Genomic DNA, 43,999 nt, shown 5'->3' on the forward strand with positions numbered 1-43,999 from the left:
TACGCGGCCTGATCTGGCGACAATGGAAACGCCCATCGACTCGGCGTCGGAAGCTGCGAGGGCTAGGCCTAGACGGGCACCGCGCCTGGAAATCGGCGGGGAACGGTCGAGGCCCCTGGTGGAATGCCGGGGCTTCGCACATGAATCAGGCCCTGCCGAGGAAATGGTTTTATGACCAGGGACTGATCTCGGTACTGGATACGGTAAGATGGCTTAAACGTTCTGCATGAACCGCCGTGGTACGGAACCGTATGCCCGGTGGTGTGAGAGGACAGGGGAGGCGACTCCCCTTCCTACTCGATTCTGGCATGTACGTTTTCGGCAGCATAAGGCGCGCAGCTTGGGTATCCTAGGAGTACAGTGACGTTTTTGCCGTGAAGGAGCCCCATGTCTACCCATTCCCGTCTTCGCAATGTGCTTACCATCGCCGGCTCCGATCCTTCGGGGGGCGCCGGGCTGCAGGGAGATCTAAAAACCTTTTCAGCCCTTGGCGTTTACGGCACCAACGTGATTACCGCGGTGATTGCCCAGAATACCTGCAGGGTGGCCTCGGTGTACCCCGTTTCGCCCCAGGCCATACGCGAGCAGTTGGAACACCTGCTGGATGATGTGGTGATAGACGCGGTTAAAATTGGCATGGTGGCGAGCCGTGAAGTCGCCGAGGTTATTGCTGATGTGCTGCGTCAGCGCCGCCCACGCTGGATTGTGCTCGACCCTGTGATGGTCGCCAAGAGCGGGGATGTTCTGGTCGACGACGCCGGTATTCATGCAGTGCGCGATATTCTCGTGCCGCTAGCCGATGTGATTACCCCCAATCTGCCGGAAGCCGCGGTATTGCTCGACACGCCGTCGCCCACCAGTTTAGACGCCATGGAAGCGATGCTGCCGGGGTTAACGCAATTGGGCGCGCCCTATGTGGTGCTGAAAGGCGGCCATCTGCGCGGGGCAACCTGCCCAGACTTGCTGGCAACCCCCAATGGTCATGAGTGGTTGCCCGCCTCGCGAATCGATACCGACAATTTGCACGGTACCGGCTGTGCGCTCTCCTCAGCGATCGCCGCCTGCTTGGCGAAGCTACCCGTGGATGCCGAAGGGGACGCCCCGGTAGCCGCTATCAGTGATGCCAAGCAGTGGCTGCATGCAGCCCTGGAGGCGAGCGTGCGCTTAAACGTGGGGAAAGGACGCGGCCCGGTGCACCATTTTCACGCTTGGTGGTGATGCTAGCTGTAGCCAGTGGCATTTGGGCAACAGTGCTTGCGAGAATGGACATTGCACACCATGCTAAGGAGTGTTTGCTTAACGGCTTGTAAGGCTGAGCTGCTCAGCCGAGGAGCGTTTCGCCATGCCTCGCACCATTCTGTTTGCCACCGATCTTTCCGCTGATAATCGCGCCGCTTTTGCTCGGGCGTTACGTTTGGCCTATGCCCAGGGTGTTCAGCTAGACGTGCTGCACGTGTTGGATCCTTACCTACCCAGACGTGTGCTGCTGGATGTCGAGAGCGCGGTAGTGGAAGACATCACTACCATGTTGACGGATCTACGCGAAGACTACGCCCTAGAGGCGCCGAAAACGCTGATCCAGACCGTGACCGGCTCGCCTCACGTTGAAATCGTCCGCGAAGCTCATGAGCGCAACGCCGAGCTGATTGTGCTGGGCATGCATCGCAAGCGCGGGCAAAAAGACCTGCTGGCGGGTACCACGGTAATGCGCGTGCTGCGCAGTGCACCATGCCCTGTGGTGGTCTCTTCTCACCAGCCGACCCAGCCCTGGCAGCATATTTTGGTGCCCATCGATTTTTCACTGACGGCGCGGCATACCTTGAAAGAGGCGCTGATTCGCTTCCCTGAAGCCACGCTGACACTGTTGCACGCCTGGACACTGCCCGGCGAGCGCGAGTTGGGTTCGCAAGCCTATTACGCCCATTGGCGTGAACATGAAGTGCAGCGTCTGCGTGAGCAGTTGAGTAACGAAGTCGATAGCCTGATACGCGAGTTAGAAGGAGTTCCCGATGTGGAGTTGGTGTTAGAACAAGGCGCGCCCTGTGATGTGCTGCAAGCATATATGAAGCGCCACACGCCCGATCTCGTGATGATCGGTAGTCGCGGTCAGCCCCATCACACCAGCCAGCTAACCGAGATGCTGCTGTGTGAACCGCACTGCGATCTAATGCTCTGCCGTGCTTGGTAACTCTGGGTGAAGCGTTTCGCGATGCCCTGCTAGGGAAAAATTAACGAACGGTCGTTATAATGGCCGTTTGCTAGTGGGGAGAGGCGTTTTGAAGGCACTCATTCAGCGCGTGAAGCGCGCCAGCGTGGAAGTGGAGGGCGAAATCGTCGGCAGTATCGACCATGGACTGCTGGCGCTGATAGGAGTGGAGAAGCACGATGACGGGACTAGCGTGGAAAAACTGCTGCACAAGCTCCTCCACTACAGGGTATTCAGCGACGCCGAAGGTAAAATGAATCACAACCTGCAGCAGGTGAACGGTGGTCTGCTGCTCGTCTCCCAGTTCACCCTGGCGGCGGATACCCGTAAGGGGCTGCGGCCGGGCTTCTCCAGCGCCGCTCCTTCCGCCCAGGGTGAAGAGCTATTCAACTTGCTGGTTACCCAGACCCGTACTGCCTGGCCGCACGTCGCCACCGGTGAATTTGGCGCCGATATGCAGGTGGCGCTAATTAACGACGGCCCGGTAACGTTTTTGCTGGAAAGCTAGTTGTTTACTTTGCAAATATCCTTCGCTGGAAAGGAGAGTCGTCATTACATCGAATACTCAGCCACCCACTTGCTGGATCGTTGCTGGGCCTAATGGAGCCGGTAAGACGACCTTCGCACTTCATTATCTCCCTCAGGTAGCGCATTGCTCCCGGTTTATCAATGCTGACTTGATTGCTGCAGGTCTCTCTCCGCTGGCGCCAGAGCGGGAGCTACTAACCGCTAGCAGAATTTTCTTGGGCGAAGTCCAACAGGCAATTGAGGAAAGAGATGACTTTGCCTTTGAAACAACACTATCTGGACGAAGCTATAATGCGGCTGGTGAAACAACTGCTATCAGAGGGTTGGCGCGTAGAGTTAGTTTATCTAGCCCTACCTTCCGTCGAAATGTCACGTCTACGCGTTGCAGAGCGTGTTTCACATGGCGGCCACGATATTCCTTCGAAAGACATTCAGCGCCGATTTCCGCGAAGTTTGCGCAACCTATTAACGCTATTTGCGCCATGTGTTACTCGCGCTCGTTGTTTTATGAATGATGGCGATATGCCAGAACTTGTCTTTGAGCAGCGTGGAAGCAAACGAGATATAATCAATGATCCGTATTTTCAATTAATCTGTAAGGAGTCAGCGTCATGAGCCAGCTTGCACCCGACACGCAGGAAATGCTCAACAGCCTTCGTGCCGCTGTGACAGAAACATTGGAGCGTAAGCGTCGACTTGGCCAGTACGCGGTTATTTGGAAAGACGGCAAACCTGAGTTGGCAGGTGGTGACGCTCCCGAGAACCAAATAGACATCTCACATCCCCAGGGTTCCTCTACGAGCTAATGATCAGGCATTCCAATTCCACGACGGCCCGGTAACGTTTTTGTTGGAAAGCTAGCCCTATTGTTGAGTATTCGCTTTCCGCTAGCTAGCCGTCTCTTCACTGGCGAGCAGTTCTGCTTCCATTGTCTCCAACGCCTCTTCGGCGCTGAGCCACTGCCGCTCTGATTCATCCAGGCGCGCTTTAATCTCTGCCTGCTGACTCAGCGTCTTGGTCAGTTCGGCTTTGCGGCTGCTGTCAGTGTAGAGCTCAGGGTCTGCCAGCACTTGTTCCACCTTATCAAGCTCGTGCTGGGCCTTCTCCATGGCTTTTTCTGCCTGGTCGCGCTGCTTTTTCAGTGGGCGCAGCTTCTCGCGCAGTTCGGCAGCCGCTTTGCGGGATGCTTTACGCGCTTCTCGGCTGTCGCCGCTAGGCTGCTGGTTCTGGCGCTCGGCTTTTTCACCGCGGGAATCCCGACGGCTCTCTTCCAGGCGCGCTTTAAGCCAAGCCCGGTAATCTTCCAAATCACCATCGAAGGGCTCGACACGGTGATCCGCCACCCGCCAGAACTCATCGACCGTGGCGCGCAGTAAGTGACGGTCGTGGGAGACCAGAATAACCGTGCCTTCGAAGCTTGCCAGCGCTTGGGTCAGCGCCTCGCGCATCTCTAAGTCCAGGTGGTTGGTGGGCTCATCGAGCAGCAGCAGGTTGGGTTTTTGCCAAGCGACGAGGGCCAGCGCCAGGCGGGCTTTCTCACCTCCAGAGTAGTTGGCGACTGTGCCGAAGGCGTCATCGCCCTTAAAGCCAAAGCCGCCCAGGAAGTTGCGGATATCCTGATCGCTGGCGGTGGGCGAGAGGCGCTGGACATGCACAAAGGGCGTCGATGAAACATCCAGGCTCTCAAGCTGATGCTGAGCAAAATACCCAATCGCCAAATGCTCGCCGGGTACGCGCTTGCCGTTAAGCAGCTCAAGCTCCCCGGTGAGCGACTTAATCAGCGTCGATTTACCCGCCCCGTTGGGGCCTAACAGGCCAATGCGGCTACCGGGCAGCAGGGTGACGTTGACCTTGTCTAGTTGAATGTTGTCGTCACTGCCGTCGCCCTTTTTACCGCGATAGCCTAGCTGCGCCTGGTCAAGCACCAGCAGAGGATGCGAGGTTTTATCGGCGGCGGGCAGCGTAAAGTGGAAGGGGGAGTCCACATGGGCGACGGCGATATCTTCCATGCGCTCGAGCATTTTTACCCGGCTTTGTGCCTGCTTGGCCTTGGTCGCCTTGGCTTTAAAGCGGGCGATAAAGCGTTCGATCTCTTCCCGGCGAGCCTGCTGCTTGGCGGCTTCAGCCTGTTGCAGAGCAAGCTTTTCGGCGCGAGTGCGCTCGAATTGGGAGTAATTGCCGCGGTATAGCTCCAGGGTTTGGTGGTGCATATGCACGATGTGATCGCATACGGCATCTAAAAAGTCACGGTCGTGGGAAATCAGCAGCAGGGTGCCAGGATAGCGGGTTAGCCACTGCTCCAACCACAGCAGGGCATCTAGATCCAGGTGGTTGGTAGGCTCATCCAGCAGCAGTAGATCGGAAGGCATAAACAGCGTACGAGCAAGATTGACCCGCATCCGCCAGCCGCCGGAAAACGCCGAGAGCGGGCGGGCGAGGTCAGCCTGGACGAAGCCCAGCCCCACCAGCAATTGCGCCGCACGCGACTCCGCACGGTAGCCATCCAGGGTCTCAATCAAACCGTGCAGTTCGGCTTCGCGGTGGGCTTGCCCGGCTTCCTGGGCGGCCAATAAGTCAGCTTCTGCTTGGCGTAGCGCCAAGTCGCCATCGAGTACATACTCGATAATTGGGCGGTCGAGGGCGTCAACTTCCTGGGCCATATGCGCAATGCGCTGGCCGCCACTCATCTCGACATCGCCCTGGTCGGGCGCAAGCTCGCCGAGCAGCAGTTTGAATAGGCTCGATTTACCGGCGCCGTTTGCCCCGATAATCCCGGCCTTTACCCCGTTATTAAGGGTAATGTCCGCGTTGTCGAGTAGCGTTTGCGTGCCGCGTTGCAAGGCGACTTGGCGCAGTGCGATCATGCCTTCTCCCGAAGAAAGTGGGTCATTTGATGCGAGATTCTATTACGCTTGATTCTACCCGATTGCAGCGCCTACAGCAGACACCGTTATGGGATTTTGCACTGACGCTCTACGCTAGACCCGGCGTTGAAGCGGCCTGCCTGAAGCTTCAAGAGGAGGCCGGGCTGGATGTGTGCGAGATGCTGTTTCATTGCTGGCTCTACTCTTGCGGTCTGGAAGCCGAACCTAGAGCGCTGGCTTACCAGCGTGAGCAGCGTCACCTTTGGCAGTGCCATGTAACGGAGGTATTGCGTGGGTTACGCCAAGACTTAAAAGCCTCAGCGGCAGCAAGCGAGTCCGTAAAAGCGCTGCGCGAGACCATCAAACAGGCCGAACTGATGGCTGAGCGTGAGAACCTTCAACGTTGGCAAGCGTGGGCTTCGGCCTCGCCCAGCGATGAGGAACGTGTGGTTAACGTTGTTGAAATGTCGCTAGATGTAGATAAGTGGCTGCTAAAACAACTGTTTTTAGGAAGGTGTGCCCGTCAAGGCGAGGGGAGTATAAAGGAGCAAAATGAGTGGCTTGATTCGCTACAAACGCTTACTTGCCAGCTTGACCCTCACCAAGGAGCGCGCTAGCCTGAAATTAAGCTGTATTTGAAATACCTAGCGCTATTCGCCCGCTAGAACGCAGTATAGAGCAGCACCATTGCCGGTTGGCGAACACCGGTTAGCGAACAACAGTGTCGTGTTGAGATACGCGAGGCTTATCCAGGTTCTTGCGCACTCGTAAAGCGCGCTTACCACTGCAAGGGGAACACCGCATGAAGGCAAGCAAATTCGTTTCTACACGTTCTGTAACTACAAAGTCTGTAACTACAAAGTTAATGACCACGGCAAGTGTGGGTGCACTGCTGTTTGGTCTAAGCGCCGCTGCTCAAGCAGACAACTGGCGCTATGCTCACGAGGAGTATGAAGGCGACGTTCAAGACGTCTTTGCCTATGCTTTTAAAGAGTACATTGAAGATAACTCAGACCACACCGTGCAGGTTTACCGCTTTGGTGAGCTGGGCGAGTCTGATGACATTATGGAGCAGACTCAGAACGGTATTCTGCAGTTTGTAAACCAGTCGCCTGGCTTTACCGGTGCGCTTATTCCGGAAGCGCAAATCTTCTTTATTCCTTACCTGCTACCGACCGACGAAGAGACTGTACTGACGTTCTTCGACGAAAGTAAGGCTATCAACGAGATGTTCCCTGAGCTTTACGCCGAGCAAGGCCTAGAGCTACTGAAGATGTATCCGGAAGGCGAAATGGTCGTGACGACCGACGAGCCGATTAGCTCACCGGAAGATATGGATAATAAGAAAATCCGTACCATGACCAACCCGCTGTTGTCGGAGACCTACGACGCCTTTGGTGCAACGCCGACGCCGTTGCCTTGGGGTGAAGTCTACGGTGGTCTGCAGACCGGCATCATTGATGGTCAAGAGAACCCGATTTTCTGGATTGAGTCTGGCGGTTTGTACGAAGTGTCTCCGCACCTGACGTTTACCGGTCACGGCTGGTTCACTACTGCGATGATGGCCAACCAGGACTTCTACGAAGGTTTGTCTGAAGAAGATCAAACGTTGGTGAATGAAGCCTCTGAAGCTGCCTATGACCACACTATCGAGCATATCAAAGGCTTGGCTGAAGAATCATTAGCGAAAATTCAGGAAGCATCTGATGAAGTGACGGTGACACGTCTCGACGAAGAGCAAATTCAAGCTTTCCGTGAGCGTGCCCCGCAGGTTGAAGAAGCCTTCCTGGAAATGACCGGTGAAGGTGGTCAAGAGCTGCTCGAGCAGTTTAAAGCTGACCTTGAAGCCGTAACAAACGAGTAATCATCCTTAAAGCCGCATTGGCGAACGGTTGATTGATCAAGGGGCAGCAAAGGCTGCCCCTTTATTGTTTTGCGGCGGTTAGGCGGGGGCTACTCGGGCTGGGGTTTGACATCGTTACCGTTGGGTTACGTACATCTAGCGTTGAATCATCGGCGGCCGCAAGCCGTTACGCTTTAGTTAACTCCTCGCCTTGCACGAGGTAAGACTTGTCTAGCAGCTCTGGTTTAGGCAAGTTGGGAAATAGGCGGGTTTTGACGAGATAGCTTGGATTGAGATAGCTCTGGAATAACGCTGTGTTTATTGTGCCTACGGCACGTAACTGTTGCCGTTAGAGCCGTTCAAAAGGAGTCCGGCCATGACCGATGACGAGATGGAAAAGAGTTACCGTTCCGGCTTGCCGGGGGTACTAGGCGTGATCGACACTGCAATTAGCAAAATAGAAGCCGTGATTCTCGCGATGGGTGTTTTGCTAATGGCGCTGAATACGGTCACCAACGTGGTTGCCCGCTTTGTATTTGGCAACAGCATCATGTTCTCCGGTGAGCTAAACCGCATTTTGATCATCATGATTACCTTTGCGGGTATTGGCTATGCAGCCCGTCATGGTCGTCATATTCGCATGTCGGCTATCTATGATGCGCTGCCGGTAGGTGGGCGCAGAGCGCTAATGATCTGCATCGCGCTGTTCACATCGCTAGTGATGTTTTTCCTGCTCTACTATTCGATCGTTTATATCCTGGATCTGCATAGCAAAGGCAGGGTGTTGCCCTCCTTGGGCTTGCCGGTGTGGATCATTTACCTATGGGTGCCGATGGGCTTTTTAATCACCGGTATTCAATACTTGCTGACCGCGGTTAAAAACTTCACGTCCCACGATGTCTATCTCTCGACGGGCGTGGTGGATGGATATAAAGACACCGAAACAGAAGTCTAACGCGGGGCATTGCACCCTAGGGGAACAGCTATGACGACAATAATGGTCACCACCATGATTGCCCTGCTGCTGCTGGGCTTTCCAATGATGATTCCGCTGATTACCGCTGCAGTAATCGGCTTCTATATGATGTTTAACGGCTTCGGCCAGATGGATACGCTGATCCAGCAGATGATGGCGGGTATACGCCCAGCCTCACTTATTGCGGTTCCCATGTTTATCCTTGCCGCTGATATCATGACCCGCGGGCAGTCCGCTAACCGATTGATTGATATGGTGATGGCGTTTATCGGCCATATTAAAGGTGGCTTGGCGGTGAGCACGGCAGCTTCGTGTACGCTGTTCGGTGCTGTATCCGGTTCTACCCAGGCAACCGTGGTCGCTGTTGGCTCGCCGCTGCGTCCAAAAATGCTTAAAGCGGGCTACTCAGACTCTTTCACGCTGGCGCTGATTATCAATTCCAGCGATATTGCGTTTTTGATTCCGCCTAGTATCGGCATGATCATTTACGGGGTGATCTCGGGCACCTCTATCGGCGAGCTATTTATTGCCGGGATTGGGCCAGGGTTAATGATCCTGGTTATGTTCTCGATTTACTGCATTATCTACGCCATCGTTAAAGATGTACCTACTGAAGCAAAATCGAGCTGGAAAGAGCGCGCAGTAGCGGTTCAGCAGGCTCTTTGGCCGCTTGGCTTTCCGGTCATTATTGTCGGTGGTATTTACGGCGGTATCTTCAGCCCGACTGAAGCTGCTGCAGCCTGTGTGCTGTATGCCATTTTGCTTGAGTTTGTGGTCTTCCGCTCACTTAAGATGAACGACATTTATGCCATCGCCAAATCTACCGGCTTGATTACCGCCGTTGTCTTTATCCTGGTCGCGGTGGGTAATGGCTTCTCGTGGATCATTTCGTTTGCTCAGATTCCGCAAATGATTCTGGAGGCGGTGGGTGTCAACGAAGCTGGCCCCACGGGCGTATTGATTGCCATCTGTATCTCCTTCTTTGTGGCCTGTATGTTTGTTGATCCGATCGTGGTCATTCTGGTGCTAACGCCCATTTTCGCACCCGCCATTGCGGCGACAGGCCTGGATCCTGTGTTGGTGGGTATTTTGATTACCTTGCAGGTGGCGATAGGTTCGGCAACTCCGCCCTTTGGGTGCGATATTTTCACCGCTATTGCGATTTTCAAGCGCCCCTATTGGGATGTGATCAAAGGCACCCCGCCGTTTATTTTCATGCTGATTTTAGCGGCTGCACTGCTGATCATGTTCCCGCAAATTGCGCTGTTCCTGCGCGATGTCGCCTTCCGCTAAACAGCCACAAGGAGTACGCGAATGTTTAATCGCATTTTAGTCCCGGTGGATGGTTCAAAAGGCGCCTTAAGGGCGCTGGAAAAAGCGGTGGGTCTGCATATGCTAACCGGCGCTGAGCTCTATTTGCTGTGCGTGTTTAAACACCACAGCTTGCTGGAGGCCTCGCTCTCTATGGTGCGGCCCAACCAGTTGGATATTCCCGACGATGCGCTAAAAGAGTACGCCACCGAGATCGCTGTGCACGCAAAATCTCATGCGATTGAGCTGGGTGCTGACAGTGCTCGCGTGCGTGCTTTTGTGAAGGGCGGGCGACCTTCGCGCATTATTGTGCGCTTTGCCCGTAAGCGGGAGTGCGATCTGATCGTGATTGGCGCCCAAGGCACCAATGGCGAGAAGAACCCGCTGCTAGGCAGCGTTTCTCAGCGTGTGGCGGGTGCAGCACACTGCCCCACGCTGGTGGTCTAAACCCGCTAAACCTCTCTCCCATTTTGTGGTCTTATTGGCGCCCACCTCCCCGAAGATGCAGCTCGGGGCGGTGGGTGTTAGTCTTTATATGACACTGATCGGCGTACGGCGCCGCTATAAAAAGGATCTTTCATGAAACAACTGCTCTCTACTACAGCTCTGACAGGTTTGCTTTTGGTTGCCCCTTTTGCCGCGGCAGCGCCCGAAACCGATGAACAGCGCTTGGCTTACAGCCTGGGTGTGACCCTGGGTGAAAGCATGCAGGCAGACATCGAAGACCTCGACTTGGATGCGTTCCACGACGGCATGAGCGATGTGTTTGAAGGTAATGACCTGGCGCTCAGTGAAGAAGAGATGACCGAAGCGTTGATGGCGTTCCAAGAGCAGTCAATGCAAGCGCGGCAAGCGGAAGCCGAAGAGATAGCGCAGAACAATCTCGAAGAGGGGGAAGCCTTCCTAGCCGAGAACGCTGAGCGCGAGGAAGTGACGGTAACTGACTCTGGCCTGCAGTATGAAGTGCTTGAATCTGGCGATGGCGCCACGCCTGGCCCTGAAGATACCGTCGAAGTGAATTACGAAGGCATGCTGCTGGATGGCACCGTTTTCGATAGCTCTTTTGAGCGCGGTGAGTCCGTCAGCTTCCAGACCAATCAGGTGATCGAAGGCTGGCAGGAAGCGCTGCAGATGATGAGCGTTGGCGATAGCTGGATGCTCTATATCCCTGCGGATATTGCTTACGGCAAAAATGGTCAAGGGCCGATCGGGCCTAACGAAGTACTGACCTTCCGCGTTGAACTGCTAGGCGTCGAATAAGGGATGACTTCAACCCCCTCTTCTAACCTGCATTCTCTCGCTCAGGCACTGGTTTGCTTAGGTCTATGCACGCCGCTGCTAGCGCAGGCAGAGACGGACAGTGAGCCTGAGGATTTGCCCGCCCTGAGTGCTGCGAGTGAGCAGGCCAGCGTAGTGGGAGTATCGTCGGGCGGTTATATGGCGACCCAGCTAGCGGTGGCTTGGCCCGAGCGGTTTAGTGGCCTAGGTGTACTGGCAGCAGGGCCCTGGAGTTGCGCGCAGGGCTCGCTGAGTTTGGCGCTTAATCAATGCATGATGACCCGCCGTGGCGCGCCTTCGCTGGATGAGTTGGAGGCGCGTCGTCAACGCTATATTGAGCTTGAACAGGTTGGCAGCACTGAGGCGCTTAGCCAGCTCAGGGCCTACTTATGGCACGGTGAAGAGGATGAAGTGGTTGAGCCACAGCTCGGCGACCTGCTTGCTGAGCAGTGGCAGCAGTGGCTTGCTTCGCCTGATCAGCTACGCGTTGCGCGCAGTGAAAATGCGGGACATGGCTGGCCGATACGCTTACCCAGTGAAGCGGCTCCCGGGCCCCAGGAGTGGGGCGATTGCCGACAGGGTGGCGGTAGTTTCCTGTTATCCTGCGATGACGATATTGCTGGAGAAATGCTGGATTGGCTCTACCCCGAACGAGCAGTCTCGGACGCTGGCGAGTCTAGTCGTGAGCCAGAGGATGAGCAAGGGGGCGAACTAGTCGCGTTTGATCAGTCAGAGTTTGCGGTCAAGGGCCTAGCGGACACCGGCTATGTGTTTATACCTGAAGGCTGTGATGCGGGGGAGTGCCCGGTAACGCTGGCGCTGCACGGCTGCCAAATGAACGCAGAGGCCATTGGCGATACGTTCATACGCTACACCGGGCTTAATGCCTGGGCGGCAGCGCATCAGCAAATCGTGCTCTATCCTCAGGCAGAAAGCAGTATGGCGAACCCCCAGGGCTGCTGGGATTGGTGGGGGTTTGCTGAAAGTACCTGGCAGTTAAGCCCCCAGCACGATACCCGTAGCGGTACCCAAATTGGCGCGCTGCTGGCGATGCTGGATCATTTACAGGCAGCACCTGAACAAGCCGATTAGCTTAACCGTCTAGTTCGCTCTCTAATGCGGAAACTAAACCATGCGGGGTCGGTGAGTAGAGCACTCGCTGAAGAATATCGCCCTCGCGATTAACCAAAAAGAGCGAGGCGCTGTGATCAATGGTGTAGTCCATTGCTGAATCCGGCGCTTCGACTTTCCGCCATATCACCCCATAGCGTGAGGCGACATCCTCAAGCTGTTCCTGACTGCCCACCGCGCCGATAAACTCCTCGCCGAAAAAGCCCATGTACTCCTGCATGCGCGCGATGGTGTCGCGTTCGGGGTCAACGGTGACCATCACCGGCACTACACGCTCGCGCTGCTCCTCAGAGAGCTGGGCCAGGGCTTGACGCTTAACCGATTGGGTCATGGGACAAATGTCGGGACAGTAGGTGTAGCCAAAGGAGAGTATCGCGACTTGATCTTCATCTAACTGGGTTAACGAGAAATCACCCTGGGTAGAGGGCAGTTCAACTGGGCCTCCTACCGGTTCGCCCTCTTTGGGGGCGAAGGCATACTGATAGAGGCCTATACCGCTGACCACCAGTAAAGCCGCGACTAAACCGGTGCCTAGCCATAAGGGTTTCCTTGCCATATGCGTTAACTCCGAATTACGTCAAAATCGAACCAACTGCCTACCTTGCCTTCTGCGGTTTCCAGTATGACACGTGCACGCCAAGGCATAACGCTTTGAGTGCAAATCCCTACTTGACCGTGACCTTGAAAATGGCCGGGTGCACCTGCGCTAAGGGCAAAACGGTGTAGCCCCAAATCCATATCTCGACCAATAAAATCTACCTCGACCTGGGTGGCCGTTACACCATCGACTTCCACTTCCAGTGGTAATATCTCTAGTGCATCGATTCGCCCATTTGCCTGAACCGCGAGCGTGATGCGGCCCTTATCGCCCAAGGTGGCGGAGCAGGGCGCGGCATGCAGGTTGCAGCTTGATGTGGGCGGAAACCATGTCACATCACTGTCGCGGTGTAGCCAATGTGAAAAGGCATACCACGCGCAGGCCGCTAGCGCCAAGCCAGTGACCAATATCAGTACCCTTAAGGCAGGAAAGCCCGCTGAGTGTGCAGGTTTTGATGTCATCTTCATGGCAGAATAATCGCTACGCAAGCCGTGGGGCGGGGAATCATTGCCATGGTAACAGTAATCGCACCGATATCGCTGTGCTGGGATGTCGCAGGCAAAAGGGACATAAATGGAGAGTATCACTGGCGCTTTAGGCCCACTATTTCTGTTGATCTTACTGGGTGCCGTGCTTGGCTATTGGCGCTGGCCCAGCGACACCTTTTGGCCGCAGATGGAGCGGCTGATCTACTTTGTGCTGTTTCCCGCCATGCTGGTAAGCACTTTGGCCACTGCGGATGTAAGCCAAGTGCCGGTCGGCCGCTTGGCGCTGGTGCTGCTGGGCGCGATGGCGCTGTTTGGCTTGCTGCTATGGCGTTTACGTGGCTGGCTACAGCTAACGCCTGCGGCGTTTACGTCGGTATTTCAAGGTGCGGTACGTTTTAATACCTATGTGGGCGTTGCTGGCGCCGCCGCGCTACACGGCAGCTTAGGAGCGACCACCGCAGCCGTCGCCGTGGCACTAATGGTGCCAGTAGTTAACGTGATGTGTGTGGCCAGCTTTGTCGCCGCTGGCACACTCGGCGGTGCTAGCGTAGGTAAAAGTGCCATGGCGCTGATTAAAAACCCGTTGATCCTTGCCTGCTTGACGGGCATTGGCCTGAACCTTACGAACGTTGGTTTGCCCGGCTGGAGTCAAGATACGGTAGAGCTACTGGGGCGTGCGGCGCTGCCGTTGGGGTTGGTGGCCGTGGGTGTGGCGCTGCGCCCAGCGGCACTGCTACGCATTGACCGCGGCGTGCTGGCCACCAATGGCGTTAAACTGCTGCTCATGCCCGCGCTGGTATTGGCATTCACCTGGATCTTGCAGTTGGATCCCGTAAGCCGTGACGTAGCGCTGCTGTTTGCAGCACTGCCCACCGCCACCTCGGCGTATATCCTAGCCCGCCAACTGGGTGGCGATGCCGAGTTGATGGCGGCGATCATTACGGGCCAAACCCTATTGGCCATGCTCACCCTGCCTTTTTGGCTACAGCTGGTTAGTTGACAGCGAGGCTGCAAAGTTAAATAAAAGATATTCGCATTTGTATTGACGGGGTAAATGAGAACCATTACAGTGTGGTTGTCAGCGTTTGATGAGACGCTGACAACCAGGACAGCTGTTGATTTCAGAATCAGCGCCAGTTTACTGTCATGGTTTCTCCCTCTCATTGCTAGTCACGGTCTTTTTGCCGCTCCAATGGAGCGGCTTTCTTTTTTATGGGTTCCAGTTTCTTATTCATCTCCTGCGGGTGCGATCTTTGCTATCAGTAAGTGTTAATAAAAAATATTCGTATTTGTATTGACGATGTAAATAAGAACTATTACAGTGTGATTGTCAGCGTTTGATGAGACGCTGGCAACCACGACAGAAACCGCCAGTTTACTGTCATGGTTTCTCCCTCTCATTGCTAGTCACGGTCTTTTTGCCGCTCCATTGGAGCGGCTTTCTTTTTTCTACCCCTCTATCATTCATCATCCCGTTTCTAGTGCCTCAGATTAAAAGGTACTGCCCGTTAACGCCTGAGACTCACCATTTGATTGATGCTGACGCCATCGCGCAAATCGTGATCACCGGTCATCAAACGTTCTTCACTGCCGAGGCGCTGACTAATATCGCCGAGACCACGCTGGCGAATATCGACGCTTTTGAAAGCGGAAGTGGCACCATGCATCGGGTAGTTGACGCTAAACTGGACTAGCCTTAAGTCGCTTAGCGATCTTTTTAAAATAAACATGAGGCCGTCATGCAGCTCTATTTAAATACCTCTTCTCCCTATGCACGTGTTGTGCGCGTGTGTCTCTATGAAAAGCAGCTGATCGAGCGCACTGAGCTTTGCTGGTGTGACCCTTGGGCGGCGGATAGCGAGCTTGTACAGATTACGCCGCTTAGCCGTATTCCAACGCTGGTAACCGATGAAGGAGACGTCATCACCGAGTCGTTGTTGATTGCTCACTATCTGGATGCAGTGGGTGAAGGGCCATCTCTGATGCCCAGTAAAGCACTAGCTGAAACCCTGGCGCTGGCAGGGTTGGGGCAGGGCTTGATGGACGCCGCTTTCAACGTGGTGATCGGCCGTAAGTATGCTGGTAATGAAGTGGATACGACGCTGTTGGGGCAGCGCCGTTTAAAAGCGATCGAACGCACCTTGATAACACTCAATGCCCACCCCAGCGTGCTAGCGGGCAGTGCCCAGCGCACCCTAGGGGCGATTACCGTTGCCGTTGCGCTGGCGTATATCAGCTTCCGCTTACCAGCCTTTGATTGGCAAAACCGCTACCCGACGCTACACGCCTGGCAGGCGAAGGTGGTGGAGGGTGAGAGCTTTGCGCTTACCACGTTTGAATAGCGCAGGTTAATCACGCCGCTCGTAGATCAAATCCCAAACCCCGTGACCAAGTTTTTCACCGCGGGCTTCAAACTTGGTCAACGGTCGGAAGGCCGGGCGCGGCACGTAGGGGGCGGTTTCTGCGCTGGCGGTGTTGGCATAACCGGGGGCCGCTTCCATTACCTCGGCCATCCACTCCGCGTAGGCTTCCCAGTCGGTGGCCATATGGAAGGTGCCGCCGGGCATTAGGCGAGTGCGGATCAGCTCAACGAATGCGGGCTGCACGATGCGCCGTTTGTGGTGCTTCTTCTTCGGCCAGGGGTCGGGGAAGAACAGCTGCAGCGTGGTCAGCGAGCCTTCGGGAAGGCACTGTTCGAGCACCGCCAGGGCATCTTCACGATAAACGCGCAGGTTGGTGAGGCCGCGCTTATCAACTTCATCGAGTAATTTACCCACACCAGGGGCGTGGACTTCAATGCCGATAAAGTCGGTGTCCGGATGGGTTTCGGCTTGCTCAATCAGCGAGTTGCCCATGCCAAAGCCGATTTCTACTACCCGCGGTGCCTGACGGCCAAACAGGACGTCCAAGTCTTGACGACCATCGGCGATGGTCAGGCCAAAACGCGGCCAGATATCTTCTAAGCCACGGTTCTGGGCTTGGGTCATACGACCCGCGCGGATCACGTAGCTTTTAATGCCGCGGCGGTGCAGCGGTGCATCCGTACCTTCCGGGCCTGTGGTGGCGTTGCTTTCGGGCGCGGTGTGACTTTCTGGTACGGTATCGTTGGGTTCAGTCATGGGGTCTCGAATCAATTAACCGTTAATACGGCCAGCGAAAGGTGAAGAAGGATCGGCGGATTGGCGGCGCGGCATACGACCTGCTAAAAACGCATCCCGGCCGGCCTCCACGGCCAGCTTCATGGCGTTGGCCATGCGTAGCGGCTCGCGGGCGTGGGCAATGGCGGTATTAAGCAGTACGCCGTCGCAGCCTAGCTCCATGGCCATGGCAGCATCAGAAGCGGTGCCAATGCCCGCGTCCACGAGTACCGGTACCTTGCTCTGTTCAACAATCAAGCGCACGTTGTGTGGGTTCTGAATGCCATGGCCCGAACCAATCAGTGAGCCCAGCGGCATGATGGCGCAGCAACCCATAGCTTCTAATTCGCGTGCCACAATAGGATCGTCGCTGGTGTACACCATGACGTCAAAGCCATCGGCGAGCAGCGTTTCAGCGGCTTTTAGCGTCTCGACCACATTGGGGTAAAGCGTATGATCGTCGCCGAGCACTTCTAGCTTGACCAGATTGTGACCGTCGAGCAGCTCGCGGGCCAGGCGGCAGGTGCGCACCGCATCTTTCGCGGTGTAGCAACCGGCGGTATTGGGCAGCAGGGTGTAGCGATCGGGGGAAATAGCGTCTAACAGGTTGGGCGCATCGGCGTCCTGGCCTAAATTAGTACGGCGCACCGCAAAGGTCACAATCTCAGCGCCGCTTTGGGCAATGGCGGCGCCGGTTTCGGTAAAGTCTTTGTACTTTCCTGTGCCCACCAGCAGGCGCGATTGAAAATCGCGTCCGGCGATGGTTAGCGGAGTATCGGCTAGCGCTACATGCGTTTGTTGGGTCATAGTGTTTCCTCTAACCGCCGCCAATCGCGTGGACAACTTCTACGTGGTCGCCATCGACCAGGCGGGTGTCGGCGTGCTGGCTGCGGGGGACGATCTCTTCGTTAATTTCGACGGCGATACGACGACCGCTAAGGCCCAGCTGTTCAACTAAGTCAGCGGCGGTTAGGCCGGTCGACAGCGTATGGGGTTCACCGTTTAGACGTATCTGGATAGACATAGATAGGCGTGTCTCATTCGTCGTGGTAGTTCGTTCTCTAAGGCATTCTCTATTGTAGCGGGTTCACACCGCGCAAGGTAAGCCGTAGGTGCAAACAGCGTGATGTATGCAAACCATAATAGGAGTAGGAGAGCAGCGTGCAGCGAACAGATAAAGTGTGGTGGTGTATAGCGGCCTTTTCAGGCGCCATACTGGTGATGCTAGGCGCCTATGCAGCCCATGGTTTGGCGGCGCGCACCACAGAAGCGATGGTGAGTGCCGTTGAAACCGGTGTGCGTTACCAGGCCTGGCACACGCTGGCCATCATGATCGTGCTGGTATGGCGCCAAGTGCAGCCGCTTGCCGGACAGCGTTGGGTGCTGGCGCTGTGGGCGCTAGGCATGGGCTGCTTTTCAGGCTCGCTCTACCTGATGGCGCTGGCAGGACTGAATCTTGGCATTGTCACTCCCATTGGCGGGCTGCTGTTGATGGCCGGTTGGCTGGCGCTTGGGGTGATAGCGTTATTATGCAGCCGCACTTAACAGGTAAGGGCTATTCGCGCAGAGCAGTTAGATTAAAAGATATAAAACAACCACAGTACCAACGCCTGCCATACCTATCGCGTCCAGTGTCTCTATCACCTCGCCCCGTAAAGGGTAAAGACGGCTACACATAGCTGTGCTTGTATTGCCTAACCTCAATAGCTGCGCTGTGCTGCTAACCCCAATACTGAAAATAGCGATAATGACTTCAAGTGACTCTATCTCAAATAGCACGAGGAGAGCGCTTAGCAAGCTGGTTAAAACTACGCATAACCGAAATGAAAACCATTGTTTGAAAATGCGAGCAGTATCATCCTTATTTATCGAATCCTCAGGTGCTGTCTTTTTTGTTGATAAGAGCCGCCTTTCAAAAAACGGGTGAGTCTTTGATAAAAGAGTTATGAGCATGCCGACGCACCTGAGTTGTGATGAAGCTGAATCAATTTTGCCACTGAATAATTACCGATTACTTACGCGTTTAACTGCTGTTGGGTTGTCGGCACGTTTGGCTAATATCTTGTTCCTGCTGGTAGACAGTACTTGATACGCCAAGCAAACCCAACACGCTGTGAAATAGGTTGTCGTGTGAGGCGGCTTTGTCGGAAATCTGGTGTAAGCAGTCCGTATCTAGCCCTTGCTGCTGTGAAAAGGTGCTGGAAAGCCACCAAACCATAGGCACATGCGTCTGTTCGTCGGGGGCAATGGCGTAGGGAATGCCGTGCAAATAAAGCCCTTTTTCACCCAGTGATTCACCATGATCAGAGAGATAGATCATCGCAGTTGCGTAGTCATCCTGACGATTTAACGTCTCAATTACCTGATTCAACACAGTGTCGGTATATAGAATGGCATTGTCGTAGCTATTGGTAATGGCATCTCTTGAGCACTTCGCTAAATCAGCGGTGGTGCAAGCAGGAACAAAACGTTCGTAGTCAGCAGGGTAACGCTGGTAATAGCTGGGGCCATGGTTGCCTAGCTGATGCAGCACTATCACCTGATCAGTTGGGGTGCTGCTAATTTGCATGGTTAAGGCTTGAACCAGTGCCTCGTCCAAGCAGCGCCCATCTTGGCATAAAGAAGCGTAGTCCTCTGGAGAGAGTGCTTTTGTCGTCACTCCTTCGCAGACGCCTTTGCAGCCCGACTGGTTATCAAGCCAGGTGACCTCTAAACCGGCGTGTGCTAATACGTCCAGTAAGGATTCATGTTGCTGAGCATAGAATTTAACGTAATCGGCACGCCCCGGTAATGAAAACATGCAGGGTAATGAGGCAGCCGTGCTGGTGCCGCATGCGGTAACGTCTGAAAAATTAATAACGTCGGGCTGCTGGGCAAGTTTGGGCGTGGTTTGACGTTCATAACCATTTAACCCCCAATTCACCGCCCGCGCCGTTTCGCCCACCACGATGACGAGCAGCGTGGGTTTGTCACCCACTTGTGAACTGATACGGGCATCTTCTCCCACTGGCGAGCGCACCGTATTTGCGGAAGCGTGCTGGCTGAAAACTGCCTGCGCCATCGAAACAATATAATTGCCTGGAGTCACCAAGTAGCGAAGCTCTTTATTGTTGCGCATGAGTGACGATACTTCTTGATAAGATAAGACGATCGCTAACAGCAATATAGTCGTACTGGCGAGGTAATAAGCTGAGCGGCGCAAAACAGCCTTCTTCCAGGTTGAAGGCGCGATTTTAACTCTCCAAATGATAAGGGTAGGCAAACCAAAAAAGATTGCCAAATGAATCAGCAAGCCAGCTGTAAGAAGCTCCCGTGCTTCGTTAGTATCCGTTTGAAGCACATTGTCTAACATTGAAGTATCAAAATAGGTGCCATAGTAAGTGGTAAAGTAGCTGACGAAGGCGGCTATTAGAAACAGTAAGATTAATAGGGGTTTTACCAATGTTCGAGCAGCAAGGCTAACGAAGACCAAAAAATGAATGCAGGTCATTACCAAAAACATATTGGCGAAGGTAAGCCACGTCTGAACTGCAAGAAGGTCATAGCCAACAAGGGCTTGTTGCCAAAAAAGGGCATTGTAAAAAACACTGAACATGACTACGGCCCATAAGACAAGTTGCTCCATGCTCAAAGTGGGACGATAATGCCCAGCGGTGTAAACAATTTTTAAAGGCAAGGACAACAAAGGGGGCATCGAAAGGCTCTCTATGAACAGATTAATGAACGCGGTGGGGATAAGAATCTTGCAAGAACATTTGGGTGAACAGCACGCATAGCCACTCACACTCACCATCATACAAATGGTCAGCATGACGGAGGCTAACTTCATGTCGGCAGTACACTCGATAACGAAATATTAGGGTCACTATAAAAGGCAAAAACTTAACGAACAGTTATGCGCGTTAATTTATTAACTAGAGTACGTAGGGGCTGCACTGGGCTGCGGCGTTACGCACTGTTTTGGATAGTTTGTTACCGAGATAGCATGACCGGGGGGCGTTGAGGCTTGCCCGTAAACATTAGCTTGTATGGCTTCTACTACCGTGTTGATCTCTGGGCGCCAAAGGATGGTGTCATAAGATTCTCGAGGTACGAAGGCGAGAGATTTTTGCTGGCGTACCAGGGATATTGTGGGGACGTCGAGCGCTGCCGCTAAATGCATAGGCCCTGAGTCTGGTGTCACGAGTAATTGGGCACGCTCCAAAATGGCGGCAAAGTGACGGATAGGAAGAGGTGGGCATAAGCTGCCGTAGAGGGAGGACTTTAAACGCTGCTCAATAGGTGCTAGAAGCCTAAACTCCTCGGGCCCAAGGAAAACGACATAGCGTATTTTGTGGGCTTCCATGGCATCGATGAGCATTAGCCAAAATGCCAACGGCCAACGTTTGTTTTGATGCCCACCTACGAAGATAGCAATAAAGTCAGTATCTGATGGGTGATCGCTATGAAGACTGGTTAGCTGTCTTATCTTCGTCATTGCCTGAGAGCGCTCCTGCTTCGTTAGCTGGAGCAATGGCCGATTACGGCAAGCGACACCGAGCTGATGTGTTAAATTAATGATGGCATCGTAGGCATGTGATGACTTCCCTTCCGCCTCAATGCTGTACCATCGCTGGTGACCTTTACGTGAACCCATGCTATACCGTGCCCCTATTAACTGGGTCACTATAAAACCGCTCGTTGATCCTCCGCTCACTTGTACCGCTAGATCATAACGTTGAGCCCTTAGGTGTCGTAATAATGTCACACACTTCCAAGGACGAAGGATCGCGGATCTCGACAGTAAATAAAAATGGTCAATAGGTCGTTGTTGCAACAGTGGAAAAGTTTTATCCGTCGCTAGATAGTCTATGCGTGCGGAAGGAAAACGTTCACGAAAAGCATCAATGACAGGGGTGCTGATTAGCGCATTTCCCAGACGAAAATTGGGGCGAATAATTAGAATTTTTTCTATACCCACAAGGCTGTCAATGGTTTCTGGCGCAGGCGGTTTGACGATATACCGTATACCTCTCAGTAAATATCGTTTCATTCCTTTTTCTAAACCACGAGCCATTATTTTTAAATAATAGTTTGTTCTAATGAGGGTTAGTAAATGCATGCTCTGGCGCTCTTTTGGCTTTTCCCACGGCGGAAGAGGCAGCATGAGCCTAATAACTTAAAGAAGAGTTAAACTGTGTAAGAGCTTTACAAAAATAGGGTGGTAGGCTTACTGGTTTAGTTTAGACGAAACTACTTTGTGGGTTATAAGTCTCCGTATTTAAGAAAAGCTTAAGTTTTGGCATCCACGATAAAGGTTTGACGATTGAGGAAGCAGAATGCGCGCACTGCTGATAGAAGACGATCCCCTGCTTGGGGATGGCATTAAGACAGCCCTGGAGCGAGAGGGGTATACAGTCGATTGGTTTATGCTTGGGCGTGAAGCAATCAATGCTGTCAATAGCGAGACCTTCAGTGTGATTATTTTGGATCTTGGGCTGCCCGATATGGACGGTATGCAGGTACTGCATTTACTCCGTCAGCAATCAACTCTGCCTATTCTGATTTTGACGGCCCGTGATGCGATGGAAGACCGTATTGGCGGCTTAGATGCTGGGGCGGATGACTATGTACTCAAGCCATTTAATTTGCAGGAGTTGCTTGCCCGTTTGCGTGTCGTAATGCGGCGCGCTGAGGGACGCGCCTCGCAGATGTTGACGCTGGGTGCACTGAGTATTGATGAGGCTCGTCATGCGGTGAGTTGGCGGGGCAAAGACGTAAAGTTGGGCCGACGGGAGTATGCCTTGTTGTTAGAGCTAGCTAGGCATCCCGACAGAGTGCTATCTCGTCCTCGTTTAGAAAGTTTGCTTTACGGTTGGGGCGATGAGATAGAGTCCAATGCGGTGGAAGTTCACATTCATCATCTGCGTAAAAAACTTGAAAAACATTTGATCATTAATGTGCGCGGAATTGGCTACCGGCTGGATAGCCAAGCACAATGATATCGATACGGCGTTATCTACTTCGTACCCTGGCCATTACCATGGTTGTCGCCGGGGGAGTTGCGGTTACCGCGGCCTACTTAATTACGGATCACGAGCTAGAAGAAATTCTCGATACACAGCTTAGTCTGCATAGCCGGATTGTGGCTGGCCAACTCGATCCCAACGCGACCATTGACGACTATGCTCGACTGGCTTCGCGCATGGGCCTTCCAGAACATCCGGCTCAGCTATATCGCGACGGTAACGCAGTGCCCGACAGCAGCTTTGAATCAGGTATCAAGCTTTACCACGAGGAAGAGCTTAAATTAGTACTGGGTTTTTGGAATGCCGATGGCTCACCCAGGCTTCTAGGGGGCAAATGGAATGATGCCGGGCCTTTCCCCGCGCCTTTAGAGGAGGGTTTTCGCTGGGAAAGCTACGATGGTCATCGTTGGCGGGTTTTCAGCATGTTCGATGTTGCCAGCAATACCTGGATCAGCATGGGGCTGCGAGGTTCGTTTCATGATGAAGTGGTGGAGCGCATCACCTGGAACAATTTATTGCCGATGCTCTTTTTGCTTCCACTCCTCCTTTGGCTGATGAGTCGTATTATCCGGCGAGGTATTGCGCCCATTCAAGCGCTTTCCAACCAAGTACAAGGCCGCTCCGCCCACGACCTGCGTAAAATTGATGACCCGGTTCCTCAAGAGCTTAATGAATTACGCCAATCGCTAAACGACTTTATCGCCCGGTTGAAAGAAACGTTAGAGCGCGAGAGGCGCTTTACAGCAGATGCGGCCCATGAATTACGTACTCCCTTAGCAGCGCTGAGAATTCATCTGGATAACGCGCAGGAGGGGGGAGAGCAATCATTAAAAAAGGCTTATATCGGAGTAGAACGGCTGCAGCGGGTGGTAGAACAACTGCTTATTTTGGCTCGTTTGGATCAAGTAGCCAAAACCTCACCGGCCACTATCGATCTCTATCCTATTGTTGCTGAATTGGTAGCAGAGCTATGGCCACTCGCTGAAGAGCGAGATCAGCATTTGAGGCTAACAGGATTAACCCGGCTGGAGGTGCGTGCCGACGAAGTCGAGGTGGGAATTCTCTTTCGTAACTTACTGGATAATGCCTTGCGCTATACGCCAGAAGGCGGCTGGGTGGAGGTAGAATTGGCGCTTGATGAGGGTTTTCCTCAACTTATTGTGAAAGATACTGGCCCCGGACTCCCCGAGGCACTATTGGATAAAGTCACTGAGCGCTTTAGGCGTGCATCTGGCCAGGGCACCACCGGTAGCGGATTAGGTTTATCGATTGTCTCGGAATTAGCCCAGCGACAAAGCGCACGTCTTACGCTTAGCAACCGCACGACCAGTGGGTTAGAGGTCAGTGTGACGTGGTGCCAAAGTCAGCGAGAAACGGAATAATGGGCATTATGCTTGCCCTTAGTTGCCCTGGTTACCAATGTTTTGTACCGAGCTAACCTGAAAAACGCCTGACATCAGTTCCCTAAATTGACCCGTGACAAAAAACAAGTTGAGGTAAATACTGGCTGTTAATGTCTTTTATGACTCTTGTCGTCCTGCTAGCCAGATAACTGTTTAGCCATACACCCCAAGGAAATCGCTCATGAAACGTTTTACCGCTACGGTTTTATCTAGTGCTTTGGTTCTGGGGGCCACCTCGGCCCAGGCGGCACTGCCTGACGAGGCCACGCTGTATAAAAATCCCCAGTGTGGCTGCTGTGATGCTTATGCGCGCCACCTCGAAGAGCTCGGCGTAGAAGTAACGATTATTGATGACGTAGAGCTAGGCGATATCAAGCAGCAGGCGGGTGTGCCCTATGGCCTGGGGTCGTGCCATACCATCGAGATGGGCGAGTATTGGATCGAAGGTCACGTACCGATGGAGGCCGTTCAGGCGTTGTTTGAGCAACAGCCTGATGTTGGCGGTATTGGTTTGGCGGGTATGCCCATTGGCACTCCGGGTATGCCGGGGCCTCAGGATGAACCCTATAACGTCTACGCGTTTAGCGATCAGCAAGATGAGCCGTTCATGACGTTGGCGCCGTAATTGACGGTCCCTTAAGGCTTTTCGGGCAGCGCATAGCTGGCGGTGACATGCACCACAGGGCGCGTTTCGTCGCTGACTGAGAAGAGTTGAACTTCGCCCACTGCTAAGCGGCGGCCGAGTTTGATCAGCTTGGCGTGGGCGATAATGTCATGATCACCTGAGGCTGCGCGGAGGAAGTGGCAGTTTAAGTCGCTGGTCACGGCCATGGGTTCGGGGCCAATCTGCGCCAATATCGCCACGTACACAGCTACATCCGCAAAGCCCATCATGGTGGGCCCGGAAACCCGTGGACCGGGTCGCAGATGCTCGTTGCCTATCTTCAAGCGCAGGGTGGCCGTCATTTCGCCCACGCTCTCTATCTTGCCCATCCGCTGGGGAAACACTTCGTCTAAAAAGTGTTCGATTTGCTCGGCAGTCATTACGGTCATTGTTGTTTTCCTTTATAAAAAAGCCCCGAGGGATGAACCTCGAGGCTGATTACACCATAAAACGAACTTACTATGCCTTATGCACCTGGGCCTTATGCACCTGACGCCACTCGTGCAGTAGCGGCTCGGTGTAGCCGGAAGGCTGTACGCGGCCTTTGAAGATCAGGTCGGAGGCGGCTTTGAAAGCCGTGGAGCCTTCAAAATTGGCGCTCATGGCGGTGTAGGTGGGGTCGCCAGCGTTCTGCTCGTCGACTACCTTGGCCATGCGCTTGAGGGTCTCTTCCACTCGCGGTGCATCGACAATGCCGTGGTGTAGCCAGTTGGCAATGTGCTGGCTGGAGATACGCAGCGTGGCGCGGTCTTCCATCAGGCCTACGTTGTGGATATCCGGCACTTTCGAGCAACCGACGCCGTGCTCTACCCAGCGAACTACGTAGCCGAGAATACCCTGGCAGTTGTTATCCAGCTCCTGCTGCTTCTCTTCATCTGACCAGTTGGCGTTTTCCGCTACTGGCACGGTGAGTAGGTCGTCCAGGTAGTCGGGCTCACCCAACGCTTCCAGCTCGCGCTGAACGTCGGTGACGTTGACCTGATGATAGTGCAGCGCGTGAAGCGCAGCGGCCGTAGGTGAAGGCACCCAAGCCGTGTTGGCACCCGCTTTCGGATGGCCGATTTTCTGCTCTAGCATGTTGTGCATCAGGTCAGGCATGGCCCACATGCCTTTACCAATCTGGGCACGACCGCGAAGGCCGCAGGCAAGGCCCACTTGCACGTTGCTCTTCTCGTAGGCCTGAATCCAAGCGGCGCTTTTCATGTCGCCCTTGCGCACCATGGGACCCGCTTCCATGGCGGTATGCATTTCGTCGCCGGTACGGTCGAGGAAGCCGGTGTTGATAAATGCCACCCGTGAAGCCGCTTCAGCGATACACGCCTTGAGGTTAACGGTGGTGCGACGCTCTTCGTCCATGATACCCATTTTCAGGGTGTCGCGGTTCATGCCCAAAATGTCTTCAACGCGGCTAAACAGCTCGTTGGCGAAGGCAACTTCTTTAGGGCCGTGCATCTTCGGCTTGACGATGTAAACAGAGCCAGTGCGCGAGTTGCGCGGCTGGTCAGCGTCTTTCTTCAGATCATGCAACGCGAGCAGCGAGGTAACCACGGCATCAAGGATACCTTCCGGCAGCTCGTTACCGTTCTCATCCAAAATCGCCGGTGTGGTCATTAAGTGACCCACATTGCGCACGAACATCAGCGAACGGCCGGGTAGCGTGACGCTGCTGCCATCGGTGGTTTGCCAGGTTCGGTCGGCGTTCAGCTTGCGGGTAAACGTCTTGCCGCCTTTTTCGATCTTCTCTTCCAGATCGCCCTTCATCAGGCCCAGCCAGTTACTGTAAACGCCCACCTTGTCTTCTGAATCCACTGCGGCAACGGAGTCTTCGCAATCCATGATGGCGGTCAGGGCGGCTTCCACCACGACATCTTTAACGCCTGCCGGGTCGGTTTTGCCGATGGCGTCGTTAGGGTCGATCTGGATTTCCAGGTGCAGGCCGTTGTTCCCCAACAGAATCGCGTCGGGTTTCGCCGCTTCGCCGTTAAAACCGATCAGCTTGCCGGAATCCTTCAAGCCGGTTTCACGACCACCTTCCAGCGTTACTACCAAGTGCTCATCACGAATGGCGTAGTTCACCGCATCCCGGTGCGAGCCAGTCGCCAGCGGTGCCGCGCGGTCAAGCACGCCACGGGCGTAGGCAATCACTTTGGCGCCGCGTTTCGGGTTAAAGCTGGTGCCTTTCTCCGCGCCATCCTCTTCGGAAATCGCATCGGTGCCGTACAGGGCGTCGTAAAGGCTGCCCCAGCGGGCGTTCGCCGCGTTCAGCGCATAGCGTGCGTTGCTCACCGGCACAACCAACTGCGGGCCTGCCTGAACGGCAACTTCACGGTCAACGTTGGCGGTGGTCGCTTTTACGTTAGCCGGCGCTTCTGCCAGGTAGCCAACCTCTTTCAGGAAGCGACGGTATCCCGGCATATCGGTGACCGGGCCGGGGTTTTCCCGGTGCCATGCATCTAGCTTCTCTTGCAGCGTGTCGCGCTCTTCGAGCAATTGACGATTTTTAGGGGTCAAATCATGAAACAGGGCATCCACACTGGCCCAAAAGGCGTTTTCATCAACACCTGTTCCCGGTAGCGCCTGCTCATTTATAAAACGATCTAGATCGGCTGCCACCTGTAAACGGTGGCGCGTGATACGCTCGCTCATGGGGTTTCTCCTGTGAGGATGCCAGTGGGTGATGTGTTTGCTACGGTCAGCGTAAAATGTATTTATGGAAAATAATTCCACACCTGGCCGGGCATGTAAACAGCGTAGACCCTAATGCGCTAAAATGCTCGACCAAATGACTAGGCATTTGGTTCTGAAAGCGCGAAACATCAGCCGTGCCTAGGTCAAAGGACAATGGCGTTATGGAGAAACATCGATGAGTGATTTCCAACATCTGGAAGGCTTGTTTCGCCACGCCTCGGGCGATACCGCCCTTAGCCGCCTGTTGCCTGGGGAAGTATTGGCAAACGCCATGCAAGACTATTTCCACCACTATGGCTTGGAAGCACTGCTGTTAGATACCAGTGAAGTGCATGCAGGCTTTATCGATACGGGGCGCTTTGCGCTGTGGTGCCAAGTGTGGAGCCCCCCGCAGCCGGTGGGCACTGCCTTTGTGGTACATGGCTATTTCGATCATATGGGGTTATATCGCCATTTGCTTGAACGCCTGCTGGCTAAGGGCTGGCGAGTGGTGCTGTGGGATCTTCCCGGCCACGGCCTTTCCAGCGGTGCGCGGGCGGCAATAGAAGATTTCGATGATTATCAGCACTGCCTGGCTCACTTGCAGATGACTCTAAAGAGCCAAGGCATGGCGCCTGAGCCGTGGTTAGGCGTGGGCCAGAGTACCGGTGGGGCGATTCTGGCTACCGATGCACTCACCCGTCGTGGGGCTTCCGGCTGGTCGGGTTTGGTGCTGCTGGCGCCCCTGGTGCGGCCTTGGGGATGGAGCCAAACCAGCTGGCTGCACTTGATTGCCAGCCCTTTTGTAAAAGAGTTGCCGCGTAAATATCGCCCCAACTCTACCGACGAGCAGTTCACCGAGTTTCTACGCGAGGGTGACCCGCTGCAGCCCGAGCGTTTGAGCGTTGCCTGGGTGAGCGCCATGCGCCGCTGGATGCCTCGCCTACTGGCCCAGGAGCCCAACCCGCTGCCTACCCTGATACTCCAGGGCGAGCAGGATTTGACCGTTGATTGGGAGTGGAATTTAGCGATTTTGGCGAAGAAGTTTCCCAATGCCGAAATTCACCGCCACCCGGAAGCTCGCCACCACTTGGTAAATGAGGCAGATCCCATTCGTGAAGTGCTGTTTGAAGCGCTGGATAATTTTGTAGATGGGTTTGTCGATAGTGTTAGTAAATAACGTCGGCAATTCCAGACCCTAGAGGCATCCCTGGATCTAGGGCCCTGTTCTACCCTCTCAATGAGCCCTGCTTTACCCCCAGGGCGGTGTGCCGCCGAGCTGATTTACCATGAAGTCTACAAAGCAGCGTACCTTTGGCGAGAGGTAGCGGCTGGCTGGATAGAGAATATAGAGGCCTTGCTCAGGGGGGCGGTATGTCGGCATTATTTCAATCAAGCGCCCAGCCTTGAGATCCGCACTGACTACGAAGGTCGGGGTTAGAGAAATGCCCATGCCCGCAAGCAGCGCTTCTCGCAGGGCGATGCTGCTATTGGCGGTCAGGGTTGCTTTCACTCGCTGTTCGATAGTCTGCCCTGCATAGCCAAGGCGCCACACTTCCGGTGCGGCGCCCAGGCTGTAGAGCAGGCATTTATGCTCAGAAAGTGCTTGAGGTGTTGTCGGTTCGCCGAATCGCTCGAGATAGCCTGGCGAGGCGCACAATACGCGATGAATGCTTTGTAGTCGGCGTGCGATCAGTGATGAATCTTCCAGTGGGTCACCGGCACGTAAGGCGACGTCGAATCCTTCCTCCACCAACGCTACGCGGCGGTCATTCATAACCAGTTCGATGTTGATTTCCGGGTAGCGCTCGGCAAATACGGGGATCAAAGGCGCGATATGCAAAAGCCCCAGCGACATGGGGCAGTTGATCTTAAGAGATCCCCGCGGGATTGCTTGGTGAACTCCCAACGCTAGCTCGGTTTCTTCAATGTCGTCGAGGATGCAGGCGCAGCGTTCGTAGTACGCCCGCCCCGCATCGGTAAGGCTCAGCCGCCGGGTGGTACGCGTCAACAGCGTTACCCCAAGGCTGGCCTCCAGTTCCGCTACCTGTTTACTCACAGCGCCGTTGGAGAGCCGCTGGTCGTTCGCGGCCGCAGAAAAGCTCTGCAGCTCTACGACTCGCCGAAAGGTGCGCATTGCCGTCAGCTTATCCATGCATTGTTTCCAGTAAGGAAAATATCATTTTCGAATACTACTGATTATCTCTATTTAAACAAAGCTTATCCTGGGATTCATGGCGTCGACGAGATCGCCTACTCAGAACGTATTCGAATAGCAACGCATGGAGAATCACGATGACCCGGGTACTAGTCCTTTATTATTCAACCTATGGCCATATCGAGACGATGGCTGACGCTGTAGCGAAAGGCGCGGCCAGCATCCCTGGCACTGAAGTGACCATCAAGCGCGTGCCAGAACTGATGCCAGAAGAGGTCGCCCTCAAGGCGGGGGCTAAATTGGATCAGTCTGCGCCTATCGCCGAGCCGAGTGAACTGGCTGATTACGATGCCATTATTTTCGGCACGCCCACTCGCTTTGGCAATATGGCCTCCCAGATGCGCAATTTCTTAGATCAAACCGGTGGACTCTGGGCTAAGGGGGCGCTTATCGGCAAAGTTGGTGCAGCATTCACTTCCACCGCGAGTCAGCATGGAGGTCAAGAGAGCACCCTATTGTCCTTCCATACCACCTTGTTACACCACGGCATGGTCATCGTGGGGGTACCTTATTCTTGTCCCGACCTTACGACGATGGACGAGATCAGCGGAGGCACACCCTATGGCGCATCAACCTTGGCGGCGACAGATGGCTCGCGGCAGCCGTCGGCGGTAGAGCTGCGCATTGCTGAATTTCAGGGTCAGCACGTGGCATCCATTGCGCGTTCGCTCAGTTCACACAACGATTAGAGGGGGAGGTGAGACATGCATCCATTAAAGGTGGTGTTTGTGCACGATGTTGTTTGCGGTTGGTGTTACCTTCTCTCTCCCCGGCTGCACTCGCTTGCGAAGCAGTTGAACCTGGATGTGCATCACCAGTGCTTTACGCTTCAAGCAAGTAGAGAAGCCATGCTAGAAGCCTTCGGCTCTATGGGTGATGCCAAAGAAACAATTCTCGGTCATTGGGAAAAATGCGTTGCCGCAGAGGATACCCCGCGTATCAACATTGATGGTATGCGTGCCCAAACCTTCGAGTATCCTCACGGGATGCCTGGCGCGCTGGCGTGTAAGGCGGCTGAAATGCAGGCAGGTCAACAAGGGCACTGGCGTATGTTTGATCGTGTTCAGTACGCGCACCTGACGGAGAGCCGCAATATCGGTGATAGCCAGGTGCTGCGATCACTGGCTGAAGAAATCGGGCTCGACATGGTTCGTTATGATCTAGACGTGCTCTCGGAAACAACTCAGCAGGCGGTGGAAAAGGATCACCACCTCGCGTCCAAGTTGGGAGTTCAGTCGGTGCCGACATTGATTGTTGAAGACAGATGGCTGATTAATGGTGCGCAACCGATAGAAAGCCTGCGTCTCCAGTTACAGGAAGTCCGCCAGCATATTGGCTGAATTTGTCGAGAGATTGCTGACGTTTTAACGTGAGGCTAGGGTCATAATTGAGCGCCCCGGCCCCACGCTTGCTCACATTACTGGGCGTTCAGGAAGTCCTCTACATCGAGCAGTATTAGCTCATTATCATCGGCGCGGCCTTGCTGGCGGCCAATCGAGAAAGGGTAGTTGTTGTCATTGGCGACCACGATGGTGCTCTCATCGACACGATCCACGTTCTCAATGGTCACAAAAGGAAAGTTAAAGGTGTCGTTGATCGTGCCACGGGGGGCGATGCCGTCTGGATCCTGAATGTTCATCAGGTCGATATAGGCGATTTTCTCAAGCACACCCTGCTCATTTGTGCGGTTGAGATCGACGAGATAGATGCGTTTGAACTCGGCAGGGTTGTCCGCCCACTCTTCTCGCGGATCGCCTTGGCGGCTATCACGCTCAATGATTAAGCCGCGAGTTCCGCCAATGAGGTTGAAATCGCCAATAGCATGATCCGCTGACTCCAAGGGGTAGTAGCGGGTTGCGTCGCCCCATTCGCCGGTTTCAGTATGGAGCTCGAACATTCTTAATACGGGGGTGCCATCAATCGTTTCCGGGGCGTTGGCGTTGCTGTCCCAGACTGGCTTTTCCAATAAGGGGTAAAGGGTTGTTTGGTCTTCGGAGAGCGCCATGCCCTCGTAGCCACCGGAGCGAAACACTCTCACATCATCAGCGAGAGGCGCGCCAGGGTTCGGGGTGAGGGCAAAGGCATTGTCGGGGGAGCGCATCAGCGTCCCACCAGGATTGGTGGCCAGCACTTGCAGCACTTCGCCCGTATTATTGACCTGGATAATCCAGGGGCCGAACTCATCGCCAATCCAGTAGCTATCGCCCACCGGCTGTATCGATTCAATATCGAAATCAGCTCCGGTTAAAAAACGACCAGGTGTAGCTTCATTCATAATCGGGAAGGGCACCTTGCGGTTGGGATCCGATAGTTGAACGGTTTCCTCGATGATGACGCGCCCAGTGTCCCAGTCAGTCTTTATGATGTTAAACATCAGAATGACGTCGGAGGAGTTCGCCTTGGAGCCAAAGCCGTTATCGGTCAACACCAGGAAACGGTCATTGCCAAGTGAGCGAATACCTGAAAAACCCTGCAAAGGCTGGCTGGGGAAGGGTAGCGCTAAGCCGGTGGCTTGCATGTTCGTATACAACTGCTCAACGCGGCCCTCTTGGCCAGTAAAACGGCCTGAGACGTTATAGTGCTCAGCGGCACCGGAAGGAGCTGCCACAAAGGTGCTGCCGGGTAGCTGGGCATGGCCGGACAATGTGGCGGGAAAACTCTGCTGGGCGTGTGCCGCACTGGTAAACGCAAAGGCGAGTAGAGCAGTCGCTAGTAACGGCTTTGTCATCACTATTTCACCATTTCGGAGGAAAAATTAGGGCAGGTGCAGCTTTTGCTAATTTTCATCCGTAATAGTGATAGTTGAATGACAAAGTGCAGACGTTTTAATGGCAGCAGGGTTTCACGTCGAGTCTGGCCCTGAGTCGTAAAATACGTCTTGCTCAACGGGCGTAAATATTAATAAATGGTGTGGCTTTCAAATACATTATTCAAAGAGGAAATGGCAATGGGATCATCGGTCAAAAAGGTACTGGTCTTTGCAGGCAGTGCCCGAGAAGCGTCACTGAACAAGCAGCTAGCCAAGCTGGCCGCCAAGCGTATTGAGGCGCTTGGCGGGGAAGCAACCTTTATCGATTTAAAAGATTATCCCTGCCCACTGTTTGATGAAGATATTGAAGCCCGGGGCGTGCCGGAGAATGTGCTGAAGCTGCGTGAGATTCTGGCGGATCACCAAGCGGTGATGATCGCTTCGCCGGAGTACAACGGCTTTATCACGCCGCTGCTGAAAAACACACTGGACTGGCTATCACGTCCCTATCAGGATACGCCGGGGCTCAAGTTATTTGCCGGTAAGTGGGCAGCGCTGGTGGCGGCTTCCCCTGGTGGGCTAGGTGGCATCCGTGCGCTACCGCTTGGTCAGCAACTGTTAGCCAATCTGGGGTTGGTCGTGCTGCCACAGCCATTGTCGCTGGCGAAAGCGGGCAGCGCTTTCAATGATAGTGGCGCGTTACACGATGAAACCACGGGGCAGAAGCTGGATGCGCTGTGTCAGCGCCTAGTGGATTCACTGGCCGCCACGCACTAACCGCCCAGTGGCTTTCGGGGGCTTACGCCCCCTTTAGCATCCGATCCAGCTGTCGGTATCCAATCGCCTCAATTAGATGCGGCTGGGTGGGTTTGGGTTCGCCCTGAAGGTCGGCAAGGGTCAGGGCTACACGTAGTACGCGGTGATAGGCGCGGGCGGAGAGCTTGAGCTTTTCCAGCACGCCCGCGAGCCAGGCGCGCTCTTCATCGTTAAGCGCGCAGGCGGCTTCCAGGGCTTTGCCGCTTAGCTGGCTATTCAGCGCGCCACGGGCCATTTGGCGTTCTCGGGCGGCCATCACCCGCTCGCGCACGGCTTCTGACGACTCGCCTTGGGTTTGTGCGGTGAGCTGCTCTGGCGGCAGCGCGGGCACTTCCACTTGCAGATCGATACGGTCTAGCAATGGCCCGGAAAGCCGTGCTTGATAACGCTGGATTTGGCTGGCGGTACACTGACAGCGCTGGCGTGGGTCGCCCAAGTGGCCGCAGGGGCAGGGATTCATTGCGGCTACTAACTGAAATTGAGCAGGGTAGCGACGTTCATGACTGGCGCGTGCGAGATGAATCTCGCCGGTTTCCAGCGGTTGCCGAAGTACCTCTAGCACATGGCGGGAAAACTCCGGCAGCTCATCCAAGAACAGCACGCCGTGGTGGGCCAGCGAAATCTCACCGGGTTTGGGTTTTGAGCCGCTGTCATTTTCAGCAATTGATGCGACCCTCAGGGCGTAATATCGGGCTATTATGGTAGTCTGTACAGGATTGAGTGCGACAGAATTAATAGCAATTGATGCGACAGGTCTTGTTTTATTCAACATTTGGTGCGACTGCCCATGCCACTGCCTACATCCGTTCGTAAAATCGGCCCTACCCGACGAAGTGTGTCTGGCTACTATGCCTTTCGCGGGGAGGAGTCTATTGCGTTCGAGTCGACGCTCGAACGTGATTTCCTCATCAAGGCTGACTTTGATGTGAGCGTCCTTGGTGTGATATCCCAGCCGTGCGAGATCCCGTTTCATCATCCCGTGACCGGTAGGCGCTACACCTACACACCTGACTATTTGGTTTATTACCGTCTCGGTAACCGTCATTACAGGGATTACCCAAAACCTCTCCTGGTGGAGGTCAAACCACGGGAAAAGTGGCAAGCACATTGGCGTGAATGGTCGCCTAAATGGAAGGCGGCGATACGGCATGCCAACAATGAGGGCTGGGCGTTTCGCATTCATGATGAAAGCCGCATTCGTGATAAGACCTTGGACAACATTACCTTCCTAGCGCGCTATAAACGGATGGTGTTTCCTTCTGTCGAAAGCCAGGCAGTCCTCAACACGGTGAGGGAAATGGGGGTGGCGACCTTGGATTACCTGCTTTCTCGGCACTTTATGGGCGATATTTACCGGGCAGAGGGGATTGCGCATTTATGGCATCTACTGGCGACTCGGCAGTTAGATTGCGATATGGCCCAATCCTTCAGTCCTCTATCAGAGGTATGGGTACCCGATTATGAATAACCATCGTGGCAGCGCAACTGAACCCAATAACGGCGTCGCCCAAACACGCCAACACTTGCAGATTATGGTGGGTGAGCAGGTTCAGAAAGATGGCACCGTTTACCGAATTTCCCAGGTGCTCGATTTTGAGACAGTCATTGGCATTGCCGTTGAGTCCGGGCGTAGTTGCCCGCTTCGCATCAAAGAACTAGCGCCTCTCAATAGCGGGTCCGTATCCCCTGAGCAGGATATGTCCGAGATTGGGGATGCCGATTGGCGGGAGGCCGAGCATCGCTTTTCCATCATTAAGCCCTTGGTGGATCGCCATACGGTGGGGCGGGATGCAGCGGAGGAGCGTGCGAAACAAACGGGGGTTGATACGGCTACGATCTACCGTTGGTTGAAGCGGTATAAAGCGACGGGCTCGGTGCTTGCATTGATTCCTCAAAAGCCAGGGTGGAAGAAGGGAAAGTCGCGTATTCCCGCGCATGCCGAGGCAGTGATTCAGGAAGTCATCAAAGAGGTGTATTTGACGCTGCAGCGTCCGTCCGCACAAAAAGCGGTACAGGAAGTCATGCGGCGCTGCCATGAACGGCGCATCGACCCGCCGAGCCCTGGTACCGTTCGTGCTCGTCTGCGTGATATCCCAGAGCGTGACCGGTTGCGTGGCCATGGTTTTAGAGACAAAGCCATTAACAAGTTCCAGCCGGCTGCCGGAAAATTTCCCAATGCGGACTATCCGTTAGCCGTTATGCAGATTGACCACACGCCTGCCGATATTATTTTGGTCGATGACGTGTATCGCAAGCCGATTGGTCGCCCATGGATTACGTTGGCCATGGACGTGTTTACTCGCATGGTCACGGGGTATTACTTGTCGTTTGACCCGCCCTCTGAAACATCTGTCGGCATGTGTGTGGCGCACTCCATGCTTCCTAAAGATGAGTGGTTGCTACTGCATAATGTGGAGGCTGAGTGGCCGGTATGGGGCACACCCGCCACGATTCATGTCGATAACGGCCCAGATTTTCGCTCTGAGACGTTTCGGCGCTCATGCCTAGCCTATGGGGTCAACCTTGAGTTTCGGCCTGTTAAGCAGCCTCGTTATGGTGGCCACATTGAGCGGGTACTGGGCTCTCTTCTAAAGGAAATCCATAACCTGCCTGGGACGACCTTCTCCTCCATTAAAGAGAAAGAGGGATACGATCCAGAGAAGCACGCGGCCATGACGAAAAGCGAGTTTGAAGAGTGGCTGGTGACGTTGATTTGCAAGGTTTACCACCAGCGCCTTCATTCTGGGATTGGTATGTCGCCGATGAAAAAGTGGGAAATTGGTGTGTTTGGCAATGCGGATGTGCAGGGAGTGGGATTAGCGCCGAGGCCTGCTGACAGGCTCTCTGTATTGCTCGATTTTTTGCCCAGCTTTCAGCGTACGATCCAGACCTTTGGTGTGACCATCGATGGCATAAACTATTACGATGAAGCGCTAAGACCTTGGATCAATGCCAAAGATCCAGACATGCCAGACAAGAAACGCACCTTTGTTTTCCGGCGCGACCCTCGCGACATTAGTGTCATTTGGTTCAAAGACCCGGAGCTCGGGCACTATTTTCGCGTGCCCTTTGCCAATCTTGCCCTCCCCTCGATGAGTGTTTGGGAGTATGCCCAAGCTAAAGCGCGCCTTCGGCAGGAAGGAAGAAGCTCGGTCAATGAGACTGAAATTCTACGCGCTATTAGTGAGCTGCGAACCCATGTGGAGGAGTCGCAAGCACGTACTAAGCGAAGTCGCCGTCAGGCACAACGACGTAAAGAGCATGAGAAGAAGGTGACGCCTGCAGATCCCCTTTTACATGCGCCCTCAACTGCGGCCCCTAAAGAGACACCCGCTCAAGGGGACGGTCTTTTAACGGGTGATATCGATGTGAACTGGGACATAGCATGAGCACACACCTTCATCCTGATCTTCGTCACGTCTTGGGGCTGTCCGCTAAAGAGCGAATGGAGTTTATGGATCAACCGCGCTGGTTGGGCTATCCATTGGCCAATCGTGTCATTGAGGTCATGCGTGGGTTGATGGAGAAGCCCAGTCGTCCTCGTATGCCTAACCTCTTGCTCGTGGGTGACTCCAACAACGGAAAGACAACCATCGTTCAACGGTTTCGTAAGCAGTACGGTGAAGGCTACGTGAATGAAGACGTAGAGCCCGTGAAGCCTGTTGTTGTCACTCAGGCTCCCCCGAGTGCCGATGAGAAAAGTCTGTATATCGCAGTGCTAGAGAGTTTCTGGGCTCCCTACCGGCCTACAGATCCTGTTCCCAAGCTGCGCTACCAGGTGATTCATCAACTGCGTGCTTGCCATACGCGCTTACTGATCATCGATGAGTTTCACTCTCTGTTAACCGGTGGTGCTGTTAAGCAGCGCGAAACGATGAATGCCATTAAGCTTTTATGCAATGAGCTAATGATTCCCATCGTTGGTGTGGGGACGCAAGATGCTGTGCGTGTGCTGCATTCAGACCCACAGCATGCGAGTCGCTTTGATGTGGTCGCGTTACCAAAGTGGGAGCTCAATCAGGAGTTTCAGAAGCTGCTCGCTGGCTTTGAGAAGATATTACCTCTCAAACATCCTTCCCAACTGCATGAGCCCCAATTGGCGACCCAGCTCCACGCGATTTCTGGCGGTAATTTGGGTGACCTGCACCGGCTGCTGATTGAGTGTGCAAATGCCGCTATTTTGTCTGGAGCTGAGTGCATCGATGAGAAAATTATTCAGAGTAAATCATGGGTGCGGCCCACCCGTGGCATTAGGGAAGTGATGCTGTAATGACCTGGGCGCTGAGTGTGCCCCTGCTGCCTGAGGAGTCCCTTTCATCATGGCTCGTTCGGGCGGCGTTGCGACAGGGGTGTGATCCTTTGTCGCTCACCGGGGCTATTTGGCCAACATGGCGTATATGGACGAGGGACATTGATAGGGAAATACCCCTCGCAAGAATGCGCCCATTAGTGAATGCCTCGGGGATATCTTCCGCTAAGTTTCAGAAAGCGGGGATGCGGGACGATTGTGAGAAAGTGGTCGGTTACTCGTTACCGGAAACCCGGACTTGGCCCTGGTTGTTGGCACTCGGCAGCCGAAATCGAACCCGCCATGGAGGACAACAGGTATGCACGTTGTGCTTGGCAGAGGACTCAACCCCCTACTTGCGCCGGCACTGGCGATTCGCTTGGCACACTGGGTGCCGCTTTCATGGGGTGCAGCTGGTAGATGAGTGCCCAGCATGCAAGGCCCCTATAGAGCCCCATCGCCTGACAGCGGAAGATCAACATTTAGCTCAATGCAGCCGGTGTCATAACGATTTTAGAAAGGCGGTATGCACGTCGCCTTTACCTGAAGCGTTCAGTGTTCAAGTGATGGCTGATCGTGTGTTAGAACAGGATAAGGTGACGTTTAGGCAGGCCTCTATCGCACCCGCCGATTGGTTTTCTATGGTGGCCTTTTTTATTGGCGTTATACGGCGTGCAAGTCGGCGGCCTGTGTCACCCCTGGCCGATGCGCTTCTTTCATTGGGCATTTCGGTTACGGATTGCCGAATGCCTGTGTCTGGCCTGGCGTTTGAGCTGCTGGCTGTCAGCGAGCGTAGTGCCTTATTGGTAGCGTTGGAACGCTTGCTCAGTATGGGCCTTGAAGAAACGTTCAGCGTTCTGGTCGCGTGCAATGTCAAAACGAGCGCGCTTCATGATCCCCGAAGGTCGCCCCCCGTTGTGTTGTTGCCGCTGCTATCACGGTTATCTCACCACCCTCATGGGCCGCATCGCCGCCGTGTTCCCCCGGCTTGTCGCCCCATGTCGGAACGCGCTGTTAGAGCCTCATGGGCGCGTTTAAAACGCAGAATGAAAGCGGAGCCAACCTCTTGAATCAACACCAAACGGTCGACTGCCATGAGTGTGGCCGAGAAGTCTCCAAATTGTGGCGACGCCATAAAGGGCACGGCTACTGTTCAACTTGCTATGCTCGTGTGTTTAAGCGGCGGATGTGCCCACGATGTGGTGAGTTAGCCCGTCTGCCTAAGAATGACCCAGACGCCGTCTGTCGTCAGTGCAACGTTGACAAACCGTGTGCACGATGTGGAAAAGCCAGTTCAGACTACAACATCGGCAAGGTCACTCCCTACGGCCCTGTCTGTATCGCCTGCGCTCCCTATTTCAAAGAACCAGAGCCCTGCGAGGCGTGTGGGAAAGCATCTCAACGTCTTACCCGAGTGGCGCGTATGGGGCATGATCATCGCTTATGTCCACGCTGTTCGACAGCAGACCACGGTACCTGTTCTGCATGTCGTCGACATCGTTTATTGGTGGTGGCACCCAACGGGGATGCGTTGTGCAAAGCCTGTAATGAGCAAGGGGAAATTGCCTGCCCATCGTGTGGTAATCCCATGCCAGCGGGTCGAGGTGATGCCTGTGAGCCCTGCTATTGGACGCGAACATGCCGTAAACGCATCACCATTGGCCAAGCCGGTATCACTACCAAAGCGTTAAGTGAGGCCTTTGGGGAATTTGGTGAATGGCTGATTCGTATCACTGGGCCGCATAAGGCTGCCCTCAAGATCAATCATTTCTTCTCGTTCTTCCTTGAGCTCGACCAGGCATGGTCACGGATACCGAGCTATTCGGAGCTACTTCATCACTTCGGGGCGGAGGGCTTGCGGCGTGTGAGGCTTCCCATGCGATGGTTGCATGAAGAGCAAGGGGTAGAGCCGGATCACCAAGCAAAGCGGATCGACTCAGAGAAAAGACGTATTCAAGCGTGTCTCAGTTCTATGCCGTTCGCTTCGCTATCAGACCAAGTGCTGCAAGCCTATTGGCTGCAATTGGAAACCCGTATAGAGGCGGGCAAAACGTCCCACACCTCCGCACGACTTGCACTAAGAGCGGCAGCCGCATTGCTACTCGCTACTGACCGGGAGGGGCAGCGACTGCCTCAACAGGGCGATGTGGACAACTATTTGCATGCGGTGCCCGGACAAGCAGCCTCGGTCACGGGGTTTACTAATTTCTTAAATCGCCAACATGCCACCACGTTGGCTCCTCGGGTGGATGTAAAACGGGCAAGAAAGCGGCGAAAAGAAACACTAGCCCGCACCCTGATGACGATGGCCCGGTGTGCTGATCAAGGAGAGGCCTGGAGGGAGGCATGGATCGTTGCTGCCATGGAGTATTTCCATGACACAAAATTAACGCAGAAAATGCTTCGACAACAGACCGTAGAGCGGACGACAGACGGGATACAGGTGGTAGTGGGTGGCGTTACCTACTGGCTGCCTCTGGATATTGAGTGCTAAGACACTGATAGCGCGCAGTCACTTGGAGGGCCCCGCGACTCTGTAGGCGAATGTCGCCCCGCCGTTTGGACGGGGCTATGGCTCTCTACCTATATGCCAGGGCTCAACGGGGTGCCAAAAGGCGTGTCATGACCGTTGAGATGACGTCAAAACCAGGTCTTCATAAATGCCCTTGATAGCCTTCTCTTCTGGGCTGTGGCGCTGTGGCTCCTGTTCCTGCTTTGGATGTAGTGGGGTTATAAGCCCGTTAGAGAGTGACAGGACATCGCTGAGCTGCTCGTAATCGAGGTTTACGTTATCGACATTGTATTGGTTAAGGCGTGTCATGGTCTCTGTGAGTGCGGTCATACTGTGCTCTTCTTCTCCAAGCGGCGGAAAGGCTTGAATCAGCGGCTGACCGCCTTCCCAACCTATCTTGATCGGCTGATTGATGATGTTGACTTGGGTGCCGGGTGGAATGCGGTCAAATATAGATTCGATGTCTTTGGGTAACATGCGGATACAACCTCGGCTTGCGCGCATGCCAATGCCATCGGGCTGGTTGGTGCCGTGAATCAAATAGCCATCGAAGCCTAGGATGATGGCATGGTCTCCTAGCGGGTTATCGGGGCCGGGCGGTACAACGCTTGGTGCGGTTTCGCCGCGTGCTTCCGCTTCACGTTTTACCGACTCAGGCGGGTACCATGCGGGGTTTTTAATGTTCATGGTGGTCTCGGTCACACCAAGGGGTGTATCAAACCCTTCGCGACCGATGCCGATAGGATAGGTCTCAACGCGCGGTGTCTCACCGGTTTTGACATCTGGGTAGTAGTAAAGCCGCAGCTCGGCGATATTGATGACGACCCCAGTACGCTCGACATTCGGCAGGATGAAGCGTCCTGGAATGGTTACTTCAGTACCCACTCCGGGCACCCAAATACTGACCTCTGGGTTAGCACGTACAATCTCCTGTTAGCCAAGGTTGTGACGTCTGGCAATATCAATCAGAGTATCCTCGTAATTCTTCACGATGAAGGTGTCAGCCTCTCCGATAATATTGCCTTCCTCAGGTAGCGGGTAATGCCCCTTGGGCCATTCCGTCTCCTGGGCAGTGGAAGGTTGTGCCGCCATGGCGACAGGGAGCCATGCCAGAAACGAAACCATCACACTCACGATGAAGCCGATCTGCATTGGCCATGGGAGGAATCTCTTAAGTATTGCTGCGTTCTTTGCCAAGAGCATCGCTAGGTTCCTTTTTCATCTAATGCGTCGTTTTTTGATCGAGATAAGTTCAGTTGTAACCCGAGCAGTGTCAGCACCGCAGCGAGTATCCAAGCGGGGCCACTACCGGTGCGTGTGAAAGGAGTTAGGCCCTGCATCGGGGTCACCTCGCCCGTTAAACTGGCCTGTTCAAACTGTGGGGCACGGGCTGTGACGTGACCTTGTGAATCGATGATGGCCGTCACGCCATTACTGGTAGCTCGAAGTAGGTGACGACCATTTTCTAAGGCACGTAGACGCGCCATTTGAAGATGTTGGTGTGGGCCAATGGAACGCCCAAACCACGTATCGTTGGAAACCGTTAATAGCAGCTCGGCATTACGCGCCTGCTGGGCGACATGGTCGGCAAAAATGATTTCGTAACAAATGGCATTGCCAATGGTGGCTCCAGCCACGTGTAACGGAGCCTGTTCGCCTGACCCTGGGGTCAGGCGAGGTACTGGCAAGTCGAAAAAAGCAAGGGTGCCAGCGAGGAGACTTTGGAATGGCAAATACTCGCCAAAGGGCACCAAGTGCGCCTTCTGGTATTCGCCCTGCACATCATTTAGCCCTATGACGCTGTTATAAGAGCGCCCTTCACTGTCGCGTTGCAAAATGCCGGTCAACAAGGCGGTGTCAGGCCCCAGGTCGGACGCTACTTGCTCAAGTATTTGCTGTGCTTCCTGCTCAAGCATGGGAAGGGCTGCCTCGGGCCAAACGATGAGATCGATATCCCTTGCTTGCTCCCGTGTCATCGCCGTGTAGATACTGATCGCCTCGCGCTGCCCTTGGGCAGTCCACTTAATGCGCTGGTCAAGATTCCCTTGCAGCAATGCCACCCGGATGGGCTTGCCAGCCGGGGTTGTCCATTGGGCGGGCAATAGGAATGGAACGATCCACAAGGCGGCCATTGGGACAAGGAAACTCCAGCGGCGACGCAGTACCTCTACCCCTAACGTACCTGTCAGCGCGGTCATGAGTGACAGCAAGTACACACCACCAACGGGCGCCCATGGGGCTAGTGGAGAATCAATCTGAGAGGTGCCCAGCAATAACCAGGGAAAGCCGGTGAGCATCCAAGTGCGTAGCCATTCGCTCACCACCCACATACCGGCAAAGCTAAGAAAGGCGAACCGTGGCCCCGTGATGCGTCGATAGAGCCCAAAGGGGACTGCAAAGAAGAGCGCCAGGACGCTGACAAAAAGAGTGGTGAGGAACATCGCCACCAAGGCCCCGGTGCCACTGAAATCGTGAATAGCAACGAAGACCCACGACGTGCCTGAACCGAACAGGCCTACCCCATAGCACCACCCACGCAGGGTGGCCATGGCGGGCGTTAGCAACTGTATCTTCCAATAGACCAGTGCCACGGCCACTGGGCCAAGCCACCATAGGGAAAAGGGGGCGGCACTCAAGGTGGTCAGCACCCCAGCGGCGAGCGCTACAACGCAATCGACTATTGGTGAGGAGCGCCCAGCAAAAAGCGTATATTCTTTATCTTTATCGACCACATCCATAGCGTTACTCAGAGCGCTTAAAAGCAGGACTTTCACGCCATAACGCCACCGCGAACATCAATACACCGGCAAATAGCGCGATATCGGCCATGTTAAAGGCGGGCCAATGCCATTCGCCCCAGTAAATGTCCAGATAGTCGACGACGTACCCTCGCGCTAAGCGATCAACAGTATTACCGAGCGCGCCGCCAAGAATCAGGCTGTACGCACAGGCCTCCAAGCGCGACAGGGGTTTGCATAGCTGCACAACCAATACGACGACCACCACCAACGCTAAACCAAGAAAGAGGTAGCGCTGCCAACCCCCTGCTTCTGCGAGAAAGCTGAAAGCGGCTCCTGTGTTCCCGGTATAAACCCAGTTAAAAAACGGCGTTAGCGGAATGACTTGGCCAAACGACATCTGAGCATGCACAATTTCCTTGACCAGTTGATCGGCTAGAGCCATCACGCAAGCTAATGTGAACCATGGCCAGCGACGTGAAGGGCTATCGTGTTGCACTGTTCTCATGAGGTTACTTTTCCTTGTGACAGGCCTGTCATTGCGGTACTGGGCGAAAAGCGGTAACCCAGCAGTCGCATGGCGTTCAACGTCACCAGGACGGTAGCACCGGTATCGGCCATCACCGCAATCCACATGCCGGTAATACCCAGCGCCGTTGTAACTAGGAAAATGGCTTTTAAGCCAAGGGCGAGAACAACGTTGGTTTTCACATTGCGCAGCGTGGCACGAGATAGGTCTATCAGCTCAGCGATGCCGGTAACGCGGTTCTTGAGCAAGGCTGCATCGGCGGTTTCCAACGCCACATCCGTGCCGCCCCCCATCGCGATACCCACATCGGCTGCCGCGAGTGCCGGTGCATCGTTGATGCCATCGCCTACTTTACCGATGGGGCCACGGCCAGCCGCTTGCCAGTCTCGAACATACGCTGCCTTGTCTTCAGGCATTAGTTCGCCGTACGCTTCAATGCCTAAGCGACCCCCCGTGGCAGCGACGGTGCGGGCATTATCACCGCTGAGCATGACCGCCTGTACGCCTAAACGGGATAGCGCCGCTAGGCCTTCAATGGCATCTTCGCGTGGCTCATCGCGAACCGCGATCAAGCCCAGTAAACGCTCGCCTTCGACGAGGAGAGCGAGGCTCTTACCGGCTTCTTCTAACGCGACAATCCGAGCACTGAGACTTTCCTCAAGGATGACTTTCTCGTGAAGGTGACGAGGCGTCATTAAGCTCAGCTCGCGACCCTCCACCTGGCCGGAAACACCGCGCCCCGCCAGAGCGCGGCCGCCGGTGACGGTGGGGAGGTTGATGCCCGACTGTCGGGCATGCTCAACGATAGCCGTGGCGATAGGGTGACTGGAATCCCGCTCTATTGCGGCGGCGAGCCGCAATACGCTGTTATCGTCTTCCTCAGCAATCCAAGACTCCACATCTGTGACTCTTGGGGTACCCGCAGTGAGGGTGCCCGTTTTATCTAATGCCACCAAGCGAAGCTTACCTAACTGTTCAAGAACGGCTCCCCCTTTGATCAGTAGTCCGCGCCGAGCTCCCGCCGAGAGACCGGCGGCGATGGCGGCT

Annotated in this window: 42 protein-coding genes and 3 pseudogenes; 28 read left to right on the forward strand and 17 right to left on the reverse strand. The window is 54.6% G+C overall.

From position 1 onward, the window contains the following. From HALA3H3_RS27325 to HALA3H3_RS09055, 5 genes and pseudogenes are all read left to right on the forward strand, one after another. Positions 1–230 (forward strand): annotated as a pseudogene (locus HALA3H3_RS27325) (group II intron reverse transcriptase/maturase); the annotation flags it as partial. A 157-nt stretch (positions 231–387) separates the two neighbouring features. After that, positions 388–1,218, forward strand: coding sequence for a bifunctional hydroxymethylpyrimidine kinase/phosphomethylpyrimidine kinase (thiD, locus tag HALA3H3_RS09035; RefSeq protein WP_022521245.1), 831 nt, complete (start codon positions 388–390; stop codon positions 1,216–1,218). A 124-nt stretch (positions 1,219–1,342) separates the two neighbouring features. Continuing rightward, positions 1,343–2,188: a universal stress protein gene (locus HALA3H3_RS09040; RefSeq protein WP_022521246.1), complete on the forward strand. Its 846-nt coding sequence runs from the start codon at positions 1,343–1,345 to the stop codon at positions 2,186–2,188. A gap of 88 nt (positions 2,189–2,276) precedes the next feature. Next, positions 2,277–2,714: a D-aminoacyl-tRNA deacylase gene (gene dtd, locus HALA3H3_RS09045; RefSeq protein ID WP_022521247.1), complete on the forward strand. Its 438-nt coding sequence runs from the start codon at positions 2,277–2,279 to the stop codon at positions 2,712–2,714. A 631-nt stretch (positions 2,715–3,345) separates the two neighbouring features. Further along, positions 3,346–3,540 (forward strand): hypothetical protein, encoded by a 195-nt coding sequence (locus tag HALA3H3_RS09055; RefSeq protein WP_022521249.1) that lies wholly within the window; start codon positions 3,346–3,348, stop codon positions 3,538–3,540. A gap of 81 nt (positions 3,541–3,621) precedes the next feature. Here the strand turns inward: HALA3H3_RS09055 and HALA3H3_RS09060 are convergent, their stop codons facing one another. Further along, the gene (locus tag HALA3H3_RS09060; protein ID WP_022521250.1) at positions 3,622–5,598 is read right to left on the reverse strand and encodes an ATP-binding cassette domain-containing protein; all 1,977 of its coding nucleotides are present in this window, start codon (positions 5,596–5,598) and stop codon (positions 3,622–3,624) included. A gap of 29 nt (positions 5,599–5,627) precedes the next feature. Between HALA3H3_RS09060 and HALA3H3_RS09065 the strand changes: the two genes are divergently transcribed. The 7 genes from HALA3H3_RS09065 (at position 5,628) to HALA3H3_RS09095 (ending at position 12,098) form a co-directional block, all read left to right on the forward strand. Continuing rightward, positions 5,628–6,215, forward strand: a complete 588-nt coding sequence (locus HALA3H3_RS09065; protein ID WP_022521251.1) for a TIGR02444 family protein — start codon at positions 5,628–5,630, stop codon at positions 6,213–6,215. 185 nt (positions 6,216–6,400) lie between these two features. After that, positions 6,401–7,462 (forward strand): TRAP transporter substrate-binding protein, encoded by a 1,062-nt coding sequence (locus HALA3H3_RS09070; RefSeq protein ID WP_022521252.1) that lies wholly within the window; start codon positions 6,401–6,403, stop codon positions 7,460–7,462. Positions 7,463–7,817: 355 nt separating this feature from the next. Next, complete coding sequence (locus HALA3H3_RS09075; RefSeq protein WP_022521254.1) at positions 7,818–8,396, forward strand: TRAP transporter small permease; 579 nt, start codon at positions 7,818–7,820, stop codon at positions 8,394–8,396. Between the two features lie 30 nt (positions 8,397–8,426). Next, a complete protein-coding gene (locus tag HALA3H3_RS09080; protein ID WP_022521255.1) occupies positions 8,427–9,710 on the forward strand; it encodes a TRAP transporter large permease in 1,284 nt (427 codons plus the stop codon). Positions 9,711–9,731: 21 nt separating this feature from the next. Further along, complete coding sequence (locus tag HALA3H3_RS09085; protein WP_022521256.1) at positions 9,732–10,175, forward strand: universal stress protein; 444 nt, start codon at positions 9,732–9,734, stop codon at positions 10,173–10,175. Positions 10,176–10,307: 132 nt separating this feature from the next. Further along, positions 10,308–10,988 (forward strand): FKBP-type peptidyl-prolyl cis-trans isomerase N-terminal domain-containing protein, encoded by a 681-nt coding sequence (locus tag HALA3H3_RS09090; protein WP_022521258.1) that lies wholly within the window; start codon positions 10,308–10,310, stop codon positions 10,986–10,988. A 3-nt stretch (positions 10,989–10,991) separates the two neighbouring features. After that, positions 10,992–12,098 carry an alpha/beta hydrolase family protein gene (locus tag HALA3H3_RS09095; RefSeq protein WP_022521259.1) on the forward strand — a complete coding sequence of 369 codons (1,107 nt, stop codon included), beginning with the start codon at positions 10,992–10,994 and terminating at the stop codon, positions 12,096–12,098. 1 nt (position 12,099) lies between these two features. Here HALA3H3_RS09095 and HALA3H3_RS09100 read toward each other — a convergent pair whose 3' ends face one another. Together HALA3H3_RS09100 and HALA3H3_RS09105 are read right to left on the reverse strand one after the other, a co-directional pair. After that, on the reverse strand, positions 12,100–12,693 hold the full coding sequence (locus HALA3H3_RS09100; RefSeq protein ID WP_022521260.1) for an SCO family protein: 594 nt from the start codon (positions 12,691–12,693) through the stop codon (positions 12,100–12,102). A 5-nt stretch (positions 12,694–12,698) separates the two neighbouring features. After that, positions 12,699–13,202, reverse strand: coding sequence for a hypothetical protein (locus HALA3H3_RS09105; RefSeq protein ID WP_022521261.1), 504 nt, complete (start codon positions 13,200–13,202; stop codon positions 12,699–12,701). A gap of 106 nt (positions 13,203–13,308) precedes the next feature. Here HALA3H3_RS09105 and HALA3H3_RS09110 point away from each other — a divergent pair, with 106 nt between their 5' ends. The 3 genes from HALA3H3_RS09110 to HALA3H3_RS09120 all read left to right on the forward strand — a co-directional run bounded on the left by HALA3H3_RS09110 (position 13,309) and on the right by HALA3H3_RS09120 (position 15,565). After that, on the forward strand, positions 13,309–14,223 hold the full coding sequence (locus tag HALA3H3_RS09110) for an AEC family transporter (protein WP_022521262.1): 915 nt from the start codon (positions 13,309–13,311) through the stop codon (positions 14,221–14,223). 529 nt (positions 14,224–14,752) lie between these two features. Further along, positions 14,753–14,917, forward strand: coding sequence for a hypothetical protein (locus tag HALA3H3_RS26075; RefSeq protein WP_238326074.1), 165 nt, complete (start codon positions 14,753–14,755; stop codon positions 14,915–14,917). Positions 14,918–14,962: 45 nt separating this feature from the next. Continuing rightward, positions 14,963–15,565, forward strand: coding sequence for a glutathione S-transferase family protein (locus HALA3H3_RS09120; RefSeq protein ID WP_022521263.1), 603 nt, complete (start codon positions 14,963–14,965; stop codon positions 15,563–15,565). 6 nt (positions 15,566–15,571) lie between these two features. Here HALA3H3_RS09120 and trmB read toward each other — a convergent pair whose 3' ends face one another. From trmB to thiS, 3 genes are read right to left on the reverse strand one after another with little or no spacing between them, the layout of a single operon-like run. Further along, on the reverse strand, positions 15,572–16,342 hold the full coding sequence (gene trmB, locus HALA3H3_RS09125; RefSeq protein WP_022521264.1) for a tRNA (guanosine(46)-N7)-methyltransferase TrmB: 771 nt from the start codon (positions 16,340–16,342) through the stop codon (positions 15,572–15,574). Between the two features lie 15 nt (positions 16,343–16,357). After that, positions 16,358–17,167 (reverse strand): thiazole synthase, encoded by an 810-nt coding sequence (locus HALA3H3_RS09130; protein ID WP_022521265.1) that lies wholly within the window; start codon positions 17,165–17,167, stop codon positions 16,358–16,360. 10 nt (positions 17,168–17,177) lie between these two features. Further along, the gene (gene thiS / locus HALA3H3_RS09135; protein ID WP_022521266.1) at positions 17,178–17,384 is read right to left on the reverse strand and encodes a sulfur carrier protein ThiS; all 207 of its coding nucleotides are present in this window, start codon (positions 17,382–17,384) and stop codon (positions 17,178–17,180) included. A gap of 137 nt (positions 17,385–17,521) precedes the next feature. Here thiS and HALA3H3_RS09140 point away from each other — a divergent pair, with 137 nt between their 5' ends. Further along, entirely contained in the window at positions 17,522–17,905 is a 384-nt protein-coding gene (locus tag HALA3H3_RS09140) for a DUF423 domain-containing protein (RefSeq protein WP_022521267.1), read from the forward strand. Positions 17,906–18,383: 478 nt separating this feature from the next. On the opposite strand, the gene HALA3H3_RS09150 is transcribed toward HALA3H3_RS09140, so the two are convergent. Further along, positions 18,384–20,054 (reverse strand): phosphoethanolamine transferase, encoded by a 1,671-nt coding sequence (locus tag HALA3H3_RS09150; protein WP_053856939.1) that lies wholly within the window; start codon positions 20,052–20,054, stop codon positions 18,384–18,386. A gap of 216 nt (positions 20,055–20,270) precedes the next feature. Next, entirely contained in the window at positions 20,271–21,461 is a 1,191-nt protein-coding gene (locus tag HALA3H3_RS09155) for a glycosyltransferase family 9 protein (RefSeq protein ID WP_022521269.1), read from the reverse strand. A 217-nt stretch (positions 21,462–21,678) separates the two neighbouring features. Here HALA3H3_RS09155 and HALA3H3_RS09160 point away from each other — a divergent pair, with 217 nt between their 5' ends. The 3 genes from HALA3H3_RS09160 to HALA3H3_RS09170 all read left to right on the forward strand — a co-directional run bounded on the left by HALA3H3_RS09160 (position 21,679) and on the right by HALA3H3_RS09170 (position 24,396). Then, complete coding sequence (locus HALA3H3_RS09160; protein ID WP_009286204.1) at positions 21,679–22,341, forward strand: response regulator; 663 nt, start codon at positions 21,679–21,681, stop codon at positions 22,339–22,341. After that, entirely contained in the window at positions 22,338–23,750 is a 1,413-nt protein-coding gene (locus tag HALA3H3_RS09165) for an ATP-binding protein (protein ID WP_022521270.1), read from the forward strand. The genes HALA3H3_RS09160 and HALA3H3_RS09165 overlap by 4 nt, the downstream gene beginning before the upstream one ends. A gap of 202 nt (positions 23,751–23,952) precedes the next feature. Then, positions 23,953–24,396 (forward strand): DUF411 domain-containing protein, encoded by a 444-nt coding sequence (locus tag HALA3H3_RS09170; protein ID WP_022521271.1) that lies wholly within the window; start codon positions 23,953–23,955, stop codon positions 24,394–24,396. Between the two features lie 11 nt (positions 24,397–24,407). Here HALA3H3_RS09170 and HALA3H3_RS09175 read toward each other — a convergent pair whose 3' ends face one another. Continuing rightward, entirely contained in the window at positions 24,408–24,824 is a 417-nt protein-coding gene (locus tag HALA3H3_RS09175; protein WP_022521272.1) for a PaaI family thioesterase, read from the reverse strand. Positions 24,825–24,894: 70 nt separating this feature from the next. Next, positions 24,895–27,081, reverse strand: a complete 2,187-nt coding sequence (locus tag HALA3H3_RS09180; RefSeq protein ID WP_022521273.1) for a malate synthase G — start codon at positions 27,079–27,081, stop codon at positions 24,895–24,897. A 217-nt stretch (positions 27,082–27,298) separates the two neighbouring features. Here HALA3H3_RS09180 and HALA3H3_RS09185 point away from each other — a divergent pair, with 217 nt between their 5' ends. After that, complete coding sequence (locus tag HALA3H3_RS09185; protein WP_022521274.1) at positions 27,299–28,282, forward strand: alpha/beta hydrolase; 984 nt, start codon at positions 27,299–27,301, stop codon at positions 28,280–28,282. Between the two features lie 72 nt (positions 28,283–28,354). Here the strand turns inward: HALA3H3_RS09185 and HALA3H3_RS09190 are convergent, their stop codons facing one another. Further along, positions 28,355–29,257 carry a LysR family transcriptional regulator gene (locus tag HALA3H3_RS09190; RefSeq protein ID WP_009286202.1) on the reverse strand — a complete coding sequence of 301 codons (903 nt, stop codon included), beginning with the start codon at positions 29,255–29,257 and terminating at the stop codon, positions 28,355–28,357. A 140-nt stretch (positions 29,258–29,397) separates the two neighbouring features. On the opposite strand from HALA3H3_RS09190, the gene wrbA reads away from it, so the two are divergent. Together wrbA and HALA3H3_RS09200 are read left to right on the forward strand one after the other, a co-directional pair. Further along, entirely contained in the window at positions 29,398–30,009 is a 612-nt protein-coding gene (gene wrbA, locus HALA3H3_RS09195; RefSeq protein ID WP_022521275.1) for an NAD(P)H:quinone oxidoreductase, read from the forward strand. A gap of 15 nt (positions 30,010–30,024) precedes the next feature. Next, complete coding sequence (locus tag HALA3H3_RS09200; protein WP_022521276.1) at positions 30,025–30,660, forward strand: DsbA family oxidoreductase; 636 nt, start codon at positions 30,025–30,027, stop codon at positions 30,658–30,660. Positions 30,661–30,737: 77 nt separating this feature from the next. Here HALA3H3_RS09200 and HALA3H3_RS09205 read toward each other — a convergent pair whose 3' ends face one another. Then, on the reverse strand, positions 30,738–32,048 hold the full coding sequence (locus HALA3H3_RS09205; RefSeq protein ID WP_022521277.1) for an esterase-like activity of phytase family protein: 1,311 nt from the start codon (positions 32,046–32,048) through the stop codon (positions 30,738–30,740). Positions 32,049–32,267: 219 nt separating this feature from the next. Between HALA3H3_RS09205 and HALA3H3_RS09210 the strand changes: the two genes are divergently transcribed. Continuing rightward, positions 32,268–32,846: an NADPH-dependent FMN reductase gene (locus tag HALA3H3_RS09210; RefSeq protein WP_022521278.1), complete on the forward strand. Its 579-nt coding sequence runs from the start codon at positions 32,268–32,270 to the stop codon at positions 32,844–32,846. A 22-nt stretch (positions 32,847–32,868) separates the two neighbouring features. Here HALA3H3_RS09210 and HALA3H3_RS09215 read toward each other — a convergent pair. Beyond that, a pseudogene (locus tag HALA3H3_RS09215) lies at positions 32,869–33,531 on the reverse strand (ATP-binding protein); the annotation flags it as partial. A gap of 141 nt (positions 33,532–33,672) precedes the next feature. Here HALA3H3_RS09215 and HALA3H3_RS09220 point away from each other — a divergent pair. The 5 genes from HALA3H3_RS09220 (at position 33,673) to HALA3H3_RS09240 (ending at position 39,667) form a co-directional block, all read left to right on the forward strand. After that, entirely contained in the window at positions 33,673–34,353 is a 681-nt protein-coding gene (locus HALA3H3_RS09220; RefSeq protein WP_022521280.1) for a heteromeric transposase endonuclease subunit TnsA, read from the forward strand. After that, a complete protein-coding gene (locus HALA3H3_RS09225) occupies positions 34,346–36,274 on the forward strand; it encodes a Mu transposase C-terminal domain-containing protein (protein ID WP_022521281.1) in 1,929 nt (642 codons plus the stop codon). Before HALA3H3_RS09220 ends, HALA3H3_RS09225 begins: the two co-directional genes overlap by 8 nt. After that, positions 36,271–37,155: a TniB family NTP-binding protein gene (locus HALA3H3_RS09230; protein WP_022521282.1), complete on the forward strand. Its 885-nt coding sequence runs from the start codon at positions 36,271–36,273 to the stop codon at positions 37,153–37,155. The genes HALA3H3_RS09225 and HALA3H3_RS09230 overlap by 4 nt, the downstream gene beginning before the upstream one ends. After that, a complete protein-coding gene (locus HALA3H3_RS27840) occupies positions 37,155–38,243 on the forward strand; it encodes a TniQ family protein (RefSeq protein WP_081139052.1) in 1,089 nt (362 codons plus the stop codon). The genes HALA3H3_RS09230 and HALA3H3_RS27840 overlap by 1 nt, the downstream gene beginning before the upstream one ends. A 518-nt stretch (positions 38,244–38,761) precedes the next feature. Beyond that, entirely contained in the window at positions 38,762–39,667 is a 906-nt protein-coding gene (locus HALA3H3_RS09240) for a hypothetical protein (RefSeq protein WP_016916423.1), read from the forward strand. Positions 39,668–39,793: 126 nt separating this feature from the next. Here the strand turns inward: HALA3H3_RS09240 and HALA3H3_RS09245 are convergent. The 4 genes and pseudogenes from HALA3H3_RS09245 to HALA3H3_RS09260 all read right to left on the reverse strand — a co-directional run. After that, positions 39,794–40,837 (reverse strand): annotated as a pseudogene (locus HALA3H3_RS09245) (L,D-transpeptidase family protein). A gap of 53 nt (positions 40,838–40,890) precedes the next feature. After that, on the reverse strand, positions 40,891–42,423 hold the full coding sequence (gene lnt, locus HALA3H3_RS09250) for an apolipoprotein N-acyltransferase (protein ID WP_022521287.1): 1,533 nt from the start codon (positions 42,421–42,423) through the stop codon (positions 40,891–40,893). A gap of 4 nt (positions 42,424–42,427) precedes the next feature. Then, complete coding sequence (gene lspA, locus HALA3H3_RS09255; RefSeq protein ID WP_022521288.1) at positions 42,428–42,931, reverse strand: signal peptidase II; 504 nt, start codon at positions 42,929–42,931, stop codon at positions 42,428–42,430. Further along, positions 42,928–43,999: HAD-IC family P-type ATPase (locus HALA3H3_RS09260; RefSeq protein WP_144410451.1), on the reverse strand; the 1,072-nt coding region annotated here is incomplete at its 5' end. The genes HALA3H3_RS09260 and lspA, both read right to left, overlap by 4 nt.

The sequence above is a fragment of the Halomonas sp. A3H3 genome, assembly GCF_000982975.1.
GTDB lineage: Bacteria > Pseudomonadota > Gammaproteobacteria > Pseudomonadales > Halomonadaceae > Vreelandella > Vreelandella titanicae.

Excerpts from the sequence above, each read along its gene's own strand:
- thiD (WP_022521245.1), top strand. The coding sequence starts at position 388 with ATGTCTACCCATTCCCGTCTTCGCAATGTGCTTACCATCGCCGGCTCC.
- HALA3H3_RS09040 (WP_022521246.1), top strand. The coding sequence starts at position 1,343 with ATGCCTCGCACCATTCTGTTTGCCACCGATCTTTCCGCTGATAATCGC.
- HALA3H3_RS09055 (WP_022521249.1), top strand. The coding sequence starts at position 3,346 with ATGAGCCAGCTTGCACCCGACACGCAGGAAATGCTCAACAGCCTTCGT.
- HALA3H3_RS09060 (WP_022521250.1), bottom strand. The coding sequence starts at position 5,598 with ATGATCGCACTGCGCCAAGTCGCCTTGCAACGCGGCACGCAAACGCTA.
- HALA3H3_RS09065 (WP_022521251.1), top strand. The coding sequence starts at position 5,628 with ATGCGAGATTCTATTACGCTTGATTCTACCCGATTGCAGCGCCTACAG.
- HALA3H3_RS09070 (WP_022521252.1), top strand. The coding sequence starts at position 6,401 with ATGAAGGCAAGCAAATTCGTTTCTACACGTTCTGTAACTACAAAGTCT.
- HALA3H3_RS09075 (WP_022521254.1), top strand. The coding sequence starts at position 7,818 with ATGACCGATGACGAGATGGAAAAGAGTTACCGTTCCGGCTTGCCGGGG.
- HALA3H3_RS09080 (WP_022521255.1), top strand. The coding sequence starts at position 8,427 with ATGACGACAATAATGGTCACCACCATGATTGCCCTGCTGCTGCTGGGC.
- HALA3H3_RS09085 (WP_022521256.1), top strand. The coding sequence starts at position 9,732 with ATGTTTAATCGCATTTTAGTCCCGGTGGATGGTTCAAAAGGCGCCTTA.
- HALA3H3_RS09090 (WP_022521258.1), top strand. The coding sequence starts at position 10,308 with ATGAAACAACTGCTCTCTACTACAGCTCTGACAGGTTTGCTTTTGGTT.
- HALA3H3_RS09095 (WP_022521259.1), top strand. The coding sequence starts at position 10,992 with ATGACTTCAACCCCCTCTTCTAACCTGCATTCTCTCGCTCAGGCACTG.
- HALA3H3_RS09100 (WP_022521260.1), bottom strand. The coding sequence starts at position 12,693 with ATGGCAAGGAAACCCTTATGGCTAGGCACCGGTTTAGTCGCGGCTTTA.
- HALA3H3_RS09105 (WP_022521261.1), bottom strand. The coding sequence starts at position 13,202 with ATGAAGATGACATCAAAACCTGCACACTCAGCGGGCTTTCCTGCCTTA.
- HALA3H3_RS09110 (WP_022521262.1), top strand. The coding sequence starts at position 13,309 with ATGGAGAGTATCACTGGCGCTTTAGGCCCACTATTTCTGTTGATCTTA.
- HALA3H3_RS09120 (WP_022521263.1), top strand. The coding sequence starts at position 14,963 with ATGCAGCTCTATTTAAATACCTCTTCTCCCTATGCACGTGTTGTGCGC.
- trmB (WP_022521264.1), bottom strand. The coding sequence starts at position 16,342 with ATGACTGAACCCAACGATACCGTACCAGAAAGTCACACCGCGCCCGAA.
- HALA3H3_RS09130 (WP_022521265.1), bottom strand. The coding sequence starts at position 17,167 with ATGACCCAACAAACGCATGTAGCGCTAGCCGATACTCCGCTAACCATC.
- thiS (WP_022521266.1), bottom strand. The coding sequence starts at position 17,384 with ATGTCTATCCAGATACGTCTAAACGGTGAACCCCATACGCTGTCGACC.
- HALA3H3_RS09150 (WP_053856939.1), bottom strand. The coding sequence starts at position 20,054 with ATGCCCCCTTTGTTGTCCTTGCCTTTAAAAATTGTTTACACCGCTGGG.
- HALA3H3_RS09155 (WP_022521269.1), bottom strand. The coding sequence starts at position 21,461 with ATGCATTTACTAACCCTCATTAGAACAAACTATTATTTAAAAATAATG.
- HALA3H3_RS09160 (WP_009286204.1), top strand. The coding sequence starts at position 21,679 with ATGCGCGCACTGCTGATAGAAGACGATCCCCTGCTTGGGGATGGCATT.
- HALA3H3_RS09165 (WP_022521270.1), top strand. The coding sequence starts at position 22,338 with ATGATATCGATACGGCGTTATCTACTTCGTACCCTGGCCATTACCATG.
- HALA3H3_RS09170 (WP_022521271.1), top strand. The coding sequence starts at position 23,953 with ATGAAACGTTTTACCGCTACGGTTTTATCTAGTGCTTTGGTTCTGGGG.
- HALA3H3_RS09175 (WP_022521272.1), bottom strand. The coding sequence starts at position 24,824 with ATGACCGTAATGACTGCCGAGCAAATCGAACACTTTTTAGACGAAGTG.
- HALA3H3_RS09180 (WP_022521273.1), bottom strand. The coding sequence starts at position 27,081 with ATGAGCGAGCGTATCACGCGCCACCGTTTACAGGTGGCAGCCGATCTA.
- HALA3H3_RS09185 (WP_022521274.1), top strand. The coding sequence starts at position 27,299 with ATGAGTGATTTCCAACATCTGGAAGGCTTGTTTCGCCACGCCTCGGGC.
- HALA3H3_RS09190 (WP_009286202.1), bottom strand. The coding sequence starts at position 29,257 with ATGGATAAGCTGACGGCAATGCGCACCTTTCGGCGAGTCGTAGAGCTG.
- wrbA (WP_022521275.1), top strand. The coding sequence starts at position 29,398 with ATGACCCGGGTACTAGTCCTTTATTATTCAACCTATGGCCATATCGAG.
- HALA3H3_RS09200 (WP_022521276.1), top strand. The coding sequence starts at position 30,025 with ATGCATCCATTAAAGGTGGTGTTTGTGCACGATGTTGTTTGCGGTTGG.
- HALA3H3_RS09205 (WP_022521277.1), bottom strand. The coding sequence starts at position 32,048 with ATGACAAAGCCGTTACTAGCGACTGCTCTACTCGCCTTTGCGTTTACC.
- HALA3H3_RS09210 (WP_022521278.1), top strand. The coding sequence starts at position 32,268 with ATGGGATCATCGGTCAAAAAGGTACTGGTCTTTGCAGGCAGTGCCCGA.
- HALA3H3_RS09220 (WP_022521280.1), top strand. The coding sequence starts at position 33,673 with ATGCCACTGCCTACATCCGTTCGTAAAATCGGCCCTACCCGACGAAGT.
- HALA3H3_RS09225 (WP_022521281.1), top strand. The coding sequence starts at position 34,346 with ATGAATAACCATCGTGGCAGCGCAACTGAACCCAATAACGGCGTCGCC.
- HALA3H3_RS09230 (WP_022521282.1), top strand. The coding sequence starts at position 36,271 with ATGAGCACACACCTTCATCCTGATCTTCGTCACGTCTTGGGGCTGTCC.
- HALA3H3_RS27840 (WP_081139052.1), top strand. The coding sequence starts at position 37,155 with ATGACCTGGGCGCTGAGTGTGCCCCTGCTGCCTGAGGAGTCCCTTTCA.
- HALA3H3_RS09240 (WP_016916423.1), top strand. The coding sequence starts at position 38,762 with ATGCCAGCGGGTCGAGGTGATGCCTGTGAGCCCTGCTATTGGACGCGA.
- lnt (WP_022521287.1), bottom strand. The coding sequence starts at position 42,423 with ATGGATGTGGTCGATAAAGATAAAGAATATACGCTTTTTGCTGGGCGC.
- lspA (WP_022521288.1), bottom strand. The coding sequence starts at position 42,931 with ATGAGAACAGTGCAACACGATAGCCCTTCACGTCGCTGGCCATGGTTC.